Source organism: Corynebacterium sp. HMSC073D01 (genome assembly GCF_001815555.1).
Classification (GTDB): domain Bacteria; phylum Actinomycetota; class Actinomycetes; order Mycobacteriales; family Mycobacteriaceae; genus Corynebacterium; species Corynebacterium glucuronolyticum.
Genome location: NZ_KV821059.1, coordinates 26,841 through 82,682 on the forward strand (window position 1 = coordinate 26,841; position 55,842 = coordinate 82,682).

Sequence of the window (55,842 nt, forward strand, 5' to 3'; positions counted from 1 at the left end):
TATTGGATGAGTACACCGAGACCTTACTGCCCGGTTTGTCACGGGCCAATGAAACGCAACGGAAAAACAGTCAAAGGCGCCCCACGCTGGCGGTGTAAGAATCCAGACTGTGGGACATCAACAACCAGATCACACACCGACGCCAGCCACGCCACACGATTTCGCGTGTTCATGGATTGGATCATGGGCACGCGTTCGCTTGACCAGATAGCCGCCTCACACAAGCATGGCCTGCGTACATTGACACGATGGTTTAAACCTTTTTGGGCAGTCCAGATTCCTGACAACACTGATTGCGGGGACCCGTAATGTAGGTTGACTCCCATGCCACGCAGCCTTCTCATTTCCACTCGGCCGACGTTTGTGGAGCAGATCCTTACTGGCACCAAGACGGTGGAGCTGCGGAGGAAGAAGCCGCAGCTACGTCCAGGGGCCACGGTGTATATCTATGCGACCGCACCGGTGAAGGCTGTGGTGGCTCGTGCACAGTTGGCAGGGATAGTGTCGTTGCCCCCGGCGCGCCTGTGGGAAGAGGTGGGGGAGTTTTTCCACTACTTCGCGGGGTGCAGCATCGGGCATGGCCTGGTGCTTTCCAGCGTCGAAAAGCTCGCAGAGCCCGTGACGATGGCGGAGCTGCGGGAGTGCGGGATCGCGGTGCCCCAGAGTTGGCGCTACCTCCCCCACCGTCCCGGGGTGACAGGTGAGGAAAGGTGAGCACCAAGCGTCGAGAAGCGAAAATGACTAGGCCAGCGCACCGATGATGTAGTCCCAGGCGGCGGAGGTGACGAGGTCGACAGGTGAGACGCCGCCGAGGCCCGCGACCGCGATGACGACGCCGACGATGGGTGACATGGAGAAGCGGGAGCACAAATCCAAACATGGGAGCCCTACGCGGGCAAGTAGGCAAGCGCGGTGGCGGTGAAGGTTTTCACGGCCTTGGGGAGGACGGAATCATCGACGTAGAAGTCGACGGAGTGGAGGCCGACATCGGAAGGGGTGAAGAAGAGCATGAGGCTGGCGAGGCCGCCGTTGTCCTGGACGCGCTTCATCATGTAGGAGTAGTCCTCCGAGGCGGTGAAGGGGATCGCCGGGGTGGTCTGCGGGCGGATCCCGACGGTGGCGGCAGCCCGGGCGATGACCTGGGCAAGCTCGTCGTCGGAACGAAGGGAGATGGCCTCGCCGACCGTGTCGATGTCCACCTCGCACTCGTACATCGCGGCGGCCGCTTCGATGACGGTGCGGGCACGCGTGGCCATGAACTCGTTGATCTCCGTTGTCTCACCGCGCACCTCCATCTCCAGGTGGGCACGCTCGGCGACAATGTTGCGGTTGTCTCCGGCTTCTAGCTTGCCGACGGATACTCGCGTGGAGCCACCCGAATGGCGCGAAATGGCGTACAGGTTAAGGGTTGCGGCACAGGCGGCGAGCAGGGCGTTTTTGCCCTTTTCGGGGGCGCCGGAGGCGTGGGCGGCACGTCCTGAGAAGGTGACATCGAACTTGGTGGTGGCAAGGGCCCCAGAGCTCGCCGGGGCGAAATCGTATTCAGCGAAGGGGTGGGGCCAGACGTGCTGGCCAAGCATGATCTCCACATCGTCGACAAGCCCAGCGGAGACCATGGCCTGCGCACCGCGGACGCCTTCCTCGGCCGGCTGGAAGAGGATCTTGACCGTGCCCGACCAGGAATCCTTGAGCTCCGCGAGCGCGCGGGCGACGCCAAGCCCCATTGTGATGTGGGCGTCGTGACCGCAGGCGTGCATGGATCCTTCGTGCGCGGAACCGTGTTCCGTTTTCTCCGTGAGGGGGAGGCAGTCGATATCGAACCGCATGCCGACGACCGGGCCGGGACCGTTGTGCAGGACCGCGACCGCGCCCGTGAGCCCCCCGGCGATGGCGCGCACGAACGCCGGATCCGCGCCCTCCTCGATGGCGCGGGCGATGGCGTCCTCATCCTCAGCGGGCGACGGGAGCCCCATGCGGGCGCTGGGGTCCGTGGCGTCCGCGCCCGTGAGAACCTCGTAGCCGAGGTGCCGTAGCTCGGTGACAATACGTGCCGTCGTGCGATACTCCAAGAAACCGAGCTCCGGGTAACGGTGAAAATCCCGCCGCCAGGAAACAAGCTGGTCCTGGAAGGCATCGACGCACGCGACGACCTTCTCCGCAGCTTCTTGGGCGATAGTAGGCATGTCCTTCCTCCTCATTGGAATGTTTTTTTCGGTGAGGTACTTTACTTCTTGTGTGAAACTTTCGGAGGAGTGGTGGCGGATCACACACAGCGCTGTGGGTGAGCGCACACCTCCTTGCCTTTCCCGAAACGCCTGCCTACCTTTGAATATAGAACGTAACTTGAACTAGGAAGGCACCCCCCAATGCTCCGGAAATCACTCGTGCTACTCACCGCAGGAATGCTCACGCTCAGCGGGTGTTCTGCTACTCCACGCGATGTCCCTGCCGCCGGATCCCGGGCGGTCACGCTCGCGCTGTCCACCGAGAAAAACCCGTTCTTCCTGCAGGTGCGCTACGGGGCGCAGGCGAAGGCCAACGAGCTGGGAATCGACCTCACCGTCCTGGATGCGGGGGATGATGCGGAGGTGCAGGCCGCGCAACTCGACGACGTTTCTTCCGGCGTCGCGGTGGTGAACCCCGCAGACTCCGAGGCGCTCGCCCCCGCCGTGTCCCAGCTGAACGAGAAGGGCATCCCCGCCATCACCGTCGACCGCACCATCACAGGCGCCGACGTCGCCGCGCTCATCGACTCCAACAACACCGAGGGCGGCGCGGCCGCGGCGTCGGTTTTGGCCAAGGCAATCCGCGCCCAAGGCGAGGTCATCGTGCTGCGCGGCATCGAGGGAAGCTCCTCCAGCGCCGAGCGCTACGAGGGATTCACCCAGGCCATGGCTGAGCACCCACGCGTCCGCATCGTCGCCGCCGAGGCCGCCGACTTCGACCGCGACACCGCCCGCGACCTCGTCACGGACCTCCTTTCCGACCACCCCGACGTGGCGGGGATCTTCGCCGAAAACGACGAGATGGCGCTCGGGGCCGTGGACGCGCTCGGGGAACGCGCCGGAAAAGACGTGAAGGTGGTGGGCTTCGACGGCACCGAGGAGGGCGTGCGCGCCGTGAAGAACCGGAAGCTCGTAGCAACGATTGCGCAGCAGTCCTCCGAGCTCGGCGCCACCGCCATTGAGCAGGCCGGGAAGCTCCTCGACGGCGAGGCGGCGGAGAGCGTGCACACGCCGGTGATGGTGGTCACGCGGGATAATATTGAGAAGTACCGGCCGCTGTAAGAATGGTATTAGCTGATTTCAAAACGACGGATCAGGTCTGCTCCCCAGGTACGGGGGACCTTGCCCTGGCGGCGTAAGCTCCCAACCACAATTGCGGGACTGACGGAATGATCGGACGCGCAGGTTACAATCCCCTCAGCGGTATAGGGCTGAGGGATCGCGTCTACAACGGTACCGTCTAAAAGCGCGTTCGCCACCCAGTTATCCGCCTTACGTTCAGGCTGCGGACGAACAGCCGAATCCTTTTCACGGTCAACCCTCCCCGTCTCATAGTCCGCAGTAAGGATATGAGCCAGCTCGTGAAACAGAGTGAACCAGAAGACGTCCTCCCGCTTATAACGGGGTTGCCGTCGTACTCAAACGAAGCGCCGGAGACCTGAGAACCGGGAACCGCCGACGCTGTGGAGCATGCGCCGGACCGCTGGAACAAACGATGAAGGATCCTGGACAGATGCTGAGCGCAACGAAGAAGTGAGCTTTTCCAAACCATCCCTGTCCGCATCAAGCTGCTTTTTAACCAGCTTCATTCTGCACCCGCTGTAGCTGCACCACCGCCAGAACCGAGAAAAGCAATCGAATCAGAACCTGCACACAGATCACGGAATGCATCGGCGCAAGCAACTCGCCTGTGGGCAAAAACCTCGCGTACCAGCTCCTGAGGATTCCTCCAGTTATGTGTGACGATCCCAGCCCTTTGTAGCCGGGAGACGCAAGGCCCAGGAAGCACGGACCCAAGTACGTTCGGCGAGCAACGTAGCGAGCCTGGACCCGGTGACGAGGGCAAGTTTAACGGCCATCTCCGGACTGGTCGGGGCGTACCTCAGGTGCTTAGTAGACGTTCCGAGCCGCATTGCCAGTCAGGTCTCCCGTCAACGCCGCCGTTCCGACCGTCAAGGACGTGCCACTTTCCGGGGCCGGCCTTTGCCAAACGTAGAAGCTCTGCGAAAGTGGAATAGTCGGTGATTTCGTTCAGGCGACGATCGCGGTTCTTTAAAGCTTGATGCCCATATTTTCTTGTACAAGCTGTGTCATCTTCGAAGACCCTCCGTGTTCTTTCGTCCTTGTACCTACTTGGTAAACAAAAGCCGAGACCGAAATTTCCCCGTTAAGACATTTTTACGATACAACGACTTCCTTAGCCCTGCGACCGCAACCACCGAGCGTCGACAAGCAAAAAATTAAGCACAGTGATAGCTAACGTTCATCTGGTGGACACCTTGGTCTTCTATGTTGAATGAGTATTCACGCATTCAGCGGAAGGAAAGCAATGTCCAATAAAGTTGAATCGTTGCCGGAGGTCGACGTCACCACCGGCGACACGAAGAAGGACTGGCGCTGGCACCTGTGCTTCGGCGGGCTGACCGCCGTCGCCCTCGTGTGGACGATTATCTGGGGCTTCGACTACGTCGCCCCGGGCGCCAACAAGCTCCTCCTCATCACAGCCATTATCTTCGCCATCTTCATGGCCTTCAACATCGGCGGCAACGATGTCGCCAACTCCTTCGGCACCTCCGTCGGCGCCGGGACGCTGTCGCTGAAACAAGCGCTGCTCGTCGCCGCGATCTTCGAAGTGTCCGGCGCGCTGCTCGCCGGCGGCGAGGTCACCGACACCGTGCGATCCGGGATCGTCGACCTGTCCGCGATTAACGGGCTCGACCCCATGGAATTCGTGTACATCATGATGTCCGCGCTTCTCGGCGCCGCGGTCTGGCTGTTGATTGCCACGCGCATGGGCTGGCCGGTGTCCACCACCCACTCCATCGTCGGCGGTATCGTCGGCGCGGCGCTCACCGTCGGGTTCGTCACGCACAAGGGCGGCTGGTCGATGGTGCAGTGGGGGGAGATCGGCAAGATCGCGATTTCGTGGGTGCTGTCTCCGGTACTGGGCGGCGTAGTCGCGTACTTCCTGTTCAAATGGGTCAAAGAATCCATCCTGGTATACAACGAACACGCCGACCAGCAGCTGCGCGAAATCAAAACCCGGCGCGCCGAACTGCGGCGCGACCACAAGCAGCGCTTCGAACGGCTCGACGAACTCCAGCAGATCAACTACACCAACGCCATGGCGCGCGACGCGGCGCTTGTGGCCGAGGAAAACTACGACCCCGAACTGCTGGAATCCGACTACTACCGCGAACTGTACAAAATCAACGAAAAACGCGACAACGTTGAGGCGCACAAAGCGCTGGAAAACTGGGTGCCGCTGCTGGCCGCGTTCGGCGCCATCATTATCGCCGCGATGATGCTGTTCAAGGGCCTGAAGAACACGCCTTTGGACTTCTCCACGCTGCAGAAATTCCTCATCATGGGCATGGTCGGCGCCATCGTGTGGATGGCGGTGTACATCTTCGCGCGGTCGTTGAAGAAGAAGTCGTTGTCGAATGCCACGTTCCTGCTGTTTAGCTGGATGCAGGTGTTCACGGCTTCGGCGTTCGCCTTCTCCCACGGCTCCAACGACATCGCCAACGCCATCGGGCCGTTCGTCGCGGTTTTGGACGTGCTGAAGACCGGCGAGATCAACGACGAGGCCGAGGTGCCGATCGCCGTCATGATGGCGATGGGCGTGGGCCTTATCGCCGGCCTGTGGTTCATCGGCCGCTACGTGATCAAGACCGTCGGCTCCGGGCTGACGAAGATGCACCCGTCCTCCGGGTTCGCCGCCGAGCTGTCCGCGGCGGGCGTGGTCATGGGCTCCTCTCTGTTGGGCCTGCCGGTTTCCTCGACGCACATCTTGATCGGCGCCGTGCTGGGCGTGGGCATGGTGAACAAGGCCGCCAACTGGAACCTGATGAAGCCGATCGCGACGGCGTGGGTTATCACGCTGCCGATCTCCGCGGTTATCGGCGCGGTGACGGTTTCGATCCTGCGCGTGCTGTTCTAGATTATTTTTTAGCCGGGGCTCCGCATTGTTTTGCGGGGCCCTTTTTTGCCTTAGAACGGGTGTTCCGCTACGTCACTTTGGGCGTGGAAAGCACCACTTACCTTTGTTTCTAGAAGGCCCATTCCGGGCCGATAGATGAAAGGTAATTACATATGTTTATCCCCGTAGTTCTTGACTATGCCATTCTCTCCAAGACGAACGAGGCGGTGGTTACGCTGTCGGCCCGCGGTGAGTGCCGGGCTGAGGTTTGTCGGCTTGTCGACGTCGGAAAGCTAGCGACCTCCTGGTTCCTAGACGTGGCGCTTCGCAATACGGACCACACGGTGGGGTTATATACCTCGGTTAGAAGCATTGGGGCGCTGGTGCGAGAGCACCCCGAGCTGTTTAGAAACGTCCGCAGGTTTAGCACCGTGGCGCCGGTTTTAGCAGAAGATTTCGCGCTGGCGCGTGACAAGAAGAACTCCATAGTGGAAGAGCGCATCCGCTCCTTGGTGAACCTCCCCATCGAGGAGGGCATGGTGGTGGCGACCGACGCGTCGCTCGGCACCGGACACCGGGCAGGAATTGCCGCGGTTGCCACGCGCGGCCGCGTACAGGCACGCGCTGTGACGGTGGAAAGCGTCGCCGACGCGGAGTTCTGGGCCGTGGAAATGGCGCTTACCACCTGGGCCGGAAAGACCCCGGTGCTGCACATCCTCACCGACTCCCAGATCGTGTACAAGGCGCTCAACGGCGCGGAGAAGCCCACCGGGTGCGCAACCTCCCTACGGAAGTGCTTCAAGCGGATGGACCGCGCCGAGGTGTACGTGCACTGGGTGCGCGGCCACCGAGGCAACGTGCTCAACGAGCTGGCCAACGACGTGGCGATGTACACGCGCAGGAACGCCTGCTGGGGGCTCGTCGACACGCAAAAAGAGATGCTGGAGCGGTCGAAGGTGGAACTGAAAGCCATGCTTGTCGACCGAAAGCTGAGCGACTTCATCCCCGCAGCGCGCGGCGAGGACGCGTGGACGGCAACGGGGTACGCGGCGTAATTTGCTTGCTCCATTTTGACCCCTTTTTTCGTCTTAAAATGGGGCTTGACGCTTGCTTGCTTCTCCCGCCTAAAGAAAGGCCCACCATGGCATCCTCCAAACAATCACCTGTCATCTACGCCCTCATCGGGGCTATCGTGGTGCTTGTCGGTGTCGTTTTGTTACTGGCGTACTTTTCGCTACGGGCGCCGGATGAGACGACCGCAATTACCAGTACGCGGACAAGCGAAAGCACGAGTGCCAGCGCGAGTCCGACAGAAGACAGGTGCGGAGTGCTCGCGCAGAATGCCGTAAGCGGGATGACGAAACCGCAACAACAATACTGCGACGGCGAATGGCTGTGGGCCGGGCAGGAACAATCAGACCACCTCAACCTCTACCACTGGACCGACCGATGGGAATACTTCAAACCCGACGGAACAGACAACTACGCCGGCTACGACTGCTACGACGAGGATCGGCTTGAGGCTGCGGGTGCGCCGACGGCGCTGGTGAGCAAGCTGAACATCTGCACCAGCGATGCGCCAGCGACATCGCAGGCGAAGGCTGCGGAGGACGAATTCGCGTGGGCGGGACCGCCACTACAGTGCGACGGGCGATACATCCTCATCGTGGAATCCGTGCTCGTCGCGCCAGGCGACAACCCCTACGACCCGACGTGGGAGGCGCTGAAAAAATGGCCGGGGGCGCACGTGTCGTACGCCGTGTGCTCGTCGCTACGCGGAACATACGACGGCAAAGATGTGTACGCCGTGTACTACGACGCGGGGCACAGTGTGTCCGAGGTGTGCGCGCTGAAGGCGAAGTACGGCGGCAACGCGCGGTCTCTGAACAACGCGGGAGACTTCTCAGACCCCTGCTAAACAGGGCTTTTGTAAATCGAGCAGCCTCGGGAACCCACTTTCTAGCGTTAGTAACAGGCGCAGAAAGGCTATTTCATCATGTTTATTCCTGTCGCTATCGATTACGAGAAGGCACACCGCGCGGACAAGGGCGTTGTGACACTATCGGGAGGTGGGGCAACGAGCGTTCAGGTCTGCTCCGCTAACTCGGTAAAAGACGTGGCCGCTGAAATGTTTATTCAGTTCGTCATCGACCACACCGCGGATACGTTAGGGCTGTACACGTCCGCATCCGCAATCAAGCAGCTGATCGCCGGGAACCCCTCGTTGTTTGCCAACGTACACATGTATAGCGTGGTCCAGACTTCGGTAAAAAACGACTACGAGGCGGCGCGGGCACTCAGGAAAAGAACCGTCGAAAAGCTACAACCCACCGAGGAGAGGCCTCGCCAGAGAAGAGACATCGTGGTAGCAACCGATGCCTCCCTGGCGCGAGGCGGCACACGGGCGGCAATCGCCATGATCTCGACGTACGGGAAGGTGCAGACACGTATTCGGAGAGTAGCGGGGATCAACGAAACAGAGCTCCACGCCGTACAGCTCGCCGTCGCAGAATACGGAAAGCGCGCCGTCAACCTGCATATCCTCACCGACTCGCGATACGCGTTCACAACGTTCGAATGCCCTCCCACCACCGCGAAGGTTCACCTGCACTGGGTTCGCGGGCACAACGGCAACGTCCTCAATGGGCTAGCCGACCGGGCGGCTCGCTTTACGCGTCGAAACGACGCGTGGAAACTGCCTGAGATGCAAGAACAGATGGAAGACAGACTGCGGGACGAGATTCGCGAGATCATGAAAGGAAAAACGCCCGCAGAGTTTATTCCTACCGCGGGCGAAGATACATGCGCTGCCTAACTACTCGAGACCGAGAGCCTCAGCGATAGTGAAGTGGAGATCCGTCTGGTCGGTGAGGCCGGCGACGTTGGCGGCACCCGGACCGAAGGCGGCGATGCGGAGCTGGGCGCCCGTGTGGCCCTGGGACTCAACATCGACGTTCTCGCTGGTAGCGTAACCAACCGTCATGGTCGCGCCGTCCTTCGTGGTGAGGTTGCGGGACAGACCCGGGTAGACGATGTCGCGGGCCTCCTCGACGGAAATCTCGTTCTTCTTGGCGAGCTTGTCGATATCCTCCTGGCTCACATTGCCGATCACCTGGGAGGTGTGGGAGTGATCCGCGGTGACGATGACGAGGGTGTTGCCGTCGGCCTTGGCGAAGTCGAGGGCCTTCTGGACGGCCTCGTCAAGATCGACGGTCTCGCCGATCTGACCGCACGGGTTCGCGTTGTGGTCCTGCTTATCAATCGAGGCGCCCTCGACCTGGAGGAAGAAACCTTCTTCGCCGTCCTTGAGAACGTCGATGGCCTTCTCGGTCATGGCGGCGAGAGTCGGGACGTCCGCGGTGCGCTTCGGGTTATCGGTGCAGGTAGCGGACTCCTGAAGGTAACCGTACTTCTCGGCCTTCGGGCCCTCCCAACGGACCGGCATGTTGCCCTCGGAGAAGAGGCCGAGAACCGGCTTGTCCTGGTTGGCCTCGGTGATCTTGTCGAGCTCGGCGGCGGTCGTGGGGAGCTGGTAGCTTTGTTCCTTTGCGAGGTCGAGGACGGTCTTGCCCTCCGGGGTCTTCTGGTTGAAGGCCTTCGCGCCACCGCCCAGGGTGATGTCCGCGCGGGTATCGACAATCTGCTCGGAGATGGAGCCCTTGCCGCCCTTGGCCTTCAGGTCATCGCCGCACTTCTCGGCATCCTCCGGGCCGTAGCACTTGCGGGCCTTCACGTGCGCCATCTGGACGGCGGGGGTGGCGTCCTCGATCTCGGCGGTAGAAACGTTGCCCGTCTTCATGCCCTTCTTCTTCGCCATTTCCAGGAGCGTCTCGTGCGCCTCGCCGTGGATATCGACGGCGATCGCGCCGTTGTACGTCTTCGTGCCCGTGGCCCAGGCGGTGCCGGAAGCGGCGGAGTCGGTGACGTAGTTCGGCTTGCCGTCCTTATCCAGGGAGTAGTGCGTGTACTGGCCGGTCACCGGGAGGGCGTCGATGCCCTTGAAGAAACCGCCGGCGCCCTCGGCGTAGTTGCGGGCGACGGTGATCTCGGAATCACCCATGCCGTCACCGATAAGGAGGATGACGTTCTTCGCGCCGGACTGGGAAATCGCGTCCCGCATGAACTGCGTCTGGTCGCCGGTGAGGCGGCGGGCGCCACCGTAGGTGGCGAGGTCCCCTTCTGCGGCGCGGTTCGCGATGTCCGAGTCGAGGTCCACGGACTTGGCGGTGTTGGAAGCGGACACGCTCGAGGTGGCGTTATCACTGCTGCTGGTGCTGTTCGTGGTGCTATCGGGGCTCGTGCAGCCGACGGCGAGGACGGCAGCGGCGCCGAGGCCCAGACCGAGCTTGAACATGCGATTCATGGGTTGCTCCTTAGTACTAAGCAGATTTCTCTTACTTAGCGCAGGCTATGCTCCCAGAGTTTCTTAAACGTTTCAGATACGTGAATTACAGATGAAAGATTGGTTACCTTTTGTGGGGGCGAGAAGTTGCTAGTTTTGTTTGCGCGGCTACGGGGGCGGTGGGATCGGTGTAGCGGCATTTTAACGGGCACGCGTGGTTAGAAGAAAGGGCACACGCCATGAACCGCAGCACTCACCCTCGATCTCGTCACGCCGGTCGCCAACGCCACATCCGCCGAGATCAACGGCGATATGTGTACGATCATGACGAGTGAAAGGGCACAATACTCGGCCCAGGGCTCAGGCGGCGCGGATATTGACGGACATTCCTGCGGCCCTCGACAACTTCGAGAAGACGATTTATAAGGCCAAGCAGAATCTCCCGGGCGGTATACGGGTATGCCCAGTTGACATCCAAGCAATACGCGTACCCGCTTAGCCAGGCCGCTGGAAAAGCATAATCCCTTTAGGGAAGGGGCTCAACGACGCCGAAATGGGTCTCACCGTAGCGGGCGTTGTCATCGTCGCACTCCCCCAGATCAAGCCGCTGCTGCCATAGCTGGCGGTTAGCTAACGACTTGGCCGTGCGCAATTTAGAATCTGCTCTTGAATCCGTACATGCGACTTCCACATTTCACGTCTCGGTGGCCTATGTCCGACCCTCATTTGTTCCCCACTAGCCTCAAACTAATGGGGAATAAACACGTTTAACGGGGCTGGTCAGGTTCACCTGGACTGGTTCGCCACGCTCGGTAAAGGGCATACGCGCCGCCAGCAAAGGCAGCGATCACACCAAGAGCAACGGTCCAATTAAACATCTGCAATGCTAAGGCGGTCACAACGAGAGCCAGACCAAGGAACAAGGCCAATACTCCTAAACTTACAGCCAGCATTCTGCGAAATTCACTCACTAGGTCGCTCCTTACTCCGTGCATTCTTGGGCAGTTTTTGCAACCGTCGCAGGAACACCAGTCGCAATACTAGTAGCAACGAGCGGGCCAACCGGACCATCAAGCGGGGACGAAATTAGAGCTGCTGCACCACCTGCGACTTCGGCGACCGTGGCGAGAGCACCTAGAGCACACCCTCCGGCACTACGAGTCTCCAGCGCTGCAATTCGAACAGCTTCCGCTTTCACAGGCTTTTCGAACGTTGCCTCTACAAAATTGGTGCCAACCGTGTAGGTAACGGGCACAAAATGTCCGTCTTTCAGAGGTACAGCAGGCAAAAAGGACTGCAGCACGTTTCCTGCATCGTCAATTACCTCGATGCCTCCGCTCTGGGTCTCTCGCGGAGTCGCTCCTTCAAAGTCAGCACGAAATCCCTGCTCCGTATAATTAGAAATTTCGGTAACAGCGACACCTTGATTCTCTAGCGAGACTGCTTCGTCACGATCCAAGATCCAGAGGTTATTGGTGGAATCTGCATCAGAAACGTACTGCTGCGGCACCGGAGCGGGAGACGCGGATGCCGGAACGATGGGTGCAACAATACAGGTGGCGAGGAGGAAACCTGCACAGAACTTTTTTCTCACAGAAAATACCTTTCCGTTTTAGGGGTTTAGGAGATGCAGAGGCTTTAAGGCACCTCCGCTTGCAGCGCCCGACCGTAACATACCCTCGCCCACCAAGCAATTCACCTGTCCTTTTTCTGTTAGTTTCTAAAAGCTATATGTGCGTAACTAGCGGGTGGCTTTTTCCAGCAGGTAGATGATGTGTTGGTAGTCCTTTCCGGAGTGTTGGTTGAGGCCCATCTCGCAGGTGCGGTTGGCGGAGGCGTAGGCGTCGGCAGGGCCGTGTTCGGATTCGAAGGAGGCGATGCCGGCGCGCTCGTCAAGGGTGGCGGCCTCGGTTAGTTCGGGGTGGAGGAGGCCGCGGTCGCCGGCGGTGCCACAGCAGTGGGCGCCGAGGGGGACCTCCACGTGGGAGGCGATGGATTGGGCGACGTCGGCAAACTCCTCAACAATGCCAAGGTGCTGCATGGAGCAGGTCGGGTGGATGACGAGGTTGTCGAGTTTGTGGGAGACCGTGAGGTGCGGCAGGAGGGAGTGGGCCCACTCGACGGCGTCTAGGATTTTGACGCCCGGGATGTTTTCGACGATGCCGTGCGTGCAGGAGGCGGCGTCGCAAACGACGGGGATGCGGCCGCCATCGGTCCACTCGAGGATCGCTTCGCGCAGCTTGGTGGCCATGTACTCCTGCGCGGCCTTGAAGCCCTTCGAGCTAAACGGGGTGCCGCAGCAGAGGCCGTCGACCTCGGGGATCCAGAGGGGCTGGCCCGCGCGGTTCGAGATGTTCACGAGCGTATGGGCGATGGAACCGTGGTCGTCGCCAAACATGCGGTTGATGCAGGCCGGGAAGTACACCGCTTTCGCAGTCTCGCGGGCGGTATGCGGCGGGTCCCAGGTGGCGGCGGGCGGGAGGCCCTCGCGGGCGGTGTACATGAGATCCGGGTCGATGACCTGGCGGACGGCGTCCGTGAGGAGGCCCAGGGTGCGGGTCCCCAGGCCGTCGCCAAGCACCTTGGTGACAGCGTCGGTGGCGGTGAGGCCGGCGCGACCGGCGACCTCGACCTTGTCCCAGTGCTGGGCGAGCGTGAGCGCGACTTTTTCCGTGGCGCGGGTCTGCTCCATCTGGCGGAAGAGTTTCACCATCTTGCCCGTATCGATGGAGATCGGGCAGGCGACGTAGCAGGACGAATCGACGGCGCACGTGTCGATGCCGTCGTAGGCGTTTTGCTCGAGGAGGTTAGTGAGCAGCGGCGAATCCTCCGGCTGGCGCGCCATCTCGCGGCGGATGACGATGCGCTGGCGCGGCGTGGTGGTGAGGTGGCGCGACGGGCACACCGACTCGCAGAAACCGCACTCCACGCAGGGGTTTGCCACGTCCTCGATCTTCGGGTGCGACTTGAAGTTTTTAATGTGGAGCTTCTGGTCGCGGGTGAGCTTGATGTCCGGGGCGAGGATGCCGTGCGGATCCATAAGCTCCTTGATCTCCCACATGATGGCGAAGGCCTTTTCACCCCATTCGCGCTGGACGAAAGGGGCCATGTTGACGCCGGTGCCGTGCTCGGCTTTGAGCGAACCCTCGTACTTGTCGAGGGTCATCTCGGCGAACTCCTGGAGGAAGGCGTCGTAGCGGTCGACCTCCTCGGGGATTTCGAAGTTGGGTGTCATGCAGAAGTGCAGGTTGCCGAATGTGGCGTGGCCCATGACGAGGAGGGGGTAGTTGTACTTGTCGAGAAGGTCGAGAAGGTCCTTCGTGGCCTCGCCGATGCGCTCCGGCGGGTAGCAGACATCCTCGGTGATAAGGGAACAGCCCTGGTCGCGCTTCGCTCCGGCAAGCGGGACGAGGCCGGCGCGGATCTCCCACGCGTTTTTGATATCGGTGGGCTCGCGCATGAAGTCCAGGGGCTGGAGGAGGTCGGCATCCTGGAGGGCATCGCGGGCGGCTTGCATCTTGGCTTGGAGTGATTCTTCGTCGTCGGCGGCGACCTCGACAAGGAGAGCGGCCATCTCCTCGGGAAGGTTGAGCCAGTCCTCGTGGGCGCCCGGGAAGCTGCCGACAGCCTCGCGCATGGCGGGGCTGGCCAACAGCTCGACGGATTCGGCGCCGGCCTTGACGAGGCGGTCGACGTAGTTGGCGGCGAGGTCCATCTTGGGCATCATCACCCAGGTGACGGCAGCCATCTTGGGATGGGCGACGGTTGCAATCTCGGCCTCGGCGATGAAGCCGAGGATGCCCTCGGCGCCGATCATGAGGTGCATGAGGATATCGACAGGGGTGTCGAAATCGAGGAACGCGTCGAGGCGGAGGCCGTTGGTGTTGCGGATGGTGAACTTGCGGCGGATCTTGGCTTTTAGTTCTGCGTCGTTTTCGATTGTGGATTTCAGCGCAAGCAGGCCGTTGTAGATCTCCGGCTCCTGGTCACGGAGGCGCTCATTCGCATTCGGGTCACGGGTATCGACGACCGTGCCTGACGGGAGGATGATGCGCATCTGGCGGATGGAATGGTAAGAATCCATGTCCACGCGGCACCGCATGCCGCCCGAGTTATTGGAAAGGATGCCGCCGATCGTGGCGATGGAGGAGCTTGCCGGGTCCGGGCCGATCTTGCGACCCTTGCGGTTTAAGACGGCAAGGACGTTGATGAGGGTTTCGCCGGGTTTAACGGTGATGGTGTCGGGGTTGACCACCAGACCCCGGAAGTTAGAGCGAACATCAACCAGGATGTCGTCGGAAAGCGACTGACCGTTGAGGGAACTACCGCCAGCTCTGAAGGTGAGATGGTGGCCCTCCTCGCGGCAGAAACGGTGGAGTTTGATGACGTCCGATTCCGTGCGGGGCGAGACCACGACCTGCGGAAAGAGGCGGTAGTGGGAGGCATCCGAGGCGTAGCGGACGAGATCGATCGTGCGGGCGCGGACCTGATCCTTGCCGACGAGGGCTTCGAGCTTTTCGCGGAGGGCGGTGGGGGTGCCGTCGGCGAACTCCAGCGGGTAAGGGTCCGGGGAGGGGTGGGTCTTGCCCGCGGGCTGGCCGAGGCGGGTGGGGTCTTTGCCAAGGAGTTTCGTCATACGTCTAAGCGTAGCGCGGATGCCGAATCGGAGTGGTGAGTCGAATGCGCAGGCCACGGCGGGAAATTAGGGTCGCCTGCGTGGTGATTTTCACACCCGCAGCGGACGCCTTGTGAACGGCGATATTCCTTTGCAGCTGCTCTTTCCACCAGGAAGATGGGAATCTTCCCGTGTGCTGCAAACGACTGCAACAAAACTTTCCGCAGCTCACGCCGCAAAACCTGGCCGAGGGCAGCTGAAAACGAGGTACTACTGCAACAAAACTATGTCGGCAACGGCCGGCTGGAGTGACAGACCGCGTGAAGAGGCTGCCCTTCTGCCGGGCACTCTTTGTTTACAAGGAGTACTCAACGATGCCGGGATTGCAGGGTGTTGGCGGCGACCAGGACGACGGCGAAGATGGCGGCGAAGAGGCCGACGAGGATCCAGCCGTTGTTGATGCCGGCGGAGAGCACTGAGCCGGAGTAGGAGACGAAGATGGAGTCGAAAAGGGCCGTGGCAAAGAAAGTGGTTGCGGGGTGGGAAAAGGCCACGTAGAGGATGGTGAAGGCCACGAGGGCGGCGGTGATGGCGAAGGCGATGGCCAGGCTGGGGAGGATAAACCACGTGCGTTTCATGATTGCCTTTCGATCGATGGAAATACGCTGAATAGTTTAACGCGTCGATAACGAACGGGCATTAATTACCCCGCAGGCGACGGCGAACGATACAAGGAATAGCGCAAGGAGGAGCCAACCGAGCGTCGAAAAGCGAAAAAGAGAGGAACACAAGGCGACCGCAACCAGCACGCTGATCGGATTATCGCGCTGAGTAGGGATAACGATGCCCAGCGTGACAAACAACGGCACCGAGACGAGGCAGGCAAGCGCGCTGAAGAGGGCGGGCAGCGCGGCGCCACCGAGAAGAACATCGACGACGCAGGCAAACAGCGCGCACGGAACGACGAGGGCACCCACCGAAGCAACGAGCACCGCGTACGCCGTGCCGGGACGAAGCCGAAGCATCGGCAGACGACGGATCGACGACGTGGAAGAAAACGCGTACAACCCCAGGAACGCCAACGGCTCAACCGCCACCACAGGTGGCAACAAACCCGAAATAGACAGGTAGATGAACAAAGCGACGGAGACGAGGAGGGAAATCCACGTCTCCTGAGAACGAAGAATCGCAAGGAAATGCGACGCAAAGACGGCGCGGCGACGACGCGAAAAAACCACACGCGGATCGACGCGGAGAAGAACGAACTTCGCGCCAGCGCGGAACGTACCGCCACTCGTCACGACGGCGAGGAAACCGAGGACCGCGACCGCGCACAGGGCCAGGAGATGAGCCGCGGCATCGCCGTAGTGCTCCGCCACCCAGGAAACCGCATCCGTCGGGACGAAAACCCGCTCACCATGGGACGGGGGAGCGGGAACCGCAGTTGACGGTGCAGGCTGACCAGACGATTTTTTCCTGCGTCGACGGAGTCGACTCTTTGGCGCCGCCGTGGGCGGGCAGGGGGTTGAATACGAGAGCGGCGGAGCCTGCCGCCGCCGACCAGCCGAGGAAGCTGCGTCGGGAAAGTTCTGGGGCTGTCATTCCTGGCCCTTTCTGTCATTCGTCATACGTATCTGATTGTATCCGGACATGAAGTGAATTGCGATTTGCGTCACTTTGCTGTGGTTAGGGTTAGATAAGTCACAGCGAGAAAGCGGGTTTCGACGCCCTGGTCCTGGCATCGAAACCCGTTTTCTCTTTTTCCCACTCCCCCTTTACCGCACCGGCGAAAGGCAAGTACTGGCGCGACCCGAGGAGACCGGGAAGATCACCCTTCGTACGAAGGTGGCTTATTAATTAGGAGGACAGCTGCGAGCTGAGGTTGTAGAGGGCGCCGCCCTCTTCCGTGGCCTCGTACAGCGCCTGCGTGGTTCCGTGAATGGTCTCCAGGGCCTGGAGGGCCTGGACGGAGGCGGGGACCTCAACCGGCGGGGCGATCGTGCCGTATTGCATTGCGTCCCACTCGGTGGTCTTCTCGCCGGACACGGCCGGGGTGGCGATGCCCGTCACCTGGGAGATCCAGGCGTAGTGATCCTGCACGGGTATCCACCAGCCGAGGGCGCCGTCGAGGCGGGAGCCCTCCTTGGCTTCGTTGGCAAGGGAGGCAACGCCGGCGAGCTTGCCGTCGACAAACAGGGGGCCACCGGAGTCGCCCTTGCCGAGATGGCCGTTGTAGACGTACCCCTCATAGAAGGTGTCGCCCGCGTCGAGGGAGCCGGGGACGTTGGTGACGCGGCGCTGGACCTCGACATCGGCCTGCTGGATGACCTTCTTACCGTTTTCCATGACCGAACCCCAACCCATGGAGTAACCGGCCTTACCCTCGGCGGTGTAGGAGGTGGCGAGATCCGCAACCGGGGACTGCAGGCGCTTGTTTGCCTTCACCAGCATGAGATCGGAGGAGGGGTGCTTGACGACCTTGGCGACGCGGGCCTTCTCGCCTTCAGCAGGAGCGCCGACGGAGATGAAGGAGTAATCGCCAACGCCCTGGCAGTGCTTCGCGGTGAGGATCCACTCGCTGGAGATGAGCGTACCGGTGCAGCTCCTGTTGCCCACCTGGACACGGGCCGTGGAATCGGCGACGGTGCCCATCCGGGCATCGGTGCCCTGGGTGATGGCGGAGGCGGTTGTCGGGGCGACAACTGCGGCGGCTGCGATGGCGATAGCAGCAACGCTGTTCCAAAGTTTTCGAACTACGGTGCTCATTTCAATCAGTGCCTTTCAGTTTCTGCAGGTTTTCCCTCAGGACCAGTGAGGTTCTTTCCTTCCCTGCACCTTTAACTGTATTTGCCCTGGTCAGGGCTGTAAAAGGAGCTGGTAGACAGGCACTTTTAAGGGAACTTTCAGGCAGATTTCCAACCTAAACCCGCAGGTTAGAGGGGGTTTCTCAAAATTTGTCAGTTTTGTTCATCATTCTTAAGAAAAGGGTGAAAATAGGGCTCGGATTCAGCTAGATTTGAACATGTTTTAGGGCGGAAAAGAGCGCAAAAAACGGGCAAGAATGACGCTAAGAAAAAGCCTTATAATGTGATGGTTGACACATTTACCCTGCGAAGGTGACGGGCGCAAACCTAAGGAAATACACAAATGAGAAGTATCTTAAATTGTGTTTTTGCTGGTCGGGAGGGTTTGGGGGCGTTTAATTAAGGAATCCTCATTAAGTTTCCGCACCGAAAGGAAAACGTGGATACATACGTGTATCTAAGACTTTCTGGAGGCTAATTTTAACGTGGAAACCGCAGGTCAGGGGCGGTGTAGCGCGGAAAATTTAGGTTCCCCGCAGAAGTTTTGCACACCAACTAAGAATCCTTAGCGTCCTCATGCTTAAGATAAATAAGAACAGGAAGGAGCGGCCGTTATCTACACCACCATGGCACACCGCGCAGCACGCCAGGTCATCGCCACATACTCGACCTCATTCGGCATCGCCAGCGCCCTCCTCCCCCGCGCCATGCGACGCGACATCGCACACCTGTATGCCGTGGTCCGCATTGCCGACGAAATTGTCGACGGGGCGGCCCCCGCAGAAACCGCATCCGCGCAGCTAGAGGCATACGAAGAGGCGGTGTGCGCGGCACCCGCACGGCCCTTCCACACCGACCCCATCCTCCACGCCTACGCCGCAACCGCGAGACACTGCGGATTTGCTGAGGAACACCTGCGCGCCTTTTTCGCCTCCATGCGGACGGATCTCACGCCCCGGGAATACACGCCGGAAGAACTCACACAATATATATACGGCTCCGCGGAAGTCATCGGGCTCTTATGTTTAGACGTGTTCCTCGCCGACGCGCCCTACGCCGGCGACCGGGCATACCTGGAAAACGGGGCGCGGCACCTGGGGGCCGCGTTTCAAAAGGTCAACTTCCTTCGCGACCTGCACGAGGATACCGTAGGACTCGGGCGGGCCTACTACCCCAGGGACCTGACGAGCGTCGACAAGCAAAAAATTGTGGAATCCATCAGGGCCGACCTGGCGGAGGCGACACCGACCATTGAGGAGCTGCCGCGGGGCGCGCGGGTGGGCGTGCGGGCGGCGGCCGGGGTTTATGGGCGTCTGACGGAGCAACTCGACGCGATGACGACCCAGGAGCTGCATGCCCGGCGCGCACACGTGCCTGCCTGGGAAAAGGCGGCGATCGCGGCGCGGGCGGTGGCGCGGGGGTAAGGTGGGAATTGCCCCTATAATCCTCGAAAGGAATCGCTATGACCTTGTACTGGCTCTCCATCGTCGCGGGCTGCGGCGTGATGTTCGCCCTCGGATACGTGCACGAAAGGTCCCACGCATGATCGCAGCAATAGTCGGCGTCGCCCTCATCATCGGCAGCTACTTCCTCGGGCGCTGGAGCTACCGCGCAACGAGGTAACCAACCGGAAACACACCGCTCCCCCTTCGTGGGGAGCTTTTTTCAGCGCTGATTCCTCCAACAGAAGAGGAGACGGCCGACAAGGCGGTCACGGACATCCGGATCCATAAGGGAGAGGGTGGGGTTCTGGGGCCGAGTGACGACGAAGAGCTCGGCGGCGAGCTGGTCGGCCGTGAGGTGCGGAGGGACGAGCCCGACGCGGGCGGCACGGGTGAGGAAGGCGTCGACTTTTGTGAGGAGCTCGGTGCGCCTTTGTATGACCTCATCGGGGACGGCTTCGGGATCCTCGGGGACGAGGACGGCGACGAGGGTGCCGATGCCGTTATGGACAAGCGCCCAGACGAAGTGGTCGAAAGTTGTTTCGGGGTCGGTGTCGAATTGGACGTTGAGGCGGTCGATGGCGTGGTCGAGCTGGCTGAGAAGGTCGAGGCCGCACGCGATGTTGAGGTGGGTGCGGGTGGGGAAATTGCGGTAGAGGGTGGCGATGCCGACGCCCGCGCGCTTGGCGATGAGGGTGAGGGTGATGTCTTTGGAGGGGACGGTGCGGAACACCTCGCAGGCTGCGTCGATAATCGCCTGCCGGCGTTGCACGGCATCCGCCCTCATTGTTCCTCCTACTTGACAGACTTCCTGGACGGGCAGAATTATAGAACACCGATGAAGTGATAGCTAGACCTCCGGTGTGGTCGTACTACGACCCGCTGGGGAATCTGGATAAGGTTCCCGTCGCTCTGGTCAACAGCGATTCTGGTGAGGTGGGCTCGACGGTTACGGAGAAGCTTGTCGACGCTGACGTGATGAACTTTCACGTGGTGAGCGCGTCCGAGGCGCGCTCGGGGATTGCCGACGGGACGTACTACCTGGGGGTGGAAATACCCGCAGGGTTTACGGATACCGTCACCGGCCTGAAAGACCAGGCGACGACGGTGATGACGCCGACAATTGGGGATTCCGTGTCCGAGCAGATCATGGACAAGATCTTTGTTGGGTTTTCCGACGGCGCGGAAAAGGCGCGCGGCGGGCTAGGGACCGCGATTGAGGGCGCGACGAAACTGCAGGGTGGCCTTGCCGACCTGCAGGGGGCGACCGTGCAGATGGGTGACGGAGCAGGAAGGCTGGCGGGAGGCGTCGACAAGCTAACGGGACCGGTGACAGGAGCCTTAGACCAGCTCCCCGAGGCGCACGCGATCGCCGACCAGCTGACGAACACGCCGGTGGGGCAGGTTGTGGTGCTGCAGGACGGGCCCGGGACACTGGTGGCGGGGACGGCGACGCTGCGCGATGGAACGCAACGGCTCGTGGCGGGGTCGCGACAGCTTGCCGACAGGGCGGTGCAGCTGGATGAGGGGGCCGGGACGCTCTCGCCACGGGTTGCGCGACCGGGGGCGACACGCTGACGACGTTTGGCATAGGGCTGTCGCCGTTTTTCCTGTCGTTATCGCTGTGGCTCGGCGCGCTCATTCTGCACATGGTGTTTGCGCCTTTGAACAGGGGGCCGTGGACTCGGGGGCCTCTCCCCTGCGGGCGGCGCTGACGGTTGTGGTGCCGGGCCTGATCATGAGCCTCATCCAGGCGACGTGCCTGTGGCTCGCGCTGGGCGTGCCGGTGACATCTTTCTGCGGGTTTTACGGGGCGCTGGTGGGGATCGGGTTCGCGTTTAACATGCTGGTTTTGGCGATCTACACGTTCTTCGGGGCGACGGTGGGCAGGCTCATCGCGATGGCGCTGATGACGCCGAAGCTGGTCTCGTCGAATGGTCTGTACCCGACCGGCGTTTATTCAGTGGGTGCACGGGTGGGACCCGATGCGGCACGTGATGGTGGGGTCGTTTGATGGCGATCTGCGGCCGGGCGTGGCGGCTGTTGTTTTGGCGTGCTGCTTTGTCGGCGGGCTCGTTGTGGTGGTGCTGTCGAACTGGCGGGAGCGGGTCATGATGCGGAAGGACCTGCACCCGGAGCTGGCGCTGTAGTTTTATATGTACACTTCAATATGCCGAAAAAACGTCGAAATTTGTACATATCGGCCTTGGCGAGTTCACCGCGACCTGCGGATTGTTACATACGCGGGTGCCTCTCGTTAGAATACGGGTCCCCTATTCTGTTGGCGTTTAGATTTTAGTTTTTGCAGCAGATTTCACGGAAACCATGGTTTTTTAAGGGTTGAGGGCGAATCTGCTGCAAAAAGTGAAGGTGTCGGCGCTTGGCGCTTCCTGAACCCATCTCTATTGGCTCCACAGACGGGACCGAAGGCAATCTTTCGCGCTTGTCGTTGAGGGGATGCCACTGCTGGAGGTCAGGCCGCCTCACGGGCGGCGAGGACGAGGCCAATGAAGGCGACGATTTGGCCGGGACCGAAGGCGAGGGGGAGGAAGAGGAGCTCCCAGCCCGAAGAAGCGTCGACAAGCATGACCGCGTGGATGAGGAGACCGATCAGACAGATGAAATGGCCGGCGGCCATGAACCGGGAGGCGAGGGTGGTGAGCCTGCGGGTGGCCAGGCAGTACACGGTGCCGAGGCCGGCGCCGAGGGGAACCGTCGTGTTGACGATGGAGAGGATGCCGAAACCGAGCGTCGTGAAGATAGCCGGGAGGGAGACGATGAACGTGGCGACCGTCAGGCCGTGGAAAAACTTCCCAATTCTCGATGATAGTGTCTTTTATATGTGGCGAGGCGTGTTTGTTGTACTGATCGTCATCGCGTGTGTTGTCACTGGTGGGGTGTGGTGGCAGAGGGGGGCCGTTCCGCCGGCGCTGGAGCAGCTTGCCACGCTGGAGGTAAAAGGGAAGGCACCGACGAAGGACTCCAGCGGTGGGATGTATGCGTACTCGCGGGAGGCGTTCGGCCAGAAGTGGTCCGACGATGTCACTGTGGAGGGCGGACACAACGGGTGTGACACCCGCAATGACGTTTTGAGGACACAGCTTGAGGACGTCGTCGTAAAGCCAGGGACGCGGGGGTGTGTTGTGCTGAGCGGGACATTGCACGATCCGTACAGCGGGGACGTGATTGCGTTTCAGCGTGGGGCGAAGACGTCCGGGCAGGTGCAGATTGACCATGTGGTGGCGCTGGCGAACGCGTGGCAGACGGGGGCGTTTGCGTGGTCGGACGAGAAGCGGCGGAACTTTGCCAACGACCCGCGGAATTTGCTCGCAGTGAAGGGTTCTTTGAATGAGCAGAAGAAGGCGGCGGATGCGGCGGCGTGGCTGCCGCCTGCGGGGCGGTGCGAGTATGCGGCGCGGCAGGTGGCGGTGAAGGCGGCGTATGGGCTGTGGGTGACGGAGGCGGAGAAGGAGGCGCTCAGGCGGGTGCTCGCCGGGTGCGGATGAGGCCGCGTCACCATTGCCTCCGCGGATCCTCCCTCACAATTTTCCGCACCTGACTCCCCTTCATCACCCATTCCGGATAGCTTGCATCGATCGCGCTCAAAACGGAGAGCATGTCATGCAGGCGACTTCTCACGTTGGTCTTCAGAAGATTTTCCTGATGAGCAACACGGTTACGGAGACGAGTTAAGCGCTCAACCTTTCGCCCTATGTCCTTTCTGGATTGGTCATCACTGCTGGCGTTCGGGAACGCTCGATGCAATCCAACCTTCCACAAGACCTTGGCATTCGACTTGTGAACGGGAAGAGCTTCTCCCAGCAAATTGGACCAATTCCCCATCGTGAGCTGCGCAAGAATATCATCGTGACTCACCCCTGTACGTAAGCCTCGGCGTTTCGACTCTCGTAGCGCTCGTTTTCGCGCCTGCCTAAGCGGGGTACTCATCATTTCATAGAGAAGCCCCGCAGTTTGACGCTCCACACACCAATCCCTATGACCGCACTGTCCATAGCGTTTCGAAGAAGTATCTCGAAGTACGAAAGCTGAGCGTGAAACTCCCCTGCAAGACGAGTGTTCCACCTGTAAAGATCAACAGCCCTATCTACGTCCTGTGCAGCCGCTTCATAATACTTCTGGAACCGTGCAGAGCCCAGCATCGCTTCTAATCTATGCTTGTCTGCCATCGACTCAAATGCTAACCTTTACCACCGAGCGCTGGTGTAGACTAGCGCACTTTATCCCACGACCCCGGATCTCGCGTCCGGGGTCGTTGTATATCCAAAAGACTACGGCAATAATCCAGCACCGGAAGCAGCGCGCGTTGCCAGTCGCGATGACGGTGAGAGGGGCGCTCAGGCGGGTGCTCGCCGGGTGCGGATGAGGCCGGCGAGGACGACGAGTTGGCCAGGGCCGAGGGCGAGGGGGAGGAAAAGGAGTTCCCAACCGGTCGTCGGGAAGCAAAGAAGGACGGTTTGGATGAGGAAACCGGCGAGGCAGAGGGCGTGGCCGGCGGTGAGGAGGCTGCGGTGGCCGCGGCGCAGCGCGTTCGCGGCGATGACGATGGCCGCGAGCTCGACGGGGACGGCGACGAGGAGGATGAAGACGAAGCTCAGCGACGCGAGGCCACCGCCGAAGGGGATGACCGAATTGGTGACAAGCGCGGCGAGGACGAGGAACGTCCAGGCGATCGCCGGGACCGACACGATGACCGAGGCGATGCTGACGCGGGTGAGGAGCTTCATGGTGGAAAGTCTACCGTGGGCAGGCCGAATGGCCCGCGGGGTGCGGGCTGTGTTGGCGCGGGGGCTTTAGCCGGGGGGACTGGGGTCGATGGGGAGGCGAAGCTGTTTGCGAACGAGACGGACAGCGCCGCCCTGGGCGCAGGGATGCATATTGAGTTGGAGGGGGCCGCCGAACGCGGGCTTCCAATACTCCAGGCCATCGATGCGGACCATGCGGCCGTACATGGGTTTGTCGGGGTCGTCGTCATTACGCCCGTTGAAGAAGCTGCACAGGAGCATCAAGTTTTCGGAGACCGTCTTGCCGCCGTTTTTGAAAGCTTCGATGTGGTGGACTTCGCACTCCGTGGCGGGGGTCGAACAGTCCGGGTGGGGGCAGACCGGGTTGCGGAGAGCCTGGTTGAACCACTCGAGGAAGTCCGCGAGGCGGGAATCGGGCGTCATGGTTAGGGAATAGACACCGAAGTTCTGCGGGGCGTAGGGGTGGACGAGGGCGGCGAGGAGGAAATCCGACAGTTTCGTGCGCACGATCTCCTCACCGGAAATCGTCGCGCCGTTGGTGAGAGAAAACCGGAACTTGCCGCGCTCCTCCTCGGTGAAACCCGTAAACGACATGTCCAGCGGGACGAGGAGACACGGGGTCGCTGCGGCGGGAAGCTTGCCGTCGTTCGCGGCCAGCGCCAGCCTGATGAGACCGTTGGCGGGGCAGGACTTATCCGTCGCGCGGGCGCGGTCATAGATCTGCTTCACGCGGGAGGACTCTGCGGTCAGGGTGAGGGTGGCGTACGTGGAGTTTTTGATGCTCCTGTACGTCAGTTTCCTATCCGGGTTATCCGCGTGATGCGTGTTCAGCTCCTGGAGGAGGCGGGCGCCCTCGGCGTTGATACGCGTGATGTCCGGGCCGAGCGGAGCGAGTTCCTCGCGGAGCCGCCACGCGTAGGCCTTCTTCTCCAGCTTCGCCACCTGGGATTCGATGGCCTGGAGGGAACGGAACGTGTGGCCGGCTGCGCGGGCGGCATCGCGGGCGCGCTCCTGCATGCGGGGGGCGTTGGTGGAACCGAAGTAAATCTTGCCGATCTTCACCACCGCAGCGGCGGTGGTCTTATCGAGACCCTGGCGGACGAGGGCGGCCTTCGGCGTGCCGAAGGCATCGCCGGCGATGTCAATCGCCTGGGCCAGGATGCGGATGAAGTCCCCCGTAATGCTCACAGGACAGATACTAAAGGACGCGGAAAAGCTTTGCAGTGCAAGTGGAAACAGTGCAGGTCAGGTGTGGTATATTTTTGGTAGCTATTCCCGCTGTCGAAAGGTTAAAACGTGAAATCTCGAGCAATTCTGCGTATTGCGATTCTGGCTGCGATCCTCATGGTCGCGCTCGCGCTGGCGATGAACAGGATTTTTGTCGGCTTCGTTGTCGCGGCGATCGCGGGTGTATTTCTCGTGTACTTCCTGGTCAGGGATCGTCGCTACCTGAGGTAGGGCGAGGCGGCATCGATGCCTTCTTCCCTGGCTTTTCGGAGCGACTCCGACATGCCGGGGATGGACTGGAGGTACAGCGTTTCCTGAATTGCTCGCCACGCATCCTCGCCGACGAGGACGGCGTTTCCGCGTGGCCCTGTGATGGTGACGGGTTCCGAATCCGCGTTCACCTGGTCGATGAGCCGACCCAGGTTGGCGCGGGCTTCGCCTGCACTGAGTGATGTCATGGGGTCAGTCGTTGGGGAAACATCGGCGGTACCCCTCGGGGTTGTCCCGCTTGAGCTGCTCTTTCCACTGGTCATAGCGCTGCTGTATCTCCGCGATTGATTTGAGGGCTAGCTCTTCGCTGATTTTGTAGTAGGGGTCTTGGTACGCGGTTTCGTAGGCGATTCTTGCCCTCTCCGTTTGCTCCCAGTCTCTGAGGTCTGGGTTATAGATTGACCAGTTCCCGTTACCCTGGTCTCTGAGGACTTCGCCGGTTTGTCGATAGTAGCGGTTTGCCATGGTGTCAGCTCCTTTTCCACAACCGACTATATGGAACCGGGGGCATACGTGAAAGAGAAAGTTCGAACAAGGCTTCGGTAGACAAAGCAAAATCCCTGGTCATGTGACCAGGGATTTTATCTTGTGGAGCATAGGAGAATCGAACTCCTGACATCCTGCTTGCAAAGCAGGTGCTCTACCAACTGAGCTAATGCCCCTTTGTTCCTGGTGGGCCTAGCAAGAGTCGAACTTGCGACCTCTTCATTATCAGTGAAGCGCTCTAACCAACTGAGCTATAGGCCCGTGCGGAACGTGTATGTACTTTACGTTGTGGGGCGGGCCTAAAGCAAATCGGCTGGTTAGCGTCGGTTAGTGAGGGTGATTGTGAGGCCTCCAGTGAAGCCCGCAAAGGCGTTGAAAAGCACGGCGGTGATGGGGGCCAGGACGACGACCAGGAGGGCGACGATGGCGCCCAGGAGGGTGGCGGCGCCGAGGACGATCTGGAAGGTGATCGTCCCCTCGCCGCCGGCACCACCGATGACGGCGTTGACGGAATCCCACACGCCGGCCGCGTCGAGGCCAACGTAGAGGAGGCACACGCAGACAACCCAGGCGGCGAGCCCGGCCAGCGCGAGAAGGAGCGCTGTGCGCAGGACGCTCATGGTGTTGATTCTGGTGATCGCAACGCGGCGTGAAGCCATACTAATCCTCCTCGGTCGGGACGCCATTCATGTCCGTGTCAGAGCCATCGACCTCGAGCTGGGCCTGGGCCTGGACGGGGTTCTTCTCCGCCGGACCGTCGACCTCGCCGCGGGCGATGGCCTCGGCTTGTTCCTCACCAGAGTCTTCCACGTTGCGGTCGATCGCGTACAACGAAACGCCGTTGGGCAGGTTGACCAGGCGGACGCCCATCGTCGAGCGGGAGGACGGGCGGATCTGGGAGACCTCGGTGCGGATGACGCCGCCGGCGGAGGTGATGGCCATGATCTCGTCGCCTTCGTTGACGGCGAGGGCGCCGATGAGCTTACCGCGCTTGGGCTGGTACTTGAGCGTCGTTACGCCCAGGCCACCGCGGCCCTTGGCGGGGTACTCCTCCATGGCGGTGCGCTTGCCGTAGCCACCCTCGGTGGCGACCAAGAGGTAGTCACCGTCGGAAGTGACGCACATGGACAGGAGCTCGTCGTCGTCCTTGAAGCGCATGCCCTTGACGCCGGCGGTCGCGCGACCCATGGGGCGCAGGACATCGTCGGCGGCGGAGAAGCGCATGGCCTGGCCGCGCTGGGAGACAAGGAGCAGGTCGTCCTCGCCGCTAGACAGGACGGCGCCGATGAGGGAATCGCCTTCGTTCAGGTTGATGGCGATAAGGCCAGCGGAACGGGAGGACTCGTAGTCCGTCAGGCGCGACTTCTTCACGCGGCCCTTGCGGGTGGCGAGCACCAGGTACGGCTCGTCCTCGTAGGACTGGATCTGGATGACCTGCGCGATGGTCTCCCCCGGCTGGAACTCCAGGAGGTTTGCCACGTGCTGGCCGCGGGCCGTGCGGGAGGCCTCGGGGATCTCGTAGGCCTTGAGGCGGTAGACCCGGCCGAAGTTGGTGAAGAAGAGGATCCAATCGTGGGTGGAGCAGACGAAGAAGTGGCGGACCACGTCGTCCATCTTCAGCTCCGCACCGCGCACACCCTTGCCACCGCGCTTCTGGGAACGGTAGGCATCGACCTTCGTGCGCTTGGCGTAGCCGCCGGAGGTGATCGTAACCACGACGTTCTCCTGGGCGATGAGGTCCTCGTCGGTAACATCGCCGGTGGCGGCCACCAGCTGGGTGCGGCGCTCGTCGCCATGCTTGTCGACGATCTCGCGGAGCTCTTCCTCCACAATCTTGCGCTGGCGCTCGGGCTTGGCGAGGATATCCTTAAGATCTGCGATGGTTTCTTCCAGCTCAGCCAACTCATCGATGATCTTCTGGCGTTCGAGGGCTGCCAGCTTCCTCAGCTGCATGTCGAGGATGTGCTGCGCTTGCTCCTCATCGACGTCGAGAAGCTCCATTAAGCCTTGGCGGGCGACTTCCACGGTAGCCGAAGCCCGGATGAGCGCGATGACCTCGTCCAGCGCATCGAGTGCCTTGACCAGACCGCGCAAGATGTGCGCGCGCTTCTCCGCCGCGTTGAGCCGGAACTTCGTGCGGCGGACGATGACATCGACCTGATGGTCGGTGTAAAGGGTAAGCATCTGATCCAAGCGAAGGGTGCGCGGAACACCGTCGACAATCGACAGCATGTTGACACCGAAGTTCGACTCGAGAGCCGAGTGCTTGAAGAGATTATTGAGAACCACGCGGGGGACGGCGTCGCGCTTGAGGGTGACCACAATGCGCATGCCGACGCGATCCGAGGACTCATCATCGATCTTGGAGGCGCCCGGAAGCTTGCCATTGTTGATCTGATCAGCGATGTTGGAGACGAGATTATCCGGGTTCACCATGTACGGAAGCTCCGTAATCACGATGTACGTGCGGCCCTTCTCCTCCTCAATGGAGGTCACGCCGCGCATCTTGATCGAACCGCGACCCGTCGTGTACGCATCCTTAATGCCCTGGTCACCGACGATGAGAGCGGCCGTGGGGAAATCCGGCCCCTTGACGCGCTCCATGCACGCCTCCAGCGTCTCCTTATCGGAGGCATCCGGGTTCTCGAGGATCCAATAAATGGCCTCTGCCAGCTCATTCAGGTTATGCGGTGGGATGTTCGTCGCCATGCCGACGGCGATGCCGTTCGACCCGTTCATGAGGAGGTTCGGGACGCGGGACGGGAGGACCGCGGGCTCCGCGGTCTTGCCATCGTAGTTCGGCTGGAACTCCACCGTATCCTCGCGGATATCCCGCACCATCTCCATGGCCAGCGGGGTGAGCTTGCACTCCGTGTAACGCATGGCGGCCGGGCCGTCGTTGCCGCGGGAACCGAAGTTACCCTGGCCCTGCACCATGGGGTAGCGCATCGACCACGGCTGCGCGAGGCGCACCAAGGTGTCATAAATGGCGATATCGCCGTGGGGGTGGAACTGGCCCATCGTATCGGCCACCGGGCGCGAGGACTTAACAAAGCCGCGCTCAGGGCGGTAGCCGGAATCGAACATCGCATACAGGATGCGGCGGTGCACCGGCTTCAGGCCGTCGCGCACCTCAGGCAACGCGCGACCCACAATGACGGACATGGCGTAGTCGATATAACTCGACTGCATCTCCTCATTCAGGTCGATTGGCGACACCCGATCAAAAAGATTTTCATCAGACACGTAGAATCTGCCCTTTCAGTTTGTTGCTTATACAATCCTACAGGGCGCGTGGGGCAGTTTTGCCGTGGCGGGCGGTATCGGGGTGGTATCATGGGGCGCTATGAAAAATACTCTTCTTGGCCCCCAGCGCCCCGCAGTAGTAACCGCACTGTCCGACCTGGCGGTATCCACCATCGACTCCACCGGCGGCATCACGGGCATGGCGCTCAAAGGCCTGCTCAAGGCCGCCCAATCCGCCCGCGACGACGTTGTACCCACGGCGATCGACGCCGTCCTGCCCGACCTTGCTAACGCCCTGGAGCCCTACTGGGACACGTATTCCGCAGGAGTGGCCGTTGATTCGTTCGGGGCGTACCTTGATGAAAATCACGACGCCGTCGCCGGCGAACTCGCGCGGATTGCCGATGGGTTTGTGGAGGATCGCGAGCTCGGCGGCCTGAAGAAGCTCTACACCTCCGCGCGCAACAAGGGCATCTCCGTCCTCGAACAACACCTCGGCGCGCTGGGAGATGTGCTAGAAGGCTTCATGTAAACATGGCCATGACACTGCGCCTCACCCCCACCGAGGAACGGGCGCTTAGTTTGCTGGCCGATTCGTGGGGGCTAACCAAGGCCGACGCCGCCCGGCGCGCCATCATGACCGCCGCCACCCGGATGCTGCGCGACGAGGAGGCGCGGCAAGCCGCGCGTGAGGAATTGGCCAGGTACGGGCTGTGAGGCTCGACACCGACACCGTGGCGGCGATCGCGGCTGAGGTGTGTGACACCACGGGGGCACGCGTGGTGCGGCCATGGGCGCTGGCGGCGGTGGCCGGGGCGTGCGAGGGGGTCATCGGGGTGGAGCGGGTCGGCAGCAGCGCTTCTGCTGCGGACGCCGTGCTTTTGCTGCAGCCGCTGGACCGCGCCAATGGGGTGCTGGCGCGGGTGGTGCGGGGGGTGGCGGAGAAGTAGGTTTTGTGGCTTGGCTGACGGCTTGGCTGCGGTAGCTGCGGTGCTAAGAAAAATGTCACCGTTTGCGGTGTAGCACATGTGACCGTCTGGGAAAGTATGGGGTTTGCTACAGGATCCGTTGACATTTTTCTTAGCGGATGCGCTACTATTCCCAGGCCATCCATCCCCCCAGCCACTTGTTGGATGCGAGGGGAACCCCCACGGCCCACGACTCCTCCAGTTCTTTCAACCACAGGTTCTTTGCCCAGTTTGCATTCGCGTCGATCCGGATAACGTCGAGATGCTCAGCGCGAAGGAGGCGTTGCCGGGAGTGCTCGCCTTGGATTGATCGTTTGGGGGGCTGGCCGTAATCTCCTCGGGTTTTGCCGCGCCCGTCGTACTCGAGGACGATGAAGGTCTGGGGGAAGAGGAAATCGACACGCCCGATGCGGCGGCGGAAAGCGTCCAGGATGATGGGCTGTTGGATAGGTGAAGGGTAGCCGGCCTCAAAAAGCCGCGACTTTACGTCACTCTCGCGGGGGCTTTCGGAGTGGCCGTTGATGAGGCGAACGGCGGTGCGGGCCACCTCGGCGCCGGTGAAGCCACTGCGCCTTTGCAATGAGTAGCGCAGCTTGCTGAGCGTCGTAAGCCGCACCCGGACGGCCCAATCGCCACAGCGGACGGCATCTTCGATGCCGTACCAGCGCGCGATGTCGACGATGGTATCCGCCGGCGACGTGAAGTAAATCTCCTGGCCGCAGACGGTTAAAGAGTAAAGGTACTCCTTGGGCAGGCGCCGCTTGTTGATGCCGGGGCGCTTCCTGCCCACACCGACAATATCTACATCATTCGACATCCAGGTTTTGGTGGGCATCCCGTGCATGACCGCCGCCGCCCGCCCGGCCAGAACCCGGCCCTCGAGCCCCAGGGCCAGCGTCCGCAGCACGTACTGATCCCACGAGTTCTGCTCCTGGAAGAAGTACTGAGGAACGTAGACGCCGCGCGCGAGCTGCAGGAGGAAACCATCGTTAAGATCGCGCTGGATCTCCTCGCGCTGCCTCGCGCTCAGCCCCCGGGTAAGGATTACATGCTCCCCCATTTTCATACAAGGGATCCTGCCACGGCACGGGGGTGCCCGCCACTCGAGCGGAGGTTAGGCCATGGTCACCGTGGCGACGGTGTCGCCCTGGGAGACTGCGCCGGTGATGGCGTGGACCTCGGCAACCTGGGACTTCTCACTGAGGACAACAGGGGTAATGAGGTTTTTACCCTTTTGCTTGAGTCGGGCAAGGTCGACCTCAATGATGGGTTGGCCAGCGGTGACCTGCTCACCCTGCTGGGTAAGGACAGTGAAGCCCTCACCCTTGAGCTCGACGGTGTCGAGGCCGATGTGGACGAGGACATCGAGGCCCTCGGTGGTTTTGACGGAGAAGGCATGGCCCGTCTTGAAGACCATCTGGAGGGTTCCCGCGGCTGGGGCGCAGACCAGGAGGGTACCGTCAGTGGAGCGGGGAGCGACAGCGAAGCCGTCGCCAAGCATTTTGCCAGAGAAAGTCGGGTCGGGGACGTCGGCGATCGTGGTGGCCTGGCCGGCGAACGGTGCCTGGAGCTCGACGGTAACCTCCTGCTCGCCCTCGAGGGACGCATCGGTATGGCTCATCTGGCGAGCCACCTCGTCGTACACAAACTGTACCTTAGGTCCGACGACAACCTGAACATTCTTCTGCGAGGGGCGGATGACGCCGGCGATGCCGGACTTCTTGATCGCCGACTCGCTGACCTTGACGTTATCCTTCACCTGGACGCGCAGGCGCGTGGTGCAGTAATCGATGGAATCGATGTTGTCCTCACCGCCGAGGCCCACGATGATCTGGCGGGCGACGTCGGAGGTTTCGGCGTCGGCAGCAAGAGTGGCACCCTCGTCGGCCTCGTCGTCACCGCGGCCCGGGGTATGGAGATCCATGATGCCGATGAGGAAGTAGAAGATGACGAAGTAGAGGACGAAGAAGATGACGCCCATGACCAGCAGCATCCACCAGTCGTTGGCAAGCGGGTTGCGGGCAGAAAGGAGCATGTCCACGAAACCGGCGGAGAAGCCGAAGCCCGCCGTCCAATGGAAGGCCGCGGCGATAGCGACGGAGATACCCGTGAGGACTGCGTGGACGACGTAAAGCAGCGGGGCGAGGAACATGAAGGAGAACTCCAGGGGCTCCGTCACGCCCGTGAAGAAGGAGGCCAGAGCGGCGGCGAGCATGAGGGAGCCGACGACCTTGCGGCGCTTCGTGTCCGCGCGGAGGTACATGGCGAGCGCTGCGCCGGGGAGGCCGAACATCATGATCGGGAAGAAACCGGCCTGGTAGCGGCCCACGAAACCGACGACCTGGCAGGCGCCGTCCGCCCAGATGCCCGGGCAGGTGGCGGCCGTCGTGGCGGCTGCGGCGGCCTCGATCGTCTTGCCGCCGGCGAGGAAGTTACCGATGTCGTTGATGCCGATGATGTCGAACCAGAAGATCGAGTTCAGGGCGTGGTGGAGGCCCGTCGGGATGAGGAGGCGGTTAGCGAACGCGTAGAGGCCGGCACCGACCGCGCCCATGCCCTGGATCCACGTACCGAAATCGAAGAGCACACCGTAGATGAGCGGCCAGAGGAAGTAGAAGATGCCCGCCAGGACGATGGAGAAGAGCGATGTGAGGATCGGGACGAGACGACGGCCGGCGAAGAAGGCCAGCGCATCCGGAAGCTTCGTGGCGTGGAAGCGGTTGTAGGCCCAAGCGGCGAGGATGCCGACGGCGATGCCGAAGAGGACGTTCTTCGGGCCGACGGCGGCCCAGCCCTGGGAGGCCCAGTCGAGGGCCGCCTCATCAGACATGGACTCGAGGTCGACGCCACGGTAACCGGCGACCGCCTCTTCGTCGAGAAGCGAAATCAGGGTGGTGAAGCCGAGCCAACCGGACAGGGCCGCAGCGCCGTTGTGGTCTTTGGCCAGGCCGAACGCGATCGCGATGGCGAAGATGACGCCGAGATTGTTGAGGACCGCGGAGCCGGCGGTGATGAGGACGGCGGCGAGGAGGTTGCCTTCGCCCCAGCCTTCCGGATCGATCCAGTAGCCGATGCCCATGAGGAGGGCGGCGACCGGCATGATGGCGACGGCACCCATCAGTGCCCGGCCGAGCTTCTGGAACGCCGTCATGATGACATTGCCAGTTTGTGATTTTTCTCTTGTGGGAGATGTCGCGGTGGACATGATTCCTTCTTTCTCCTGGGTGGGGAGTTACGTGCTTGGGCGAACCGATTGCCGCCAGCCGTGGAGGAAAACCGCAAGGTAGGCGGCCTCCCCCGCCGCGTGCGACGGCAGCGTCGGAACGTCGATCATGCGACACAGAACCTGCTGCGCCACATCGAATTCGGAAGGCAGATCGCGTTCAATCGACCGCCTCGCCAGATTGGAACGGAACTGCTTCGACCCCACGCGATTGCTCATCCTCGTGAGCTCCAACGCGAGGGAATGGTCCACAGTCCCGTCAAGGTTGGTGGTTGTCGCCCCAAGCCGCGCGCACACAAACCGCAGCAACCCCGCCAACTCGTTCGCCACGGCCAGAGGCTGCTTCACCGTCACGCCCTGGCGGGCCGCGTTGAGGTGAAGGGCGATGAAGGCCGCTTCGTCGACAGGAAGGGTTGCGTTGGCGGTATGCGAGTTGATGTAACTCACCATGAGCTGCGCCGCCTGAAATTCCAGGGGGAAGGCCGCCCGGATCTCATCCACCAAAGAGTTCCGGATCTGCTCGCCCGAGCCCGCACGCTGCACCGCAAACGAAATGTGCTCGGCAAGCACGACGTACACCGAGGGGTGCAGCTCGCCAAGCAGGTCAACCGCCAAATCCACCGCCGCCGAGATGGTTTCCATCACCGCCGGATCCAGCGACAGCACGCCTTTGAGGAACTGCGCCCGCTCCGGGCTGAGCTCCAGGTACTGCCGATCCGCCGTCGCCGGCGAAATCTCGTCCCCCGGCTTACGCTGGAAGCCAATACCCCGGCCGACGAGGACTTGGGTGTCTTGGGTTGGTTGGGTGATTTGTTGTTGGGTGTTTTTGGTTTGGGCTGTGTTTTGGGCTGTGTTTTGGGCTGTGTCCTCCCCTGGTACCCCGCTGGGGACGCGGACAAGCACGGCATTGTTGCTGAGAACCCGGATAATCCTGGGATTTCTTGCACCTTCAGTCATGACTTTCTCCTGCGTATCGCTGCGGGAGGGCACCAAACGGCACCGCGCGGGCATGCGCCCGTGGGTATGCGGGGTTGTGATCCTGCGGGTTTGGCACCCGAATTTCCAGTCATGCCTGATCGAATCAGTAACACCCGGAGGGCTAGAACGCTTTTAGTATAAGCCGTCCTACTGCCCCCACCTCAAAACTATTTCTTGATGTTTTCTTGATTGTTATTCAAATCACCCGCACATGGGGTGATTTTGCTGTGAAACACGTGAAAATTAGGGATATGGGTCACAACGGGGCGGATAACGAAAAGGCGGTCGTCGCTCAGCGGCTCGGAGGCCGTGTCGACGATCGCCTTAATCGCTTGTGAGTCTTCCACCGCAGTGTCCGCCTTTTCACTTGCGTCACTGCAATCACAACAGAATCAACTGTCCCATGCGTCACATACTTGCGTCAAGTCTTATTCCCCTTAGGGGGTAAACATTTTGACAGTCTCTAGACGAAGAAAATGGGAACCTGGCCGGCTGAGATGTAATCGAGGAGGTCCTGCACCCTCGGCGTCGGCTCGATGTCGTATTCGTGGAACTTCAGATTCCGGTCACGCCAATACAAGCTCCACCGCCCCGTGGACTGGGTGTACCGCAACCGCGCGACCGGGAAGCGGGTCTTCTTCCCCTTCCCATCCCACGGCGGCCGCACCTCCACAATTGTGGCGTGGTGCGGCGCAACATCAACCTCAATCTTCAACTGATCCCACAAGTGTTCCGGGATCTTCGCATCACACCAGCGCCGAATGCGGGCGACATCGAGTTCAGGTGGAGCCATGGGTTAAGGGTACCGGGGTTGGTGCGCCGCATTGCTCTCAACTCGAAAACTTTGAAAACTGGGTTGATGCAATAAGTTTCAGCGTGGGCACTTTGCTCTTAGCCGAGGAGATGGAATCTGTCGAAGAAAACTCTTAACCAATCAACCACGCGTTTCTTGCGGTTAATACGGTTGTTTGGCCCGGTACCAAAGCGTGAACCTGCGGGCAAAATCTTCTCGATGTCAGTGCCAGTGGTTTGAAGGTGTCCTAACCGGAACATGGTCTCTATGAATTGGTCAGTTTCTGGCTGCTTGAGGTTCTCCTTCTCAACCATCTCACCGACTTCACGCGACTTCTGCTCAGCCAGGTACTGCTTCCACTCGTCGTTGATGTCTCCGGTGGCTGAAACTAGGTCGACAAACTTTTCGATGAGATCCAGCTTGTTTTGAAGTGTCGGGCTGGATTTAACAGTACGTCGGATCTCTTCCTTTATGTCCTGCTTTGACTTCTCCTCGTGCTCGCTGCGGTACTTTTCAACGAGAGCCAGGATGTAAGCGACGTTGACCTCTATCTGCTTCATCAACTCAATCTCGAAAACGAGGTCGTCGTTGATGTTTTCGGCCTCGTTTTTGTCGGAACGTCGTTCGCGATAAAGGTCGAGGTACGTTGACTGGTAGTCCTGAAGGTCGCGTTCTGCGAGCGGATCTTGTTCCTCAAATTCGTCGAATGCGGTCAGAATATTACGGAGACGCAACAATTCGCCGAATGTCTGAATAAACTCGTCCTCTCCGGCATCACTAGCGATGAACTGACCTGGGGCCCACTTACTTAGCTGATCTAATTTCTCGCAGTAGATATCGAAGTAGTGCTCGAACGACTCCAAGATCGTTACGCTATTGGCTTCCTTATTGCCGAACAGCGCGATGGCTTCGTTGGTTTCGTCCTCAAGATTTCTGAAAGAAACAATGTTTCCGTAAGTCTTAACCGAGTTCAGGATTCGGTTTGTGCGAGAGAACGCCTGAAGCAGGCCGTGGTGGTGCATGTACTTGTCCACCCATAGGGTGTTCAGAGCCAGAGCGTCGAAACCGGTGAGAAACATGTTGACGACGATTAGCATGTCCAACTCGCGGTTCTTCATGCGCTTCGAGACGTCTTCGTAGTAATTACTGAAGTCGTTCGCCGAAGTGCTGAAGCTGGTTTTGAACAATTCGTTGTAGTCGTGGATCGCGCCTTCCAGGAACTGTCGGTCAATGGTGTTTAGCGCGTCCGCGTCGAAGTTCTCCTCTGGCAACAAGCCCTCGCTGTACTGATCGGAGTTCGGAGCATACGTGAAGATCGTAGCGATCTTGAGCTTCTTGCCATCCGTAAGGTTGCGCTGCTGATTCTGAAATTCGGTGTAGTAGACCTTTGCGGCATTGACCGAGGCTGTAGCGAAGATCGAGTTGAAACCTCGAACTCGCTTGTCTTTGAGCTCGTAGTTGGAGTTACGCTTTGTCTTCTGGTCGAAGTGCTCAAGCACGTACTCCACGATCATCGCGATGCGATCCTTGTGCAACAAAGCATCTTCGGTCGCGATACTGGAAACTTCGCGGTCTTCAATCCCCTCGCGCGCCTTGATGGTGTTAACGTAGTCGATTCTGAACGGCAGCACGTTTTCATCGGCGATAGCATCAGAAATCGTGTACGCGTGTAGCCTGTCCCCAAACACCTGCGGAGTCGTCCGGATAACCGCTGAACTGGTGGACTTGTTTTCGTTGAAGATCGGGGTTCCAGTGAAGCCAAACAGATGGTAGCGCTTAAAGGCCTTTGTGATGGCTTTATGCATGTCTCCAAATTGGCTGCGGTGGCACTCGTCGAAAACGATGACGATATGGGCGTTGTAAATTTCGTGGCTCGGGGTGCTTTTGACGAAGTTCGACAGCTTCTGAATTGTCGTGATGACAATTTTCGCTTTCGGGTTGCTTAGCTGCTCGCGAAGCTCCTTGGTCGACTTGTTGGAGCTGACAGCACCCTTCTGGAACTTCTCGTATTCCTTTTTAGTTTGATCGTCAAGGTCTTTGCGGTCAACGACGAACAACACCTTGTCCACGCCCTCAATCTGAGTAGCGAGCTGCGCTGTTTTGAAGCTGGTCAGAGTCTTGCCAGACCCGGTCGTGTGCCAAATATAGCCACCAGCCTCGATCGTGCCGAGCTTCTTGTAATTGGTGGCGATTTCAACTCGGTTGATGATGCGCTCTGCCGCGACGATTTGATAAGGACGCAGCACCATAAGCGTCTGGTCAGCGGTAAATACACAGAACTTGGTGATGACGTTCAGCAGAGTTCGCTTGGACAGAAACGTTTTGGTGAAGTCAACCAGATCCGTGATGTGATTGTTGCGGGCATCGGTCCACCACGATGTGAACTCGAAACTCGCCGCGGTTGCCCTGCCTCTGTTGATACCTTCGACGTGCGAGTAGCGGGTGGTATTGGAGTAGTACTTGGTGTATGTGCCGTTCGAGATAACAAACAGCTGCGTGAACTTGAATAACCCGCTGCCTGCCCAGAAGCTATCGCGCTGGTATCGGTTGATTTGGTTGAAAGCTTCTCGCAGTGCAACACCACGGCGCTTCAGCTCGATATGAACCATCGGCAGGCCATTGACAAGGATCGTGATGTCGTAGCGATTGTGGAAGTTACCGGTCGACTCGTATTGATTGATTACTTGCAAATAGTTGCGGTGAATATTCGCCTTGTCGATCAGGTGAATGTTCTTTTGGGTACCATCGTTTCGCTCTAGCGGTAACGCTGCCGGATTTGCCTGAACGATGGCGGTCTTGTCCTGGATGCTCTGGGCTGGGTTCGCCAGCTGCCCCTTGAAAAATCGCTGCCACTCATCGTTCTCGAAGTGGATATCATTTAGCCGTTCGAGCTGGGTGCGCAAGTTGTTGATGAGATCTGCCTCTTCATGAATTGGCAGGTACTCGTATTCCTGATTCTGCAGCTGCGCGATGAGCTCCTTCTCCAACTCAGACTCGGATTGATAGCTCTTCTCCTTGCGCGCCGGCGCGTCGTACTCGGCGACGACGGTTGAGTTCCCACTAGCGGCAATCGGCAAAAACGTGCTCACTTTGCCTCCTCGAAGCTAAGCAGCTTGTCACGGTAATACTCGTATTGTTTTCGGCGAGCAGCGATCTCAGCGGGTAAGCCGACGGAGATGTCGTTAACCAGGGCATCGAACTTATCGAGAATAGAGACGATGCGTTCCTGTTCAGTAAGCGATGGAACTGGAACAATCGTTTGAGCAACTAGTTTAGAATTCAAATTGCTAACGGTACCCGATCCAACAGCTGCTCGAAATTGGGACTGAACCGCATTGCTCCTAAGTAAGTGGTACAGGAAATCCGGCAAGTAGTGTTCCTCAAATTTGGATAGCTTTAACCAACCATCGTGAATGCAACCATAAATCTTAGAAATGTAGGGTCTACCAAAACTCATCGAATTCGATAATATGAAATCTCCTGGGGAGATTTCCCTCGATTTCTCTGCACCGTCTGGTGTAATGAACTGGGCTGTTTGGGTTACATATTTACTGTTTGTCTCAACATCGCCTATTTTTATCCAAGGCACGGAATCATCGATATCCTTGGTAATGAATTTCGATATTGGTCTAGGGGATGCACCTCTTGAAATTTCGCAGAGCTCTCCCAGCTTTTTCAGCGTTGCATGTGACCTAAGTGAATCTGAATCGTAATCTAGCAGCAAATCGCGGTAGTATTCGTACTGTTTGCAACGAGCTTCTAGCTCCGCTTCTAGCTCCGCTTCTAGCTCCGCTTCCAGCTCCGTGAAGGTATCCAAAATCTTGACGACCTGGTTCTGTACCTCAAGAGGAGGGACGGGAATTTTTATCCTTGCAATGTACTCAGGCGCTAGTTCAATGACTTTCACCCCTCGACAATATTTCCTCTTTGCCACTTGAAATACCTCAGATTGGAAGACGTAGGATAGATATTTCGGGTTCTGTCCATGATGTAGTACTGTCGCATGCCCTCCGGTGATAATAGGATCCTTACCAATCCACGCCAATGACTTTCCGACATCTTCAATATTTTCACTTGTATTAGTGATAATAAGATCGCCTGGTTCTACAGGTGTGTAGCGTTCAGCTGACGAAGGTTTTACAAAGCTTATTGTTTCTTCGGCCCATACTCCATAGTGAGTATAAATCTGCCCATAATGCACAGCACCAATTCCGGAATCAATTAGATCCTTTTTTGTTAAACCTTTGCCTCGCTTAAGCGTGCCTAAATCACCAATGGTCATATATCTGACCCCACCTGGGCAAAGCTCCCGAACCATCTTATCGATCCTGATCATCTTGGGTCCTCCAGGTCAGCAACGATCTCGTCGATCGCAACTCTGAGATCATTCTGGCGAGCAACGATCTCGTCAATCTCTTTGTTGAGTTCTGCGATATTGATGGCTTCGCGGGTATCTTCGGGTTCAACGTAGCTGGATACCGACATGTTGTAGTCAGCTTCTTTGACTTCCTCAATCGGCACCAACTGGGTGAAGTACTCAACATTCTCTCGCTTGGCGTAGGCATCCAGTATCCGCTGTCGGTGAGCTTCAGTGATCTGGTTCTTCGTACCGGAGCGCTCAAATAACTGCGAAGCATCGATGAATAAAACGTTCGAGTCTTTCTTCGACTTCTTTAGCACCAACACGCAGGTGCCAATCGTGGTGCCGTAGAACAGGTCAACCGGCAGCTGGATCACCGCATCCGCGTAGTTACCATCAACCAGGTACTTTCTGATCTTCTTCTCTGCTCCGCCACGATAAAGCACGCCGGGAAACTGAACAATAGCAGCTGTACCATCCTCGGCAAGCCACGAGAGAATATGCATGGTGAACGCCAGGTCAGCTTTACCCTTCGGCGCTAGCACACCAGCAGGGGCGAAGCGCTCGTCGTTAATCAAGGTCGGCGAATCCGAGCCGATCCACTTTGTTGAATATGGTGGGTTGGAAACAATCGCCTCGAACGGCTCATAGTCCCAGTGCGCAGGTTGTGTCAGAGTGTCTCCGAGGGCGACGTTGAACTTTGAGAAGTTGATGCCGTGCAGGAACATATTAATACGGCAAAGGTTGTACGTGGTCAGATTTATCTCCTGGCCGAAGAAACCCTCATCCACGTTGTCACGACCAAGTACCTTGGCGAATTTCAACAGCAACGACCCACTACCGCACGCCGGGTCATACACCCTGGAAACGCGATCCTTGCCCAGCACAGTGATGCGAGCGATCAGCTCCGATACATCCTGTGGTGTGAAGAATTCACCACCTGACTTGCCTGCAGAGGAGGCGTACATTGTCATCAAGTACTCGTAGGCATCGCCGAAAGTGTCGATGTCGGCATCTTGGTAGTTGCCGAACTCAAGGTCACCAATTGCGTCGAGAAGCTTAACAAGCTTGTCGTTTCGCTGTTCGATGGTGTTGCCCAGGCGTGCGCTGTTGACATTGAGGTCGTCGAAAAGACCCTTCATGTCATCCTCGGATTCGCTACCAATAGCCGAGGCCTCGATGTTGGCAAAAACCGCTGCGAGGGTCTCATTTAGGTTGATGTCACGTGGTGCAGCTCGACGAACGTTCTCGAACAGATGGGAAGGCAAAATGAAAAAACCCAGACTATCGACAGCGTCCTTGCGTATCTGCTCGGCAACCTCATCCTCAAGGGATCCATAATCAAAGCTAGTATCACCGGCCTCTGCCTCGCCTTGGTTGACCCAGTTGGTAATGTGCTCAGAAATAAAGCGGTAGAACAACATACCAAGCACGTATGCCTTGAAATCCCAGCCGTCTACGCTGCCACGTAGATCGTTGGCCACCCGCCAAATTGTTCGATGTAAATTAGCGCGCTGTTGCGATGCTGCCACGAAAACCTCTAACTAAATCAACTCGCCTCATCCATCGGCAAAATACATCTAAAAAGCAACGTTGCTAGCAGATGAGTCAAGCAGAAAGACAGTTACCAAAAATTCAAACAACATCATTCTACGCAGAACTCAGCGACCAAAGTCCGAAGTGAAACGCTCGTTTCGCTTTGGGATTACTAGGTTGAGTCAGCTGCACCTTTTCGATGGTTCGAGTTGTTCCACATATCGACGGAAGTGTCGATTCGGGCTAGGTGGTAGGTGATGTCCGCGTTGTTGGTAGGGGGCTTCCGGGCAGGTGCTGACACTTTACACCAACTCTCCGGAATATCCCTACCAACTAACCGCATCTGACAGGAAGCTTTAGACACCTTTCTTACTTAGATTTTCGCTTCCCCAGATTTACCCCAAGCGAGTTGGTTACCCTGAAGACAGTCGATCGTGTTTCGAAAAACGAAGATTAGCCCCATTTCCTTGAATGCCATCTACGGAAGACTTCAACATTTTGCGTGACTCGCGTTTAGAGGGATGTGAGCCATACTTTCGAAAATTATTAGGTTCAAACCACCACAACCTCAAGATGCAACTTGAAAAAACGAATTTTTGTTCTCCTGTGGATAACTTTTAATCATCAGATTTCTTGCTGGTAAGAAAGATTTAGGGTTGTGGATAACTAAACTCATCCTGTGGATAAATTCCACTATTGTAATTCACCTTTTCCCCCAGTCCAGACACCAGCTACACTGTAAGACAGCACACAAAAGCCCCGTAACCGCGAGGCGGCAACGAGGCTGTTGCTGGTGAACTATTTGGCAATTTCACTCACCTGCAACTGTACCTGTGTTGTTAACCGCGTGTGCTAATGACCCTCGCCTAAAAGCGAGGAGGAAGGATGTCGTTATGGCATCAAACCAGTATCACGTAATCCCCCACCAAGATGGTTGGGGAGTCAAGGGCGCAGGTTCAGATAGAATATTGCGCCACTTTGACACCAAGACCGAAGCAAGTGAATTCGGCAGAGATGTTGCTCGGAACCAGGAAGCGGAACTGTTCTACCACTACAAGGATGGTAGATTCCAGGGCCGCGACTCCTACGGCGATGATCCGTTTCCTCCGCGAGGCTAAACGGTAAATAGCAAGGCGCGATCTGAGGCAACTCAGGTCGCGTTTTGTTTTATCGAGACGCGGCACCCCTGCAAGGTGATAATAAGGGCATGACCACCAAGAACCTCACACCTCTCCAGATCACCGTTCTCCAATGGGTCGCCGATGGCTGCCCCACTAATCCTGAAGTGCCAGACACCTACAAGATATCCGCACGCGCACTGGCTAACCGTGACTTAGCCAGAATAAAAGGTAGCGGGAAGACGTGGAAGGCAAAGATCACCGAACGTGGGAAACGCGTACTTGCAGGGAAGGAACCGCTGAAGAAGGCTAAGCATAAGTCTCCTGTCTTCGTTCCTCAGGCGCCGACAGCTGCGGAGACGGAGCTGGTGATGCGGGCGAAGGAGCTAGTGGAAGACTTGGTGGCATCGGAAAGAAAATGAGTGGTGCGCTATCCCGACAGTGAAGAGGAAGTGAAGAGTGACTGGAAGCCTCTCGAGAAGATTATTCGTGGGCAGCTGAAGGAACTTGTGCCTGAGGGTATGGAGTTTGCGCTGCGCTCGAAGAAGTGGTCGCCATACATGGTGACCATGGCGCTGCTTCCAACTGACACGTGGATCACAGCGGATCCGGAGCCCTTTCTAGCGGGCGACAAACGTGTGGACAAGTACCATTCCATCGCCACGGAGTTTGCGAAGATGACCGAAACGTCCAGCAAGAATGTCGAGAGGCGGATGAAACTTCTGCTCCACGTCATGTTTACCGAGGCCGAGGCACGTGGGTGGACCGTGGAAAGGAAGCACACGGATCATTATTCCTGGTACCCAGCGCGAGACTTTGCGGTCATTTCTGCTGGAAACAGCTCGTTTGAAGTGAAGGTCAAAGAGAAGTTCCGGAAAGTGGAGCGACCCCCGACGAAGAAGCAGACCGAGGATCACGAGCGTTCCTTGCAGTACTCGTGAAATAGGGGCAGGCAGATGCCGACATACTACGACCGTGTGGGAACCGAATCACTGCTAAGCACCTTTTTGACCACGAACCGTAATCCACTCGCTGACACCGATGCAGAAACCAACGTTTACTGCAGCAGGATCGCCTTGACAAGCATGGTGGAACTTTCGGGAGACTACGGGGTTAAAGGAAGCGTGGTAGGCTCACACGCTACGTTAGTGAACTAGTCCGCCCTATCCTATTGCCTATACCTTTGGGTAGATGAACCACTGCATTAAGTAGACAGCAATCATAGGCACTCCGCATAATCCAGCTAATACGTAAATGATTCTGACGGTATCGGCGGAGATTCCATATGTTTCAGCCACTCCGGCACAGACCCCTGCTATACGCTTATCTTTTTCGACCCGGTGCCATTTATTTTCTTGAAACATTATGAATATCCGTACTCAAATGTCGAGATGCCACTATTGCTGCTTAGTACGTTTGTACTTACAACGATTCCGAGACACTGTTCGTGACGGTGTGCTCGAATTACATCGTAGCCTAGTTTTCCTGCCACCGTTAAGATGGCGATTGCCACAGGGCCTGTAGCCCCGAGTGCAACCATCCAAGGGAGAGCTGCAATCGCTCCGGCTTCTCCTGCCGCGCCGGTCGCTTTCGTTTCCTGCTCGCTCAACTTAATTGTAGCTTTCTCCCAGCCCCAATCGATCTGCGGATCTGCAGTAACAGGGAAAGCTGTTTTTGAGTCATGCTCAACGATTTGTACAAGAGTTCCATTCTCAACTACGAGTGAGGTTTGGAGGGCAATGCCATTAGCATCGTAAGCCCAGGAGTTACCGATCGTTGCCAGTAGGTTTCCGTCTAGGAAAATTCCCATAGAGTCTGCGCTCCCTTCGCTAAATGGGATGACTTCAGCTCCTTGTGAAATACTGAGAGGAAAGCGATATTCGGTAGGTGCCTCTGAGTTCCCGATATGGATAAGCGTCTGCATACTGCTTTCAAATTTATTCGTTTCGAAAGAGTAAGCTTTCGTTGAACGCTTAGAGCGACATTCCTTGCCCTGATACTCATCACTGCATTTGACCAACGACGGCAGTTCGAATCCTTAGGTTAACGTCCTCCAGAGAGGCCTCAATCTGGGAAAAATCCTCATTCCAACCTCCCCCTCTTTCAAAACCCTGCTGTCCCGAGAGTGCCAGTGCAGTGAACTCGAGGTTCTTGATGAGTCCCAACCACCTGATCACCAAGGAAGGTGACAAGGTGATCGACTGCTTCCACACATGCGTTCATTTCTTCCCGGGTAGGTTCGTAGACTTCGTGAACCGCTCTATTTCTCAATTGCTCGACCTGCTCCGACCATGCAGCAATAGGTTCTGGGGCCTCTCGACCCAACCGATCATTTCTGGATAAAAGGAAACAGGCCATTACTCTCGCATTGGAATTTTTATGAATCACTAAGTCTCTTCCGGGGTAAGAACGTAAACTTCATAGTCGTAGTGTGGCGCTTAGCCACGACATAGACCCATCTCCAACCCTGACCCCTTGAAAGTAACCACAACAACTATGCCACCGAAGCCCTCCAACCCTCACCGGATCATTCCCGTCACGGTCGTATCCAACGAGCAGCTCGCCCCGCGTCTCCACCGCGTAACCTTCACAGCTTCCGACTTCGCTGACTACCCGTTGGACGGCCCCGATGAATTCTTCGGCTTACTCATGCCGCGACAGGGCGAACAGTTCCATCCCTTTGACCTTGGCGACAGTAACATCCGCGCAACGGTGGCTAACCTCCCGGAAGAAACCCGCCCCGAACTGCGCTGGTACACCATCCGAGGGTTAGATCCGGCCACGAGCACCATGTGGACTGACGTGGTCACCCACGGAGATTCCGGCCCCGGCTCTCGCTGGGTTCGGCGCGCCCTCCCCGGCGATACCGCCGGCATGTATACGTGTGGGGCAATCTGGGTTCAGGCCCCCTCACCGCAACTCATGATTGCCGACGCCTCCTCTATCCCCGCCCTCCGCCACGTCCTCGCCCACCTGCAAAGAACCAACCCGGAAGCGCTGACGCTCACCGACATCATTGCTGTAATCACCGACCTTGACGAGGTCGAACCTGACTTCTCCACCGAGTGGTCGCCCCAAGTGCGCAGCCTCACTGTTGTCACTACTTCTAAGACTTTGGAGTCGGACGCTACGCTGGCTTCCCTCCGCGACCATTACTCACCCGAACACGGCAGTCTGCCTAGGTCTCTGTGGGCGTGTGGTGAAGGCAGTCTGGCAAAAACAGTACGCAAATTCGCGGTCGATGAGTTGCAGCTGTCCCCCGACGTCATCGAATGGAGCCCATTTTGGTTCCACGGGAAGGCACGCCCCTAGCGTCCAGGCTTTTCCCAATCCTAGCCGGGCTGGCTGGACCTGAGCGCCTGCGTGTTCGTTCTCCGTTCAGCCAATGCCTTTCGCGATAACGGACGTTCGAACGGAGGAAAGATGAAATAATTTTTCTCCAACGCACATCTGCGTCTGTCAGATCTACAGGGTTCCCCGCGGAACTATCACCGGGCTTTTACCATGCGGATCCTCCCAGACTTCCGCCCTCAGCCCATATGCTTCCGCCAGCACGTCCGGGATCAGAGCCTCAGCCGGAGTCCCCTGGGCAAGGATCTGCCCGTCCTTCATCACGATTAGAGTGTCCGAGAACATCCCGGCCAGCATCAAATCGTGCAGCACCATGACTACAGCCTTCCCCTTCTGCGCCTGATTGCGCGCCAGCTCCAGCATTTCCATTGCATGGGCTGGGTCTAGAAACGTGGTCGGCTCATCGAGTAATAGCACCGGAGTATCTTGCGCCAACGTCATCGCCAACCATACGCGCTGGCGCTGCCCACCGGACAACGAAGAAACCTCGCGATCCACCAAGTCAACAATCCCGGTTGTTTCGCAGGCATGGGCAATCACCTCCCGGTCACGGGCCGATTCTCCACGCAACCAACCTTGGTGAGGATGTCGACCGCGGGCTACCAGCTCCCCCACCAAGATCCCCTCTGGCGCCATGGGGTGTTGCGGCAGCATCGCGATCCGCCGGGCCGCATCCTTGGTGTGTAGCTCATGGACGATCTCACCCTGAACGTATACTTCACCGGCCCGCGGAGTGACCAATTTAGACATCGTCTTCAGCAGCGTTGACTTCCCGCACCCGTTTGGACCAATCAGAGTAGTGACCTGTCCTGGGTATGCGCGCACGCTAACCCCTTTGAGTACGTCCCGGGCTTCGGAGTACCCGGCGTACACCTCAGTTGCGTTCAGAATCGCCTCGTTCTCAACCATTGTTGCCTCGCTTGTTCATTTTCTTGATGACCAATCCCACCAGTGCAATTCCACCGATCACGGAAGATACCGCCCCAACCGGAGCACTCGTTGGTATGAACCCCGCAATCACCGCGCACACCCCCAGCAGTGCCGCACCGGCGGCCGCCGACACCATCGGTGATGGCGTTCCGGTATTAGCCACGATCCTTCCCAGGTGTGGCGCGATCAGCGCAATGAAACCGATCGGCCCCACCACAGAGACCACCACAGCCGCCACGCCTGTTGCCGCTATCAACAGGGCTGCCCGCCGTGCCTTTATATTCACACCTAGCGATGATGCCGAACTGTCATCGTGCGCAAGGACGGGTAGATCCCTCGCGCACCACAAGCCGATGGCGATGAATGGTGCCAGACCGACCAACAACGGAATCAACGCATTCATACGTACGAACCCTGTGGAGCCCGCTAGCCAAGTCTGAGTCTCGGCCGCCCGCAGGATTTCGGCTTTGAGCAGCAGGTAGCTCACGACTGCTTGGAGCATGAGAGACAGGGCGAAACCGATGAGCACAATCTTGTCGCTGGTACCCACGCCACCCAGCAGGGTGAGCACGACGAGTACCGCCACGGCCCCGACCATCGCTAGCCCGGCGCGCCACCAGAACATGGGCAAATCTTCCAGCCACGTGGGCCGGACGGTGACAGTGCCCAGTACCACGAGCACGGCCGCCCCGGAGGTCACACCCAGGATGTCTGGGGAGGCGAGGGGGTTTCTGGCCATTGTTTGCGTCCATGCGCCGGCGGTACCTAAGGCCGCACCGACAATCATCGTGGCTAGCGCCACGGGCAAGCGCAGGTCCCACACCACGGCGATTTGGCGAGCGGTACCGCCACCACGGAGCACGTCGAGTACCTCCGCCGGGGACATTTTCACTGTGCCTTGTCCCAGGAGCACGAGGTAACAGGCAAAAGCCACGACCGCGAAGAACCCAGTGCTGCCCAGGATGCGTGCGATGCGGTTGCGCCGCTGGCAGGTGAGCTGCTGGGTGAGATCCTCGGTGATGGTTTGCAGGGAATTGTTCTGCGGTGAGTGTGTCACTGCATGCTCCCCGCTTTCTGCCAACTCGAACGCCTGCGCACCACAGCAATCATCAGCGGCGCACCCAGGATGGCGATAACGATAGACATCTCTAACTCCCCCGGACGCAGTACCAACCGACCCACAATATCCGCAGCGAGCACCATGATTCCCCCGGTCAGCGCCGCCGGAAGTATCAGCCGGGTTACCTGCGGACCCAGCACCACGCGCATCACGTGCGGGGCGGCGAAGCCGACGAAAACGACCGGGCCTGCCGCCGCCGTCGCGCTGCCCGCGAGCAGGACCACCCCGAGCGCTGAGAGCAGTCGCGCAAGGCGGGGTGAGCCACCGAGAGCTTGGGAGGCATCATCACCAAAGGCCAATAGATCCAATGGTCGGGCGGCAATCAAAGCAAGCACAAAGCCGACTACCAGGCCCGTCCAAGCCAGCACTATTTCACTGAAGCCACGGCCGAAGGTGGAGCCCACGACCCAGTGGCGCATGCTATCGAGGACGTCGGTGTCGAACAGGCCGATGAGGACGGTGCCGGAGCGCAAGGTAGCATCCACGCCCACGCCCACCAAGAGGAGCGTTATGGGATCAGGGGCACGGCGCGCAATGAACATAACCAGTCCGGCTGCGAGTGCGGCACCGACCAGCGCGCACGATGCGGCACTGCCCACGTTGGTAACCACCCCGACAACAGATCCAAAGGCCACGGCGAACGAGGCCCCTGAGGTGATGCCGATGAAGCCCGGATCGGCCAGCGGGTTGCGCGTCCACGCCTGGGCGAGTACCCCAGCAACGGCCAGGGACGACCCGACTGCGAAGGCTAGAAGCGTGCGAGGGACGCGCAGGTCCCAAATGATGCTGCCAAGCTCTTGCTTGCTGGCGCCGCGGAGAGCCTCGAGCACCTCGGCGGCCGGAATGGAGCGCGAGCCTACGAAGAGGGATGCGATTGCCACGACGACGCTGGCCGCGATGAGGGTGGCAATGGTGCGCTTCGTACGGTCTTCACGGGAGCTGACGGGGAAGGTACGAAGTGGTTTTGTACCGCCAGCAAGGTCGGATGTTCCGGTAGCCGTGCCAGCCGTACAGCTAGGTCGGCGAGAGCGCAAACGAGTGGCGAGGAAATCAGATGACATTAGGTTATGGAGTTTCTGTGGGATGTGTTGAAGTCGGCGCTAGTACGAGCCGCGCAGGCAGGTGTCAGCTACTTCAGTTGCTCTGCGAACTTGTCAATTACCCACGGAATGGTTACCGGGTTAGGCATACTCATCGCATTTCCCACATCGGTTTCTAAGTACCGCACACGGCCGTCCTTAACTACATCCAGTTTCTGGAAAGTCGCATCCTTCTTGAGTGCATTCAGGGCACCGTTGTAATCCAGTACAAATAAGTAGTCCACGTTGTTGAGCTTGGCGTAGTTTTCTGGAGCATAGTCCACGAAGAACGACGAGCCATCGCCCTGCAGCTCCTTCGGGTTGGTGAAGCCCAAATCCCTAATGAATTGGCCACGGCCGTCGCCGTCGGTGTACAGACCAATCTTGCCCTCGTAGGGCATCACGATGGCCGCACGCTTGCCCTGCAGTTCTGGGTGGTCCTTCTTGAATTGGGCGAACTTTTCCTCGGTCTCCTTGATGAGCCTGTCGCCCTCCTCCTCTTTGCCGACGGCCTGGGAGATCGTTTCAACCTGCTTGTCCCACGGAATCTGCCAATCCTGATAGCCCTCGGGTTTGACTGTGGTGCTGGCGATCTTGTCTAGGGAGGCCTTCGCCTGGGCGTCCACCGCTTGGTTCACCGCGATGATTTGGGTGGGGTTGGTAGCGGTGACTTTTTCTAGGATGTCGACGGTGAAGCCACTGGCCGTGTTAAAGATTTTCTCCGGTTTCGCATCCCCAAGCAGACCCTCCGACCACGGACCCACGCCAGATTCTGAGCCGTCACCTTCGGCACCCCATGGGGCAATCGCAACGGGCGTGATACCGAGCGCCAAAAGGGTATCGGCATCCCCCAAGCCAAGGCTCGCCACGCGCGAAACCGGGCTGCTCTCGGTGGAATCGTTCTCGCCATCGCCTCGAGCGCATCCCGTCAGGGCAAGGGACGCCACAGTAAGGAACACCGTTATGGCCTTGGCATGTTTGGAAAAGAAGTGCATGGTACTCCTTGGTTAGTTGTGGCCGGGTGTGGAGCTTCCGACCTGCGGAGTCACGTGGACTTGAACTGCCCCGGCGTAGCACACCCCACCATTTTTGGTAACACTTATGTAGCGTTATTCCGTGACTGCTGACACATTACCCGCCGTTCATACAATAGGCAAGCCTTACCTTACGCTTCTCCGTCCGTGCGTGACATACGTCAAGTTTTCTTCCACGTGATTGGGATGCCACGCGCTGCTCATCTTTCACGCGGTCGTGCGACGTATTTTTGCGGTTGTCCCACCTCCGCGCCTATACCGCACGACGACAACGTTCCCAGGTAACTTGGCTCAAACCTGGTGGATCAACCCACGGTGAGCATCCGGGAAAGCGGTAGAGGGGGGCGTCGAGAAGCTAGAGGGGGAGCTTGAGCAGGCGCGCGGCGTTGGACCACAAGATCTACTTCTTCTCCTCGTCGGTGAAGCGGGAGGTCCGCACATAGTCGAAGGCGCGGACGTACTTCTCCTCCTGGAAATACGGGAAATCGGAACCACCCATCAGCTGCGAGACGCCGAAGGTCTCCGCGGCCAGGGCCAACCACGGCTCGTGGAAGTTGGCGGCGTCGAAAAAGAACTTCCGCAGGGACTCGTTCGGCGAGGCCGGGAAGGCGTCCCAGTCCTCGTAGTTATCCTCGATGCGCTGCGCCAGCATGGGGAGATCGCCGCCCAGGTGCGCGACGTGGAACGTGATGTGTGGGAAACGGCGCGGTATATCGGCCTTCAGGAGCTCCAACGTAGCCGTCGCATCCTCGACAGGCGCACCGTTGACCCACTCCAGCTTGTGGCGGAGCAACCACGGCGAATTAACACCGCAGCCAGTCGGGTGCATATTGACCACCATGGCGCGTTCATTGAGGAAGCTCCAGACCGGGTCGAGGGAGGAATCCGACAGAAAGGGCTGCTGCGCCAGCAACGTGGGCAAGCCGATGCCACAGAACTGACCGGAATTTTCGATCCACTCCAACTCCTTCAACGCCGCGTCGACGTGTTCGCGTATTTCATGCCGTACCGGAGACTGTGGCCTGAATCATCAGGGAGGGAATCAGTCGAGCTCTTGTGGATGTAGATTTTCTCCTTGTAGGACTTGCAGTGGACAACTGTCCAAAACTGATCCTTACTGCGGCGAACCAGCAGGTCAATGCCGGTGGCCGGGCGCTTCGCGTATGGAAAGTCTGACCCTATCAGGGGATCCGTCTTGATCAACTACTCAAAACCAATGCCATACTCGGCTCTGGGCCGATTCTCGCGGAGCTGGGCAAGGGGCTTCTTTAAACGTCAACATGGTGATGATAATTGCGCCTTGCTCTACCTTTTCCGTGGCCGCAGGCACTGTAACGCGCCTACCAGGACGTAGGATAGATATAACAGTTAGCCGAAAACTAGGGAGAGGTAGGACAAAGATGAAGACGAAGCGGATGGTGGCGGCGACGGTGGCGTCGGCAATTGCGTTGACGGGGGTGACCAGCGTGGCTGGTGCCGAGGAAACGCAGAAGGGGTACCAGTGCGTAGCTAACGGCACCACGTACACGAACCCGCTCGTGTGGTCTGCACCCGTTGTGGGCATCATCAGCATCTACGCCGCCATCCCCGAGAACATCCGTGCCCAATACGGGCTGCCCACCTCGCAGAACGTGCGGGACATTATTGGGCAGGCGCTGCCACAGGTGGACAAGCAGCAAGTGGAGAAGTTCGTCACCAACGGGACGATCGCCGCGTTTTCCATCTTCAGCTTTGTGATCGGTGCGCTGGCCAGCGCACCCGGGTACTACCAAAACTGCGTCACCGACATCAAAACGCCGGCGACCGGGGATAACTCCGAGACGGAGTGGGATAGCTCCAAATGGCGGGGATCCTCTAAGGAGTAGTGATGTGGGGGCTCGTCATTCGCTGTCCCAAGCGAGCCCCGGGGCAAACCACTGATCGGAGGGGAACCGGCCGCGTAGTGGCCAGAGGCGGTCAAGCTGGCGGAGAAAAAGCTTGGACTTCCAGGAAGCATTATCGATGCGAATCGGCGTTAGTGCCTCGCTTTCGAGTTGACGGTGGCGGGTGAGCTCGGCGTTTACGGAATCCGCAATGGGTTCATCGAACTCGCCGTGGGTTTTGCCGGAGCCGTCGTACTCGAGGGCGATGGATCTATCGGGGTAGAAGAAATCGACGCGGCCGATGAAGGCGCCGTCGGTATCCAAGATGCTGGCTTGCTGGAAGGGGGCGGGGAAGCCGGCCTGGAAAAGGGCGACCTTGACATCGGATTCGCGGGGGCTTTCCGAGAAAGCGTTGATGAGGTGGACGGCGGTGCGGGCGGTATCGATGCCGGCGGTTCTGGCTCTTTGCGCGAGAGCGTAGAGGAGCTCGTCTTCTGTGGTGAGGTTGGTGGCGACGGCGAAGTCGCCGCAGCGGACGGCTTGGGCAAGACCCTCCCAGCGGGCGATATCGATGACCGTCAGGGCTGGGGAGGTAAGCGAAATTTCAAAACAGCAGACGGTGGTGGTGCGCAGATCGTTCCTTTTAAGGCGGGTCTGGCACACGCCTGCGCGGGGTCTTCCGGTGCCGATGATGTGCACCTGCTCGCGCTTGTGGATGATCGCGGGCATGCCCCACAGGGCCGCCGCTGACGCACCGATTAGTGGTCGTCCCTCAATGCCCAGGGCGGCGCAGCGGAGGAGGTACTTATCCTCGCGGCTGAGTTTTTGGTATTCCCCCTGAACTACGTAGACGCCGCGGGCGAGCTGCATGTGCGCAGACACCGCATTGCGCTGAAAAGAGTTAAGACCCCGAGTGAAAAGAAGATGTTCCCCCACATTCATGGCTCACATTTTCACATGGGGCGGGGGTCTTCGCCACCGGTAGAGAAAAAGGTAGACGTTTGGCGCGTAGCAAACGTGACGGACTGGGTCGATGGGTGCGCCCCTCGGATAGATGTCTACCTTTTGTCAGGTGGGCGCGAAAAAGCCCCCGGCAGCATGGTGGCTGCCGGGGCGTCGTCGCCGCTCGGGTTTAGACGTCCAGGAAGCGGACGTCCTTCGCGTTGCGGGTGATGAAGGTGCGGCGGGCGACGACGTCGTCACCCATGAGGATGGAGAAGAGCTCGTCGGCACGCTCGGCGTCTTCAAGGTCGACGCGGCGGAGGGTGCGGAAATCCGGGTCGAGGGTGGTTTCCCAGAGCTCGGAGGCGTTCATCTCGCCCAGGCCCTTGTAGCGCTGGATGCCGTCATCGGTGTTGATCTTGCGGCCGGCCTCGAGGCCTTCCGCAAGGAGATCGTCGCGCTCCTGGTCGGAGTAGGCGAAGCCGGGGTCGCCTTTCTGCCACTTGAGCTTGTACAACGGCGGGTTAGCGAGGTAGACGTGGCCTTCCTCGATAAGCGCGGGCATGAAGCGGAAAAGGAGGGTGAGCAGCAGCGTTGCAATGTGCTGGCCGTCAACATCGGCATCGGCCATGAGGACGATCTTGTGGTAACGGAGCTTGGAAATATCAAACTCGTCGTGGACACCCGTGCCGAGAGCAGTGATGATCGCCTGGATCTCCGCGTTCTTGAAGGCGCGATCAAGGCGGGCCTTCTCGACGTTGAGGATCTTGCCACGCAGCGGGAGGATCGCCTGGAACATGGAGTCACGGCCGGCCTTGGCGGAACCGCCTGCGGAGTCGCCCTCCACGATGTAGAGCTCGGATTTCTCCGGGTCCTTGGAGCGGCAATCGGCAAGCTTGCCGGGCAGGCCTCCCATGTCTGTGGGGGACTTGCGGCGCACGAGCTCGCGGGCCTTCCGGGCGGCGAGGCGGGCCTGGGCCGAAGAGCTGGCCTTTTGCACGATGATCTTGGCCTCGGCGGGGTTCGCCTCGAACCAGTGCGTGAGGTGGGTATTGACCACGCGCTGCACGAAAGACTTGACGTTGGTGTTACCCAGCTTGGTCTTGGTCTGGCCCTCGAACTGCGGATCGCCGACCTTGACGGAGACGACGGCGGATAGCCCCTCGCGGCAGTCGTCGCCGGTAAGCTTCGGATCCTTGTCTTTCAGCAGCTTGTGGTCGCGCGCGTACTTGTTCATGATCGTGGTCAGCGCGGCGCGGAAGCCTTCCTCGTGCGTGCCGCCCTCGACCGTGGCGATGGTGTTGGCGAAGGTGAAGACGTTCTCCTTGTAGGAGGTGTTCCACTGCAGGGCGACCTCCAGGGCCAGGTCATCCTCGGAATCCTGGAAACCGACGATGGTGGGGTGGAGAGCCGTCTTCTTCTTGTTCAGGAACTTGACGTAATCGATGAGGCCATCCGGGTAGTGGAAGACAACGGAGCGCTCGGATGGTATCTCCGGTTCCTCAGCTTGCGGCTTCTCCGCAAGCTTTTCGTCAACCTCGTCGAGGGAGAGGCTGTCTGCCTCGAGCAGCGACTCATCGGCTTCGAGGGAGGGCTTTTCTTCCTCGGCAATGATGTGCTTACGCTTATCCGTCAGCTTGATGTAGACGCCCTTGTTGAGGAAGGCCATCTGCTGCAGGCGGTCGGAGATCGTCTTGTAGTTGAACTCGACCGTCTCAAAGATTTCCGCATCCGGCCAGAAGCGGATGCGGGTGCCGGTGCCGCGGGCCTTGCCGCCCTTTTCCAGATCATCCGGAACCTGGTTATTAAAACGCTGATACCAGTGGTAACCGTCGCGCTTAATATCCGCCTCGACGCGGGTGGACAGGGCGTTCACCACGGAAATACCCACGCCGTGCAGGCCGCCGGAGACCTTGTAGGAATCATTGTTAAACTTGCCGCCGGCGTGCAGCTGCGTCATAACGACCTCGACCGTCGGGCGGCCGGTCTGATGCATCTCCACGGGGATGCCACGACCGTTATCCGTCACCTCGACGCTGCCATCCTCATGGAGAACGACATCCACCTTGTCAGCGAAGCCGGCCAGGGCCTCGTCGATAGAGTTATCGACAACCTCCCACACCAGGTGGTGCAGGCCACGTCTACCGGTGGAACCGATGTACATGCCGGGGCGCTTGCGGACAGCTTCCAAGCCCTCGAGCACGGTAATCGACGTTGCGTCGTAATCGTGATGTTCTGGGCTCAAGTTTTGTTGTGATTCAGCCACGATAGATTCGAAACTTCCTCGCTAATTTTAGACGTATAACTCTTGTCATTCTACACTTCCGTGGGGGACCACATGAAACTAGCTCAAACCGGCGAGAGGGCGTGTCAAACACAAATTTAGCCATACGTATCTCTCGGACCGCGACCCTTGACGTGAAGGCGACCCTTGCGCCAGCTCGGTGGTTTTGGCCCGAAAATCTTTAGCTGCGTGATGATGTTAGGACCGATCATATCGGCGATGGTCTGCAGGATGCGGCGCTGCATGAGGCGTAAATTTGTGGCCCACGCTGTGGAATCACACGTGATGAAGAGTGTTGTATCCTTCACCATCTCTATTTTTGTGTGATTGGCGATATCCGCGCCGACAATCTCCGCCCACTGGCCCATGATCCAGCCCGAGGCCAGCGGCTTTTGCCAGCCCTGCTTGCGGATCTCGCGGCCGAGGATGGAATGGAGGTTCTCCACCTTGCGGGGTGTGATGAGGCGGCGGCCATCCTTGCCCGTGGGGATGCGGCGGCGCGGTTTCTTCTCCGGCGGGGCCTCGACCTTTTTGTACACCTTGCCCATCTTCTGGATGCGCTCGAAGGACTGGTAGAAGAAGTCGAGGGAATCCTCCTCACTCATCGTCGCTCACGTCCAGGAAGGAATCCCCATCTTTGAGGAGCACGGTGTGGTCCGTGTGGGTGAGGTCGGTGGGGATATCGGTGGGGACGGCGGTGGTGATGAGGACCTGCTCGGCACTGCAGATCATCGAGGTCAGCGCTTGTCGACGGGGGTTATCAAGCTCGGCGAAAACATCATCGAGGATCAGGATCGGGATGTGGCCACCAGTGGAAAACAGCCGGAAGACGGCGATTTTCAGGGCGATGGCAAAAGACCACGTCTCACCGTGGGAGGCAAACCCCTTGGCGGGGGCTTCACCGAGATAAAGCCCCAGGTCA

General features: G+C 59.2%; 60 protein-coding genes and 2 tRNA genes (1 of these 62 cut by a window edge). 21 read left to right on the top strand and 41 right to left on the bottom strand.

Annotated features, from left to right (window positions below; genetic code table 11):
* Nucleotides 1-324: 324 nt before the first annotated feature.
* Nucleotides 325-714 carry an ASCH domain-containing protein gene (locus HMPREF3044_RS08280; protein WP_070740774.1) on the top strand — a complete coding sequence of 130 codons (390 nt, stop codon included), beginning with the start codon at nt 325-327 and terminating at the stop codon, nt 712-714.
* Nucleotides 715-741: 27 nt separating this feature from the next.
* On the opposite strand, the gene HMPREF3044_RS13545 is transcribed toward HMPREF3044_RS08280, so the two are convergent.
* Together HMPREF3044_RS13545 and HMPREF3044_RS08285 are read right to left on the bottom strand one after the other, a co-directional pair.
* Nucleotides 742-876 carry a hypothetical protein gene (locus tag HMPREF3044_RS13545; protein ID WP_256381084.1) on the bottom strand — a complete coding sequence of 45 codons (135 nt, stop codon included), beginning with the start codon at nt 874-876 and terminating at the stop codon, nt 742-744.
* Between the two features lie 11 nt (nt 877-887).
* A complete protein-coding gene (locus HMPREF3044_RS08285) occupies nt 888-2,183 on the bottom strand; it encodes an amidohydrolase (protein ID WP_246820971.1) in 1,296 nt (431 codons plus the stop codon).
* Nucleotides 2,184-2,366: 183 nt separating this feature from the next.
* On the opposite strand from HMPREF3044_RS08285, the gene HMPREF3044_RS08290 reads away from it, so the two are divergent.
* The 5 genes from HMPREF3044_RS08290 (at nt 2,367) to HMPREF3044_RS08310 (ending at nt 8,962) form a co-directional block, all read left to right on the top strand.
* Entirely contained in the window at nt 2,367-3,287 is a 921-nt protein-coding gene (locus HMPREF3044_RS08290) for a substrate-binding domain-containing protein (protein ID WP_070740780.1), read from the top strand.
* A 1,267-nt stretch (nt 3,288-4,554) separates the two neighbouring features.
* A complete protein-coding gene (locus tag HMPREF3044_RS08295) occupies nt 4,555-6,168 on the top strand; it encodes an inorganic phosphate transporter (RefSeq protein WP_070740783.1) in 1,614 nt (537 codons plus the stop codon).
* A 152-nt stretch (nt 6,169-6,320) separates the two neighbouring features.
* A complete protein-coding gene (locus tag HMPREF3044_RS08300; protein WP_070740786.1) occupies nt 6,321-7,202 on the top strand; it encodes an RNase H family protein in 882 nt (293 codons plus the stop codon).
* A gap of 86 nt (nt 7,203-7,288) precedes the next feature.
* The gene (locus tag HMPREF3044_RS08305) at nt 7,289-8,065 is read left to right on the top strand and encodes a hypothetical protein (RefSeq protein ID WP_231286129.1); all 777 of its coding nucleotides are present in this window, start codon (nt 7,289-7,291) and stop codon (nt 8,063-8,065) included.
* 78 nt (nt 8,066-8,143) lie between these two features.
* Complete coding sequence (locus HMPREF3044_RS08310) at nt 8,144-8,962, top strand: RNase H family protein (RefSeq protein ID WP_070740789.1); 819 nt, start codon at nt 8,144-8,146, stop codon at nt 8,960-8,962.
* Here HMPREF3044_RS08310 and phoA read toward each other — a convergent pair whose 3' ends face one another.
* The 9 genes from phoA to HMPREF3044_RS08350 form a co-directional block, all read right to left on the bottom strand.
* The gene (gene phoA, locus HMPREF3044_RS08315; protein ID WP_070740791.1) at nt 8,963-10,510 is read right to left on the bottom strand and encodes an alkaline phosphatase; all 1,548 of its coding nucleotides are present in this window, start codon (nt 10,508-10,510) and stop codon (nt 8,963-8,965) included.
* A gap of 505 nt (nt 10,511-11,015) precedes the next feature.
* Nucleotides 11,016-11,141 carry a hypothetical protein gene (locus HMPREF3044_RS13550; protein WP_005391470.1) on the bottom strand — a complete coding sequence of 42 codons (126 nt, stop codon included), beginning with the start codon at nt 11,139-11,141 and terminating at the stop codon, nt 11,016-11,018.
* A 115-nt stretch (nt 11,142-11,256) separates the two neighbouring features.
* On the bottom strand, nt 11,257-11,460 hold the full coding sequence (locus tag HMPREF3044_RS08320) for a hypothetical protein (protein WP_070740794.1): 204 nt from the start codon (nt 11,458-11,460) through the stop codon (nt 11,257-11,259).
* A gap of 11 nt (nt 11,461-11,471) precedes the next feature.
* A complete protein-coding gene (locus HMPREF3044_RS08325) occupies nt 11,472-12,083 on the bottom strand; it encodes a hypothetical protein (protein ID WP_232621930.1) in 612 nt (203 codons plus the stop codon).
* 147 nt (nt 12,084-12,230) lie between these two features.
* Entirely contained in the window at nt 12,231-15,125 is a 2,895-nt protein-coding gene (locus tag HMPREF3044_RS08330; RefSeq protein ID WP_070740795.1) for an FAD-binding and (Fe-S)-binding domain-containing protein, read from the bottom strand.
* Nucleotides 15,126-15,472: 347 nt separating this feature from the next.
* Entirely contained in the window at nt 15,473-15,742 is a 270-nt protein-coding gene (locus HMPREF3044_RS08335) for a hypothetical protein (protein WP_070740798.1), read from the bottom strand.
* A gap of 36 nt (nt 15,743-15,778) precedes the next feature.
* Nucleotides 15,779-16,483, bottom strand: coding sequence for a hypothetical protein (locus HMPREF3044_RS08340; protein WP_070740801.1), 705 nt, complete (start codon nt 16,481-16,483; stop codon nt 15,779-15,781).
* Between the two features lie 34 nt (nt 16,484-16,517).
* Nucleotides 16,518-16,706: a twin-arginine translocation signal domain-containing protein gene (locus HMPREF3044_RS08345; protein ID WP_005391482.1), complete on the bottom strand. Its 189-nt coding sequence runs from the start codon at nt 16,704-16,706 to the stop codon at nt 16,518-16,520.
* 255 nt (nt 16,707-16,961) lie between these two features.
* Nucleotides 16,962-17,870, bottom strand: a complete 909-nt coding sequence (locus tag HMPREF3044_RS08350) for a S1 family peptidase (protein WP_070740804.1) — start codon at nt 17,868-17,870, stop codon at nt 16,962-16,964.
* A gap of 664 nt (nt 17,871-18,534) precedes the next feature.
* On the opposite strand from HMPREF3044_RS08350, the gene HMPREF3044_RS08355 reads away from it, so the two are divergent.
* A complete protein-coding gene (locus HMPREF3044_RS08355) occupies nt 18,535-19,332 on the top strand; it encodes a phytoene/squalene synthase family protein (RefSeq protein ID WP_070740807.1) in 798 nt (265 codons plus the stop codon).
* A gap of 241 nt (nt 19,333-19,573) precedes the next feature.
* Here HMPREF3044_RS08355 and HMPREF3044_RS08360 read toward each other — a convergent pair whose 3' ends face one another.
* Nucleotides 19,574-20,137, bottom strand: coding sequence for a TetR/AcrR family transcriptional regulator (locus tag HMPREF3044_RS08360; RefSeq protein ID WP_070740810.1), 564 nt, complete (start codon nt 20,135-20,137; stop codon nt 19,574-19,576).
* A gap of 56 nt (nt 20,138-20,193) precedes the next feature.
* On the opposite strand from HMPREF3044_RS08360, the gene HMPREF3044_RS08370 reads away from it, so the two are divergent.
* The 5 genes from HMPREF3044_RS08370 (at nt 20,194) to HMPREF3044_RS08385 (ending at nt 22,856) form a co-directional block, all read left to right on the top strand.
* Nucleotides 20,194-20,928 (top strand): YhgE/Pip domain-containing protein, encoded by a 735-nt coding sequence (locus tag HMPREF3044_RS08370; protein ID WP_141759665.1) that lies wholly within the window; start codon nt 20,194-20,196, stop codon nt 20,926-20,928.
* A gap of 100 nt (nt 20,929-21,028) precedes the next feature.
* Nucleotides 21,029-21,364: an ABC-2 transporter permease gene (locus HMPREF3044_RS08375; protein ID WP_070740816.1), complete on the top strand. Its 336-nt coding sequence runs from the start codon at nt 21,029-21,031 to the stop codon at nt 21,362-21,364.
* Nucleotides 21,351-21,500, top strand: a complete 150-nt coding sequence (locus HMPREF3044_RS13145; protein ID WP_168167245.1) for a hypothetical protein — start codon at nt 21,351-21,353, stop codon at nt 21,498-21,500. The genes HMPREF3044_RS08375 and HMPREF3044_RS13145 overlap by 14 nt, the downstream gene beginning before the upstream one ends.
* Before the next feature lie 443 nt (nt 21,501-21,943).
* A complete protein-coding gene (locus HMPREF3044_RS13405; protein WP_246820973.1) occupies nt 21,944-22,177 on the top strand; it encodes a hypothetical protein in 234 nt (77 codons plus the stop codon).
* A 25-nt stretch (nt 22,178-22,202) separates the two neighbouring features.
* Nucleotides 22,203-22,856, top strand: coding sequence for an HNH endonuclease family protein (locus HMPREF3044_RS08385; RefSeq protein ID WP_234985043.1), 654 nt, complete (start codon nt 22,203-22,205; stop codon nt 22,854-22,856).
* Between the two features lie 441 nt (nt 22,857-23,297).
* On the opposite strand, the gene HMPREF3044_RS08395 is transcribed toward HMPREF3044_RS08385, so the two are convergent.
* From HMPREF3044_RS08395 to HMPREF3044_RS08405, 3 genes are all read right to left on the bottom strand, one after another.
* Nucleotides 23,298-23,537, bottom strand: coding sequence for a hypothetical protein (locus tag HMPREF3044_RS08395; RefSeq protein ID WP_005391499.1), 240 nt, complete (start codon nt 23,535-23,537; stop codon nt 23,298-23,300).
* A gap of 168 nt (nt 23,538-23,705) precedes the next feature.
* The gene (locus HMPREF3044_RS08400) at nt 23,706-24,095 is read right to left on the bottom strand and encodes a hypothetical protein (protein WP_070740822.1); all 390 of its coding nucleotides are present in this window, start codon (nt 24,093-24,095) and stop codon (nt 23,706-23,708) included.
* 66 nt (nt 24,096-24,161) lie between these two features.
* Nucleotides 24,162-25,301 (bottom strand): HNH endonuclease signature motif containing protein, encoded by a 1,140-nt coding sequence (locus tag HMPREF3044_RS08405; RefSeq protein ID WP_070740825.1) that lies wholly within the window; start codon nt 25,299-25,301, stop codon nt 24,162-24,164.
* A 108-nt stretch (nt 25,302-25,409) separates the two neighbouring features.
* On the opposite strand from HMPREF3044_RS08405, the gene HMPREF3044_RS13150 reads away from it, so the two are divergent.
* The gene (locus HMPREF3044_RS13150; RefSeq protein ID WP_005391501.1) at nt 25,410-25,571 is read left to right on the top strand and encodes a hypothetical protein; all 162 of its coding nucleotides are present in this window, start codon (nt 25,410-25,412) and stop codon (nt 25,569-25,571) included.
* On the opposite strand, the gene HMPREF3044_RS08410 is transcribed toward HMPREF3044_RS13150, so the two are convergent.
* The 6 genes from HMPREF3044_RS08410 to gyrA form a co-directional block, all read right to left on the bottom strand.
* Complete coding sequence (locus tag HMPREF3044_RS08410; protein WP_070740828.1) at nt 25,559-25,798, bottom strand: type II toxin-antitoxin system Phd/YefM family antitoxin; 240 nt, start codon at nt 25,796-25,798, stop codon at nt 25,559-25,561. The two genes, HMPREF3044_RS13150 and HMPREF3044_RS08410, sit on opposite strands and share 13 nt — an antisense overlap.
* 4 nt (nt 25,799-25,802) lie before the next feature.
* Nucleotides 25,803-26,075: a hypothetical protein gene (locus HMPREF3044_RS08415; protein WP_070740831.1), complete on the bottom strand. Its 273-nt coding sequence runs from the start codon at nt 26,073-26,075 to the stop codon at nt 25,803-25,805.
* Between the two features lie 124 nt (nt 26,076-26,199).
* Nucleotides 26,200-26,272 (bottom strand) — tRNA-Ala (locus tag HMPREF3044_RS08420).
* Nucleotides 26,273-26,280: 8 nt separating this feature from the next.
* Nucleotides 26,281-26,357 (bottom strand) — tRNA-Ile (locus HMPREF3044_RS08425).
* Nucleotides 26,358-26,413: 56 nt separating this feature from the next.
* On the bottom strand, nt 26,414-26,755 hold the full coding sequence (locus HMPREF3044_RS08430; protein ID WP_005391507.1) for a DUF3566 domain-containing protein: 342 nt from the start codon (nt 26,753-26,755) through the stop codon (nt 26,414-26,416).
* Nucleotide 26,756: 1 nt separating this feature from the next.
* Nucleotides 26,757-29,288 carry a DNA gyrase subunit A gene (gyrA, locus tag HMPREF3044_RS08435; RefSeq protein ID WP_371326120.1) on the bottom strand — a complete coding sequence of 844 codons (2,532 nt, stop codon included), beginning with the start codon at nt 29,286-29,288 and terminating at the stop codon, nt 26,757-26,759.
* A 154-nt stretch (nt 29,289-29,442) separates the two neighbouring features.
* Between gyrA and HMPREF3044_RS08440 the strand changes: the two genes are divergently transcribed.
* From HMPREF3044_RS08440 to HMPREF3044_RS08450, 3 genes are read left to right on the top strand one after another with little or no spacing between them, the layout of a single operon-like run.
* A complete protein-coding gene (locus HMPREF3044_RS08440) occupies nt 29,443-29,874 on the top strand; it encodes a DUF6918 family protein (protein ID WP_070740838.1) in 432 nt (143 codons plus the stop codon).
* A 2-nt stretch (nt 29,875-29,876) separates the two neighbouring features.
* Nucleotides 29,877-30,059: a hypothetical protein gene (locus HMPREF3044_RS08445; protein ID WP_005391510.1), complete on the top strand. Its 183-nt coding sequence runs from the start codon at nt 29,877-29,879 to the stop codon at nt 30,057-30,059.
* Nucleotides 30,056-30,292, top strand: a complete 237-nt coding sequence (locus HMPREF3044_RS08450) for a hypothetical protein (protein ID WP_005391512.1) — start codon at nt 30,056-30,058, stop codon at nt 30,290-30,292. Before HMPREF3044_RS08445 ends, HMPREF3044_RS08450 begins: the two co-directional genes overlap by 4 nt.
* A 145-nt stretch (nt 30,293-30,437) precedes the next feature.
* Here the strand turns inward: HMPREF3044_RS08450 and HMPREF3044_RS08455 are convergent, their stop codons facing one another.
* The 8 genes from HMPREF3044_RS08455 to HMPREF3044_RS08490 all read right to left on the bottom strand — a co-directional run bounded on the left by HMPREF3044_RS08455 (nt 30,438) and on the right by HMPREF3044_RS08490 (nt 41,196).
* On the bottom strand, nt 30,438-31,376 hold the full coding sequence (locus HMPREF3044_RS08455) for a hypothetical protein (RefSeq protein ID WP_070740841.1): 939 nt from the start codon (nt 31,374-31,376) through the stop codon (nt 30,438-30,440).
* Between the two features lie 48 nt (nt 31,377-31,424).
* A complete protein-coding gene (gene nagE / locus HMPREF3044_RS08460) occupies nt 31,425-33,515 on the bottom strand; it encodes an N-acetylglucosamine-specific PTS transporter subunit IIBC (protein WP_070740844.1) in 2,091 nt (696 codons plus the stop codon).
* Nucleotides 33,516-33,542: 27 nt separating this feature from the next.
* Nucleotides 33,543-34,490, bottom strand: coding sequence for a CAT RNA binding domain-containing protein (locus HMPREF3044_RS08465; RefSeq protein ID WP_246820975.1), 948 nt, complete (start codon nt 34,488-34,490; stop codon nt 33,543-33,545).
* 188 nt (nt 34,491-34,678) lie between these two features.
* Nucleotides 34,679-34,858, bottom strand: a complete 180-nt coding sequence (locus tag HMPREF3044_RS08470) for a hypothetical protein (RefSeq protein ID WP_070740850.1) — start codon at nt 34,856-34,858, stop codon at nt 34,679-34,681.
* A 116-nt stretch (nt 34,859-34,974) separates the two neighbouring features.
* Nucleotides 34,975-35,304 (bottom strand): DUF3024 domain-containing protein, encoded by a 330-nt coding sequence (locus HMPREF3044_RS08475; protein ID WP_070740853.1) that lies wholly within the window; start codon nt 35,302-35,304, stop codon nt 34,975-34,977.
* 98 nt (nt 35,305-35,402) lie between these two features.
* Complete coding sequence (locus HMPREF3044_RS08480; RefSeq protein WP_070740856.1) at nt 35,403-38,393, bottom strand: type I restriction endonuclease subunit R; 2,991 nt, start codon at nt 38,391-38,393, stop codon at nt 35,403-35,405.
* Nucleotides 38,390-39,640 (bottom strand): restriction endonuclease subunit S, encoded by a 1,251-nt coding sequence (locus tag HMPREF3044_RS08485; RefSeq protein ID WP_070740859.1) that lies wholly within the window; start codon nt 39,638-39,640, stop codon nt 38,390-38,392. The genes HMPREF3044_RS08480 and HMPREF3044_RS08485 overlap by 4 nt, the downstream gene beginning before the upstream one ends.
* On the bottom strand, nt 39,637-41,196 hold the full coding sequence (locus HMPREF3044_RS08490) for a type I restriction-modification system subunit M (RefSeq protein WP_070740861.1): 1,560 nt from the start codon (nt 41,194-41,196) through the stop codon (nt 39,637-39,639). The genes HMPREF3044_RS08485 and HMPREF3044_RS08490 overlap by 4 nt, the downstream gene beginning before the upstream one ends.
* Before the next feature lie 897 nt (nt 41,197-42,093).
* On the opposite strand from HMPREF3044_RS08490, the gene HMPREF3044_RS08495 reads away from it, so the two are divergent.
* The 3 genes from HMPREF3044_RS08495 to HMPREF3044_RS08505 all read left to right on the top strand — a co-directional run bounded on the left by HMPREF3044_RS08495 (nt 42,094) and on the right by HMPREF3044_RS08505 (nt 43,259).
* Nucleotides 42,094-42,318: a DUF2188 domain-containing protein gene (locus HMPREF3044_RS08495; protein WP_070740864.1), complete on the top strand. Its 225-nt coding sequence runs from the start codon at nt 42,094-42,096 to the stop codon at nt 42,316-42,318.
* A gap of 89 nt (nt 42,319-42,407) precedes the next feature.
* Entirely contained in the window at nt 42,408-42,740 is a 333-nt protein-coding gene (locus HMPREF3044_RS08500) for a hypothetical protein (protein ID WP_070740867.1), read from the top strand.
* A gap of 30 nt (nt 42,741-42,770) precedes the next feature.
* Nucleotides 42,771-43,259 (top strand): hypothetical protein, encoded by a 489-nt coding sequence (locus tag HMPREF3044_RS08505; protein ID WP_141759666.1) that lies wholly within the window; start codon nt 42,771-42,773, stop codon nt 43,257-43,259.
* Nucleotides 43,260-43,493: 234 nt separating this feature from the next.
* Here HMPREF3044_RS08505 and HMPREF3044_RS08510 read toward each other — a convergent pair whose 3' ends face one another.
* Nucleotides 43,494-43,682: a PspC domain-containing protein gene (locus tag HMPREF3044_RS08510; protein ID WP_005393129.1), complete on the bottom strand. Its 189-nt coding sequence runs from the start codon at nt 43,680-43,682 to the stop codon at nt 43,494-43,496.
* On the bottom strand, nt 43,682-44,242 hold the full coding sequence (locus tag HMPREF3044_RS08515) for a hypothetical protein (protein ID WP_070740873.1): 561 nt from the start codon (nt 44,240-44,242) through the stop codon (nt 43,682-43,684). Before HMPREF3044_RS08515 ends, HMPREF3044_RS08510 begins: the two co-directional genes overlap by 1 nt.
* 572 nt (nt 44,243-44,814) lie before the next feature.
* Here HMPREF3044_RS08515 and HMPREF3044_RS08525 point away from each other — a divergent pair.
* A complete protein-coding gene (locus HMPREF3044_RS08525) occupies nt 44,815-45,630 on the top strand; it encodes a siderophore-interacting protein (RefSeq protein WP_070740880.1) in 816 nt (271 codons plus the stop codon).
* A gap of 153 nt (nt 45,631-45,783) precedes the next feature.
* On the opposite strand, the gene HMPREF3044_RS08530 is transcribed toward HMPREF3044_RS08525, so the two are convergent.
* From HMPREF3044_RS08530 to HMPREF3044_RS13640, 6 genes are all read right to left on the bottom strand, one after another.
* Nucleotides 45,784-46,578 carry an ABC transporter ATP-binding protein gene (locus HMPREF3044_RS08530; RefSeq protein ID WP_070740883.1) on the bottom strand — a complete coding sequence of 265 codons (795 nt, stop codon included), beginning with the start codon at nt 46,576-46,578 and terminating at the stop codon, nt 45,784-45,786.
* A complete protein-coding gene (locus HMPREF3044_RS08535; protein WP_070740887.1) occupies nt 46,571-47,656 on the bottom strand; it encodes a FecCD family ABC transporter permease in 1,086 nt (361 codons plus the stop codon). Before HMPREF3044_RS08535 ends, HMPREF3044_RS08530 begins: the two co-directional genes overlap by 8 nt.
* The gene (locus HMPREF3044_RS08540; RefSeq protein WP_005393134.1) at nt 47,653-48,780 is read right to left on the bottom strand and encodes a FecCD family ABC transporter permease; all 1,128 of its coding nucleotides are present in this window, start codon (nt 48,778-48,780) and stop codon (nt 47,653-47,655) included. Before HMPREF3044_RS08540 ends, HMPREF3044_RS08535 begins: the two co-directional genes overlap by 4 nt.
* Nucleotides 48,781-48,848: 68 nt before the next feature.
* Entirely contained in the window at nt 48,849-49,793 is a 945-nt protein-coding gene (locus HMPREF3044_RS08545; RefSeq protein WP_005393136.1) for an ABC transporter substrate-binding protein, read from the bottom strand.
* 439 nt (nt 49,794-50,232) lie between these two features.
* Nucleotides 50,233-50,829 (bottom strand): amidohydrolase family protein, encoded by a 597-nt coding sequence (locus HMPREF3044_RS08550; protein WP_083318145.1) that lies wholly within the window; start codon nt 50,827-50,829, stop codon nt 50,233-50,235.
* Nucleotides 50,802-51,035, bottom strand: a complete 234-nt coding sequence (locus HMPREF3044_RS13640; protein WP_070740889.1) for a restriction endonuclease — start codon at nt 51,033-51,035, stop codon at nt 50,802-50,804. The genes HMPREF3044_RS08550 and HMPREF3044_RS13640 overlap by 28 nt, the downstream gene beginning before the upstream one ends.
* A 197-nt stretch (nt 51,036-51,232) precedes the next feature.
* On the opposite strand from HMPREF3044_RS13640, the gene HMPREF3044_RS08560 reads away from it, so the two are divergent.
* The gene (locus HMPREF3044_RS08560; protein ID WP_070740892.1) at nt 51,233-51,697 is read left to right on the top strand and encodes a hypothetical protein; all 465 of its coding nucleotides are present in this window, start codon (nt 51,233-51,235) and stop codon (nt 51,695-51,697) included.
* A gap of 15 nt (nt 51,698-51,712) precedes the next feature.
* Here the strand turns inward: HMPREF3044_RS08560 and HMPREF3044_RS08565 are convergent, their stop codons facing one another.
* From HMPREF3044_RS08565 to recF, 4 genes are all read right to left on the bottom strand, one after another.
* Nucleotides 51,713-52,636, bottom strand: coding sequence for a hypothetical protein (locus tag HMPREF3044_RS08565; protein ID WP_070740895.1), 924 nt, complete (start codon nt 52,634-52,636; stop codon nt 51,713-51,715).
* Between the two features lie 190 nt (nt 52,637-52,826).
* Nucleotides 52,827-54,881 carry a DNA topoisomerase (ATP-hydrolyzing) subunit B gene (gene gyrB / locus HMPREF3044_RS08570; protein WP_070740976.1) on the bottom strand — a complete coding sequence of 685 codons (2,055 nt, stop codon included), beginning with the start codon at nt 54,879-54,881 and terminating at the stop codon, nt 52,827-52,829.
* 137 nt (nt 54,882-55,018) lie between these two features.
* Nucleotides 55,019-55,468, bottom strand: a complete 450-nt coding sequence (locus tag HMPREF3044_RS08575; RefSeq protein WP_371326121.1) for a DciA family protein — start codon at nt 55,466-55,468, stop codon at nt 55,019-55,021.
* A 49-nt stretch (nt 55,469-55,517) separates the two neighbouring features.
* Nucleotides 55,518-55,842, bottom strand: partial view of a DNA replication/repair protein RecF gene (gene recF, locus HMPREF3044_RS08580; RefSeq protein WP_070740898.1) — the end only. The gene runs 800 nt beyond the window's last position; 325 of the gene's 1,125 nt are visible here — the last part of the coding sequence; the start codon falls outside the window, past its right edge — the gene reads right to left on this strand; it ends in the stop codon at nt 55,518-55,520.

Bases quoted from the DNA above. Each gene is read 5' to 3' on its own strand.
- HMPREF3044_RS08280 (WP_070740774.1), top strand. From the start codon at position 325: ATGCCACGCAGCCTTCTCATTTCCACTCGGCCGACGTTTGTGGAGCAG.
- HMPREF3044_RS08285 (WP_246820971.1), bottom strand. From the start codon at position 2,183: ATGCCTACTATCGCCCAAGAAGCTGCGGAGAAGGTCGTCGCGTGCGTC.
- HMPREF3044_RS08290 (WP_070740780.1), top strand. From the start codon at position 2,367: ATGCTCCGGAAATCACTCGTGCTACTCACCGCAGGAATGCTCACGCTC.
- HMPREF3044_RS08295 (WP_070740783.1), top strand. From the start codon at position 4,555: ATGTCCAATAAAGTTGAATCGTTGCCGGAGGTCGACGTCACCACCGGC.
- HMPREF3044_RS08300 (WP_070740786.1), top strand. From the start codon at position 6,321: ATGTTTATCCCCGTAGTTCTTGACTATGCCATTCTCTCCAAGACGAAC.
- HMPREF3044_RS08305 (WP_231286129.1), top strand. From the start codon at position 7,289: ATGGCATCCTCCAAACAATCACCTGTCATCTACGCCCTCATCGGGGCT.
- HMPREF3044_RS08310 (WP_070740789.1), top strand. From the start codon at position 8,144: ATGTTTATTCCTGTCGCTATCGATTACGAGAAGGCACACCGCGCGGAC.
- phoA (WP_070740791.1), bottom strand. From the start codon at position 10,510: ATGAATCGCATGTTCAAGCTCGGTCTGGGCCTCGGCGCCGCTGCCGTC.
- HMPREF3044_RS08330 (WP_070740795.1), bottom strand. From the start codon at position 15,125: ATGACGAAACTCCTTGGCAAAGACCCCACCCGCCTCGGCCAGCCCGCG.
- HMPREF3044_RS08335 (WP_070740798.1), bottom strand. From the start codon at position 15,742: ATGAAACGCACGTGGTTTATCCTCCCCAGCCTGGCCATCGCCTTCGCC.
- HMPREF3044_RS08345 (WP_005391482.1), bottom strand. From the start codon at position 16,706: ATGACAGCCCCAGAACTTTCCCGACGCAGCTTCCTCGGCTGGTCGGCG.
- HMPREF3044_RS08350 (WP_070740804.1), bottom strand. From the start codon at position 17,870: ATGAGCACCGTAGTTCGAAAACTTTGGAACAGCGTTGCTGCTATCGCC.
- HMPREF3044_RS08355 (WP_070740807.1), top strand. From the start codon at position 18,535: ATGGCACACCGCGCAGCACGCCAGGTCATCGCCACATACTCGACCTCA.
- HMPREF3044_RS08360 (WP_070740810.1), bottom strand. From the start codon at position 20,137: ATGAGGGCGGATGCCGTGCAACGCCGGCAGGCGATTATCGACGCAGCC.
- HMPREF3044_RS08395 (WP_005391499.1), bottom strand. From the start codon at position 23,537: ATGGCAGACAAGCATAGATTAGAAGCGATGCTGGGCTCTGCACGGTTC.
- HMPREF3044_RS08400 (WP_070740822.1), bottom strand. From the start codon at position 24,095: ATGAAGCTCCTCACCCGCGTCAGCATCGCCTCGGTCATCGTGTCGGTC.
- HMPREF3044_RS08410 (WP_070740828.1), bottom strand. From the start codon at position 25,798: ATGACATCACTCAGTGCAGGCGAAGCCCGCGCCAACCTGGGTCGGCTC.
- HMPREF3044_RS08415 (WP_070740831.1), bottom strand. From the start codon at position 26,075: ATGGCAAACCGCTACTATCGACAAACCGGCGAAGTCCTCAGAGACCAG.
- HMPREF3044_RS08430 (WP_005391507.1), bottom strand. From the start codon at position 26,755: ATGGCTTCACGCCGCGTTGCGATCACCAGAATCAACACCATGAGCGTC.
- gyrA (WP_371326120.1), bottom strand. From the start codon at position 29,288: ATGCAGTCGAGTTATATCGACTACGCCATGTCCGTCATTGTGGGTCGC.
- HMPREF3044_RS08440 (WP_070740838.1), top strand. From the start codon at position 29,443: ATGAAAAATACTCTTCTTGGCCCCCAGCGCCCCGCAGTAGTAACCGCA.
- HMPREF3044_RS08445 (WP_005391510.1), top strand. From the start codon at position 29,877: ATGGCCATGACACTGCGCCTCACCCCCACCGAGGAACGGGCGCTTAGT.
- HMPREF3044_RS08455 (WP_070740841.1), bottom strand. From the start codon at position 31,376: ATGAAAATGGGGGAGCATGTAATCCTTACCCGGGGGCTGAGCGCGAGG.
- nagE (WP_070740844.1), bottom strand. From the start codon at position 33,515: ATGTCCACCGCGACATCTCCCACAAGAGAAAAATCACAAACTGGCAAT.
- HMPREF3044_RS08465 (WP_246820975.1), bottom strand. From the start codon at position 34,490: ATGACTGAAGGTGCAAGAAATCCCAGGATTATCCGGGTTCTCAGCAAC.
- HMPREF3044_RS08475 (WP_070740853.1), bottom strand. From the start codon at position 35,304: ATGGCTCCACCTGAACTCGATGTCGCCCGCATTCGGCGCTGGTGTGAT.
- HMPREF3044_RS08485 (WP_070740859.1), bottom strand. From the start codon at position 39,640: ATGATCAGGATCGATAAGATGGTTCGGGAGCTTTGCCCAGGTGGGGTC.
- HMPREF3044_RS08495 (WP_070740864.1), top strand. From the start codon at position 42,094: ATGGCATCAAACCAGTATCACGTAATCCCCCACCAAGATGGTTGGGGA.
- HMPREF3044_RS08500 (WP_070740867.1), top strand. From the start codon at position 42,408: ATGACCACCAAGAACCTCACACCTCTCCAGATCACCGTTCTCCAATGG.
- HMPREF3044_RS08510 (WP_005393129.1), bottom strand. From the start codon at position 43,682: ATGTTTCAAGAAAATAAATGGCACCGGGTCGAAAAAGATAAGCGTATA.
- HMPREF3044_RS08515 (WP_070740873.1), bottom strand. From the start codon at position 44,242: ATGCAGACGCTTATCCATATCGGGAACTCAGAGGCACCTACCGAATAT.
- HMPREF3044_RS08525 (WP_070740880.1), top strand. From the start codon at position 44,815: ATGCCACCGAAGCCCTCCAACCCTCACCGGATCATTCCCGTCACGGTC.
- HMPREF3044_RS08530 (WP_070740883.1), bottom strand. From the start codon at position 46,578: ATGGTTGAGAACGAGGCGATTCTGAACGCAACTGAGGTGTACGCCGGG.
- HMPREF3044_RS08540 (WP_005393134.1), bottom strand. From the start codon at position 48,780: ATGTCATCTGATTTCCTCGCCACTCGTTTGCGCTCTCGCCGACCTAGC.
- HMPREF3044_RS08545 (WP_005393136.1), bottom strand. From the start codon at position 49,793: ATGCACTTCTTTTCCAAACATGCCAAGGCCATAACGGTGTTCCTTACT.
- HMPREF3044_RS08560 (WP_070740892.1), top strand. From the start codon at position 51,233: ATGAAGACGAAGCGGATGGTGGCGGCGACGGTGGCGTCGGCAATTGCG.
- HMPREF3044_RS08565 (WP_070740895.1), bottom strand. From the start codon at position 52,636: ATGAATGTGGGGGAACATCTTCTTTTCACTCGGGGTCTTAACTCTTTT.
- HMPREF3044_RS08575 (WP_371326121.1), bottom strand. From the start codon at position 55,468: ATGGGCAAGGTGTACAAAAAGGTCGAGGCCCCGCCGGAGAAGAAACCG.